Origin of the sequence: Stutzerimonas chloritidismutans AW-1 (assembly GCF_000495915.1) — a bacterium.
GTDB classification, from domain to species: Bacteria; Pseudomonadota; Gammaproteobacteria; order Pseudomonadales; family Pseudomonadaceae; genus Stutzerimonas; species Stutzerimonas chloritidismutans.
Window position 1 is genome coordinate 110,690 of record NZ_AOFQ01000017.1, and the last position, 56,386, is coordinate 167,075.

Genomic DNA, 56,386 nt, shown 5'->3' on the forward strand with positions numbered 1-56,386 from the left:
AATGGCGGCCGGCGCCTTGTCGGTGTTGATCACGGTCTTGCTCATGGAGACTCCTCTGAGGGTTGGGCAACGGGCAGCCAGCATAATGGCTGATGGCGAGAGCGGCCAGCCGTGGCGTTTTGCAGACAGGTCGAAGTCGACGGAGGAGGTCAGGCCTTGACGCGGGTGATGCGGGTGACGCCCTTGATCGCGCGCAGCTTCTTGATGACCCGGGCCAGGTGCACGCGGTCATGCACGCTGACCACCAGCTGGACGACGCTGATGCGGCCGTCGCGCTCGTCCATGCCGATCTTCTCGATGTTGCCGTCGGCGGCATTGACGCTGCCAGCGAGCAGGGCGATCAGGCCGCGCTGGTGCTCCAGCTCGACCCGGAGCTCGACATTGAACTCGCCGGTGACATCCTTCGACCAGGACAGCTGGATGCACTTGTCCGGGTTGTGCCGCACATCGGCGATGTTCCGGCAGGTTTCCAGGTGCACGACCATGCCCTTGCCGGCCGATAGATGCCCGACGATGGGGTCGCCGGGAATCGGCGTACAGCACTTGGCGTAGTTCAGCACCAGCCCTTCGGTGCCGCGAATCGCCAACGGACCTTCGAGTGCCGGTGCTTCCTCATTGTCGTGCGATATCAGACGGCGCGCGATCACATAGGCCATGCGGTTGCCCAGGCCGATATCCTCCAGCAGATCCTCGACGTACTCCATGTGGTATTCGGTCAGTACCTGCTGGATGCGCTCGGCGCTGATCTTGTCCAGGCTGGTCTCGAAGCCGCTGAGCGCCTTGCTCAGCAGGCGCTCGCCGAGGTTGATCGACTCCGAACGACGCTGCAGCTTGAGCGCATGGCGGATATGCGTGCGTGCCTTGCCGGTAACGACAAAATTCAGCCAGGCCGGATTCGGCCGCGCACCTGGCGCGGTGACGATCTCCACCGTCGAGCCACTCTCCAGTGGTTGCGACAGCGGCGCCAGGCGACGGTTGACGCGGCAGGCGATGCAGGTGTTGCCGACGTCGGTGTGCACCGCGTAGGCGAAGTCGACGGCGGTGGAACCCTTGGGCATCTCCATGATGCGGCCCTTGGGTGTGAAGACGTAGACCTCGTCGGGGAACAGGTCGATCTTCACGCTCTCGATGAATTCCAGCGAGTTGCCGGCGCGCTGCTGCAGTTCCAGTACACCCTTGACCCACTGGCGGGCGCGGGCGTGGGTGCCCTTGGGCACTTCGTCCTCGGGGGACTTGTATAGCCAGTGCGCGGCGATGCCGTTGTTGGCCATCTCTTCCATCTCGCGGGTGCGAATCTGGATCTCGATGGGCACGCCGTGCATGCCGAACAGGGTGGTGTGCAGGGACTGGTAGCCGTTGGCCTTGGGGATCGCGATGTAGTCCTTGAAGCGGCCCGGCAGCGGCTTGTAGAGGCTGTGCACCGCACCGAGCACGCGGTAGCAGGTGTCGACCTTGTCCACCACGATGCGGAAGGCGTAGACGTCCATGATCTCGTGGAACGCCTTGCGCTTGCCGCGCATCTTCTTGTAGATGCTGTACAGGTGCTTCTCGCGGCCCAGTACGTCGCCTTCCAGCCCTTCGCGTTCGAGGCAGTGAATCAGCGACTGTTCGATCTTGTCGACGATCTCATTGCGGTTGCCCCGGGCGCGGCGTACGGCGGCGCGGATGCGCTCCGAGCGCATCGGGTGCATGGCCTTGAAGCCCAGATCCTCGAACTCCACGCGCATGGTGTGCATGCCCAGCCGGTTGGCGATGGGTGCGTAGATCTCCAGGGTTTCCTTGGCGATGCGGCGGCGCTTTTCGCCGGCCAGTACTTCCAGCGTGCGCATGTTGTGCAGGCGGTCGGCGAGCTTGACCAGGATCACGCGGATGTCGCGGGCCATCGCCATGGCCATCTTCTGGAAGTTTTCGGCCTGCGCTTCGGCCTTGGTCTCGAAGTTCATCTGGGTCAGCTTGCTGACCCCGTCGACCAGTTCTGCAACGGTTTCGCCGAACTGCGCGACCAGTGCGTCCTTGGGAATGCCGGTGTCCTCGATGACGTCATGCAGCATCGCGGCCATCAGGCTCTGATGGTCCATGTGCATGTCGGCGAGGATGTTGGCTACCGCGAGAGGATGGGTGACGTAGGCTTCACCGCTGCGCCGGCGTTGACCGTCGTGGGCCTGCTCGGCGTAGAAATATGCACGACGGACCAGATTGACCTGATCCGGGCCGAGGTAGGTCGATAGGCGATCCGCAAGCGCGTCTATGGCTGGCAAGACAGTGCTCCTTGCCAGCGGGCTTCGATGTTATCGGTTCGACTTCGACCTGGCATTTATTCAGATGGCCTCGTTCGGCTCTTCCTCGTACTGGGTAAAGAGAGGCTCGTCGTCAACGATCTCGTCTTGTGCAATGACATCGTAGTCGACCAGGCCGGAAGCGATCTCGCGCAGGGCGACGACGGTCGGCTTGTCATTTTCCCATGCGACCTTGGGCTCCTTGCCACCGGTGGCCAGCTGGCGCGAGCGCTTGGTAGCGAGCATGACCAGCTCGAAGCGGTTATCGACGTTGTCCAGGCAATCTTCAACGGTAACGCGGGCCATGGTGTTCCTCATCAATAGCGGTAGAGCGTGCCCGAATGGGCGAGCGGACGGAGTAGTCTAAAAAATCACCAGCCTTAATGGAAGCGCTGTTTCTGCGGGCTGTGCGTCAACCGACCTGCGCGAGCAATTCGCCAAGCAGGCGGGCGTGGCGCTGTTGCTGGGTCTTCTGTATCAGTTGGTTGGCGCGGAAGATCGACTGCAGGTCGATCAGGGCGTGGGCGAAGTCGTCGTTGATCACCAGGTAGTCGTATTCGACGTAGTGGCTCATTTCGCTGACCGCTTCGCGCATGCGCTTGTCGATGATCTCGTCACTGTCCTGGCCGCGGTTGTTGAGGCGTTGGCGCAGTGCTTCCTGGGTCGGTGGCAGGATGAAGATCGATTTGGCCTGGGGCATCAGGCGGCGCACCTGCTGCGCGCCCTGCCAGTCAATCTCCAGGATTAGGTCGAAGCCTTCGGCCAGGGTGTCTTCCAACCAGCGCTGGGAGGTGCCGTACAGGTTGCCGAACACTTCGGCATGCTCGAGAAACTCGTTGCGCTCCAGTCGCGCGAGAAAATCCTCGCGGCTGACGAAGTGATAGTTGACGCCGTCGACCTCGCCCGGCCGCATGGCCCGGGTGGTATGGGAAACCGACACCCGCACCTGCGGTTGTGCATCGACCAGCGCCTTGACCAGGCTGGTCTTGCCGGCCCCGGAAGGCGCGGAAACGATATAAAGCGTACCGGTGGTGGCGGACATGACGGGTTCCTGAAAAGCGCTGTTAATGCTGTGGGACAAAAATAGACCAGCCGTTGTGGTGGCTGATGGTTATTCGAGGTTTTGCACCTGCTCGCGCATCTGCTCGATCAATACCTTGAGATTGACCGCGGCCTGAGTGCTGCGCGGGTCGAACGCTTTCGAGCCGAGGGTGTTGGCTTCGCGATTGAGTTCCTGCATGAGGAAGTCGAGCCGGCGTCCGGCCGCGCCGCCGGTCTTGAGTACCCGTCGCACTTCGGTCACATGGGTGTTCAGGCGGTCCAGTTCTTCGGCAACGTCACTCTTCTGTGCCAGCAGGACCATCTCCTGTTCGAGGCGCTGTGGGTCGAGCTCTGCCTGCATTTCGCTGAAGCGGTCGAGCACCTTCTGGCGCTGGGCTGCGAGCATCTGCGGCACCTGTTCGCGCAGCGTGGCAACTTCTTCGAGGATGCTGTCCAGACGCTCGTTGAGCAGCTTGGCCAGTTCGTCGCCCTCACGCCGGCGGCCTTCCTTGAGCTGCTCGAGCGCACTGTGGAAGAGCTGCAGGGCACTCTGGTTGAGTGTCTGTGGGTCGACCGCGTCGCCGACCAGTACGCCCGGCCAGCCAAGTACCTGCAGCGGGTCAATCGGTGCGGGTTGGCTGATCAGTGCGGCAACGCTTTCGGCGGCGGCGATCAACTGGCTGGCGCGCTCGCGGTCGACCTGCAGGGCGGTGCGGTTGTTTTCCTCGGCGAAGCGCAAAGTGCATTCCACCTTGCCGCGCGAGATGCCTTTGCGCAGGGCATCGCGAACCGCGCCTTCGAGGTCGCGGAAGGCGTCCGGCAGGCGCAGGTGCGGCTCGAGATAGCGATGATTGACCGAGCGGATTTCCCAACTGAGGGTGCCATGGGTGCCGGCCTGCTCGCTGCGGGCAAAGGCCGTCATGCTGTGGACCATCGGGGATACCTCTCGATTGCGGGCTGCGAAAGGCGAAGGATTGTAAAGGAAAACAGGGTGTCGCGGCAGCGATGGCCGGACGGCCGCGACCCTTTTCCGCGCCAATGGGCTCTATAATGCCGGTCAATTTCCCATCTAGCAGGACCTATACATGAAGCGACCCAGTGGCCGTGCCGCCGATCAGCTGCGCTCGATCCGCATCACCCGCAACTACACCAAGCATGCCGAGGGCTCGGTGCTGGTGGAGTTCGGCGACACCAAGGTGATCTGCACGGTCAGCATCGAGTCCGGCGTCCCGCGTTTCCTGAAAGGGCAGGGGCAGGGTTGGCTGACCGCCGAGTACGGCATGCTGCCGCGCGCTACGGGTGAGCGTAACCAGCGTGAAGCCTCGCGCGGCAAGCAGGGTGGGCGCACCCTGGAAATCCAGCGCCTGATCGGTCGTTCGTTGCGTGCGGCGCTCGACATGAGCAAGCTCGGTGAGAACACGCTGTTCATCGACTGCGATGTGATCCAGGCCGACGGCGGTACGCGCACGGCGTCGATCACCGGTGCCATGGTGGCGGTGATCGATGCGCTCAAGGTGCTAAAGAAACGTGGCGGTCTGAAGGCGGGCGATCCGGTCAAGCAGATGATTGCAGCGGTATCGGTCGGTATCTATCAGGGCGAACCGGTGCTGGATCTGGATTACCTGGAGGACTCGGCGGCCGAAACCGATCTGAATGTGGTGATGACCGACGCCGGTGGTTTCATCGAGGTACAGGGAACTGCCGAAGGCGCGCCGTTCCAGCCTGCTGAGCTCAACGCCATGCTGGCCCTGGCTCAGGACGGCGTGCGACAGTTGTTCGAGTTGCAGCGCGCCGCGCTGGCTGACTGAGCGAGAGGTAACGCGAAATGACCGATCAGGATCTCGTGCCGCTGCCCAACCGCGAAGCGCGTCAGTGGGCGATGTTCTGCCACTACTCGTCGTTTTTCTGGTTTCTGGCGCCGATGATCGGCAACGTGATTGGTCCGCTGATCGTCTGGCAGCTGAAGAAGGACATGGATCCCTTCGTCGATCAGCAGGGCAAGGAAGCGCTGAATTTCCAGCTGACCTTCAGCATCGTGATGATGATCTGCGGCTTGCTGGCCTGGATCCTCATCGGCTTTCCGCTGATGGTGCTGGTGAGCGTAGTGGCGCTGGTGCTGGTGGTGATCGCCGGCATCCGTGCCAACGAGGGCAAGCCCTACCGCTATCCGTTCTGCTGGCGGCTGGTCAAGTAGGGCAAACCGCTGAGCCTCAGAGGCTCAGCGTCCAGTCGTAGTCAACGATCAGCGGCGCGTGCTGGGAGAAGCGTGGCTGCCGTGGCAGGCGAGCAGTGCGCACGAAGCGGCGTAGACCGGATGTCAGGATCTGGTAGTCGAAACGCCAGCCGAGGTTGAGCATTTCGGCCTGCTCGGTGTCCGGCCACCAGCTGAACAGATCGCCTTCGCGATTGACTTCGCGCAGGGCGTCGATATAGCCCATATTGCCGAAAATCTCGTCCAGCCAGGCGCGCTCGGGCGCTAGAAACCCTGGGTCCTGCTGACAATCGCGCCAGTTCTTCACGTCCAGCTTCTGGTGGGCGACATACAGTGAGCCACAATAGATGTACTCGCGGCGCTTGCGGCGCTGCTTGTCCAGGTAGTGGGCGAAGTCGTCCATGAACTTGAGTTTGTGGTTCAGGTTGGCATCGCCGCCGTGGCCGGACGGCACCAACAGGCTGGCGATGCTGACCTTGTCGAAATCCGCCTGCAGGTAACGCCCGTAGCGATCCGCCGTCTCGAAGCCCAGTCCGGTGATGACGGCCTTCGGCTGCAGCCTGGAATAGAGCGCCACGCCTCCCTGCTCCGGAATCTCGGCATCGCAGGCATAGAGAAAGTAACCGTCCAGCTGATAGGCCGGATCGTCGAGTTCCAAGGCAGAGGCGCGGGTATCTTGCAGGCAGATGACATCGGCATTCTGCGCTTGCAGCCAGCTGAGCAATCCCCGCTGTGCCGCCGCTTGAATGCCATTCACGTTGACGCTGATGATCCGCATAAATGGCCCCTAAAAACACGTGCGTGTATGATAACCCAAGCTCTTCGCAATTAGCTAAAACAGTGGTTTTCCGGGAAATTTCTTCATGCAGGCGTACCAGCGCGAGTTCATTCGCTTCGCCATCGAACGCGGTGTTCTGCGTTTCGGTGAGTTCACTCTCAAGTCGGGACGCATCAGCCCCTATTTTTTCAATGCCGGGTTGTTCAACAGCGGCAGCGCGTTGGCACAGCTCGGGCGGTTCTACGCCTCGGCGGTGATCGAGAGCGGTCTGGATTTCGACGTCATCTTCGGCCCGGCCTACAAGGGCATCCCGCTTGGCGCAGCCACCGCCATCGCGCTGGCCGAGCAGCATCAGCGCGACCTGCCTTGGTGCTTCAACCGCAAGGAAGCCAAGGATCATGGTGAGGGTGGCACGCTGGTCGGTGCACCGCTGGCGGGGCGTGTGCTGATCGTCGATGACGTGATCACCGCCGGCACCGCGATCCGCGAAGTGATGCAGATCATCCAGGCGCAGAAAGCCGAGGCCGCCGGCGTACTCATCGCCTTGAATCGACAGGAAAGAGGGCAGGGCGAGCTGTCGGCGATTCAAGAAGTTGAACGTGATTATCGAATGCCGGTAATCAGTATTGTGTCCCTGGAGCAAGTGCTGGAATATCTCGCCGACGACGCTCAGCTGAAACAGCACCTGCCCGCGGTACAGGCTTATCGCGAGCAGTACGGAATCTGACCCAGGGTAGGTAATGCGCCATGCGTAAATCGGTAGCCGCTCGTACGTTGCTCCTGCTAGGAGTCATATGTCCGGTATTGGCTTCGGCTGCCGAGCTGTATCGCTATGTGGACGACCGTGGCGTGGTCGTACTCGATCGCCATGGCGTGCCGCCGCAACACATTTCGCGTGGATATCAGGTGCTCAACGAGCAAGGGCGAGTGGTCCGCGAGGTGCCGCCGGCACCGACCGCGGAGGAATTTGCCCGGTTGCAGGCACAGAAGGCCCGCGCTGCATCGGATGCGCAGCTGCTGCGTCTGTATGCCAGTGTCGAGGATGTGGAGCGGGCCGAAACGCGCAAGCTTTCCGAGCTCGATAGCGTGATGGGCTTGGCGCGCGGCAACCTGCAGTCGATACGCAACCAGCATGCGAGCTTGCGCAAGCAGGCGGCGAACCATGAGCGCGCCGGTCGCAAGGTTCCGGGCAACCTGTTGGCGCAGATCGAGAACCTTGAAAAGGAAGAGCAGAGTCTGCAGCGCGACCTCAAGCGTTTCGAAAAGGCGCGCGCTGATGCGGAAGTCAGCTTTGCCAGTGATCGCCAGCGGATTGCCGAACTCCTAGGGCAAAAGCAGTAAAACGCTGATACCGGTTCCCTTGTTTCAAAATACTTGGCGTGGCTATTTGCTATGCCAATAGCTCGATGAGTAGCTTGCTTGCTATCACAAAAGACCGCTCTAGCTCAATAGTTTCAAGGTCGTGATGAGTTGCTTGGGGTCAGTCTGTACCGTGGCGCAAATTTTTCGGTATGGCTGACTAGCATGAATGGTAGGGACCTACGCAGTTATCGGGAGCTTCACAAGCCGAAGGGAAATTTCGCGACTCGCTCTGAATACCTCGAGCACGAACTGGAGATCATGGCGCCGAAGCGCTGGGGAATAAACCTGCCGTTTCGTGACTACCGTTTCGAGTACGAAGATTGGGTGCCAGCCATGGCGGCGACCATCGGCAAGATCGTCATGGTGGCGGCTGTTGTTGCGGCTTTCGCCGGCCCGATGGGGCTTTCCAACGAGTTCGTGATCGAGAACGCGCGCTACGAGATGCTGATCGCAGCACTGCTGTTTGTCGTGGTGTTCTCCGGTTTCCTCAATCCCACGGCCAACCTGGCCGGGACCCATGGCCCGCTGATTCCGTTGATCCCCCTGATCGTCGCATCGGGCGGGCATCCTATGGCGCTGGGGATCATGGTGGGTGTGCTCGGTTTCACCCTGGGTGTCTTCAAGGGCGGCAGTCTGTTGGCGCGTCTGACTAGTGATGGCGTTTGTGGCGGATTGCTGCTGTATCTGGGTTTCATTGGCATTACCTCGCAGATCAAGAAGCTGTTCGGTTGGGCCGACAGCTTCGACATGGGCTACATCGCGTTTATCGTGGTGTTCGCCACCATCGTGATGTACGCCTATCTAGAACATATCCGCATGCGCTGGCTGGCGATTCCGCTGGGTTCGGCGCTGGCGGCCGTGATCGCATTTGCATTGGGCGCTCCGTTCGAGTTCACCACCGAGCCGGGTGTGCCCAACCTGAATCCGATGTACTGGTGGGGCGAGACTACCGGCTGGCAGATCGGTCTGCCCGAGCTGCATCACTTCATTGCTGTCGCGCCATTTGCCGTGCTGGCGGTAGCCATGTGGTCGCCGGACTTCCTCGGACACCGCGTGTTTCAGCAGCTGAACTATCCGCCGAAGGCGAAGAAGGTGCTGATGAACATCGATGACACCATGTGCGTTGCGGCGGCACGACAGATCGTCGGGACGTCGCTGGGTGGCGGTAACCTGGCCTCATCCTGGGGCACCTTCATGGTGCCGGCCGCCATCGCCAAGCGCCCGATTCCCGCCGGTGCATTGCTCACCGGCCTGCTCTGTGTGGTTGCGGCGCTTTGGGGTTACCCGATGGATCTGGCGATCTGGCCGCCGGTACTGAGCGTGGCGCTGATGGTCGGCGTTTTCCTGCCGCTGCTGGAAGCCGGTATGCAGATGACCCGTGAAGGCAAGACCTCGCAGTCGGCGGCCATCGTGATCTTTTCCTCGGCGCTGGTTAATCCGGTGTTCGGCTGGTCGCTGACGGTGCTGCTCGACAATCTCGGGCTGATCGGTGACAAGGAGCGTGGTCAGTCCCTGAGCCACCTGCATCGTTGGGTCATCCCGACGATCGTCTTCATCGTGCTCTGCGCCGTGATGCTGGGTATCGGCATGTTCCCGGGCATCCCGGCGATGCTCGAGTCGTTCCGTATCGATCTCTGATCGGCCGGCGGCACGGCATGAAAAAAGGGAGCCTAGGCTCCCTTTTCTTTTGCGTCTGCTTCAACCCTGGCTGTTGGTGATCAGTGTGCCGACGCCGACATCGGTGAAGATCTCCAGCAACACCGCGTTGGGCACGCGACCGTCGATGATGTGGGCGCTGTTGACGCCACCTTGCACCGCTTCCAGCGCGCAGCGGATCTTCGGCAGCATGCCGCCGTAGATGGTGCCGTCGGCGATCAGTGCGTCGACCTGGGCAGTGGACAGGCCGGTCAGTACGCTGCCCTGCTTGTCCATCAGGCCGGCAATGTTGGTCAGCAGCATGAGCTTCTCGGCCTTCAGCGCCTCGGCCACCTTACCGGCGACCAGGTCGGCGTTGATATTGTAGGACTCACCGTTCTCGCCCACGCCAATCGGCGCGATTACTGGGATGAAGTTGCCCTGCACCAGCATTTCCAGCAGCTCGGCATTGACGCCGGTGACTTCGCCGACATGGCCAATGTCGATGATTTCCGGCTTGGTCATCTCCGGTGTCTGGCGGGTCGCCTTGAGCTTCTTGGCGCGGATCAGGCCGGCGTCCTTGCCGGTCAGGCCAATGGCGCTGCCGCCATGCTGGTTGATCAGGCTGACGATGCTCTTGTTTACCTGCCCGCCGAGAACCATCTCCACCACGTCCATGGTCTGGCTGTCGGTGACCCGCATGCCGTCGATGAAGTGGCTTTCGATGTTCAACCGCTTGAGCAGGTCGCCGATCTGCGGACCGCCACCGTGCACCACCACCGGATTGATGCCGACCGCCTTCATCAGCACGATGTCGCGCGCGAAGCCGGTTTTCAGCTCCTCGCTTTCCATCGCGTTGCCGCCGTACTTGATGACCAGCGTCTTGCCGACGAACCGGCGGATGTAGGGCAGCGCCTCGGAAAGTACCTTGGCGAATTGGGTGGCAGCTTCACGGCTGAGGGTCATGCAGGGCTCCGCAAATCAGAACGGCAGTTTGAGATCGGGTGCAACGTTGAGCAGCTGTGCGCGGAAAACGTCCTGAATGCGGCTGAGTTCTTCCTCGCTGTCGGCCTCGAAGCGCAGCACCAGAACCGGTGTGGTGTTCGAGGCGCGGATCAGGCCCCAGCCCTTGGGATAGTCGACCCGTACACCGTCGAGGGTGATCAGGTTGGCTTCGCCCCACTGAGCGTCACGTTGCAGGGCGTCCATGATGGTGAATTTGCTTTCCTCTGTCACCGTGATGTTGATCTCCGGTGTCGAGATATCGCAGGGGAACGCGGCGAACACCTGCTCGGCGTCACGCTTGTCCTGGCTGAGGATTTCCAGCAGGCGCGCGGCGCTGTAGATGCCGTCGTCGAAGCCGAACCAGCGTTCCTTGAAGAAGATGTGCCCGCTCATTTCGCCAGCGAGCAGCGCACCGGACTCCTTCATCTTCTTCTTGATCAGCGAATGGCCGGTCTTCCACATCACCGGCCGGCCGCCGTAACCACTGATCAGTGGAGTGAGGCGACGGGTGCATTTGACGTCGAAGATGATGTCGGCGCCTGGATTGCGCGATACCACATCCTTGGCGAACAGCATCAGCAGGCGGTCCGGATAGATCATGGTGCCGGCGTTGGTCACCACGCCGACGCGGTCGCCATCGCCGTCGAAAGCCAGACCGAGATCGGCCTTCTCGGATTTAACCTTGGCGATCAGGTCGACCAGATTTTCCGGTTTGCCCGGATCCGGATGGTGATTCGGGAAGTTGCCGTCGACCTCGCAGTACAGCGGGATCACGGTGCAACCCAGTGCCTCGATCATGCGTGGGGCGATGACGCCGGCGACGCCGTTACCGCAGTCGACGACCACCTTCATCGGTTTGGCCATGGCGATGTCACTGCGAATCTGCTGGAAGTAGCGTTCAAGTACATCGACCTGCTCGACCTTGCCCACGCCGCTCGACAGGTCGTTGGTCTCGATGCGCTTGCGCAGGGTCTGGATCTGTTCGTTGGCCAGGGTGTCGCCGGCGATGACGATCTTGAAACCGTTGTAGTCCGGCGGGTTGTGGCTGCCGGTGAGCATCACGCCGGACTTGCCGGCGAGAATGTTGGCGGCGTAATAGAGCACCGGCGTCGGCACCATGCCGATATCGCTGACGTCGCAGCCGCTGTCGAGCAGACCTTGAATGAGGTGCTGGACCAGTTCGGGACCAGACAGGCGCCCGTCGCGGCCAACCGAAACGTTGGGTTCACCCTTGGCGAGGCTCTCGGACCCGATGGCGCGGCCGACCCAGTAGGCGGTCTCGGTAGTCAGGCTGTCGCCGACAACGCCACGGATGTCGTAGGCGCGGAAGATACTGGCGGGCAAATTCGGGGCTTTGGCACTGCTCATTGCGGGTTCTCGCTCCTTGGTGTCGAGGCCGAAGATGTCCTGGTCCTCGTCGAGAATATCGATGTCGAGAATATCGGTGTCCGGCAAGCGCGGATCGACGTACTCGGTAGGTTTGGCGGGCCGAACGGCTGGAGCCGCGGCGGGGGCCTGAGTCGGAGCCGGTCCAGCTTGGCGGACAGGCAGTCGGACCATGTTCCTGGCCAGTGCGTCGAGGACCGGCAGGCTCAAGGCCGGTATTTGGATGGTCTTGCCGGTGGAGAGTTCCTGTAGCAGGCGGCTCATCTGCAACACGTCTTCGCGCAGCCTGCGCTGCTGGCCGCCGAGCACCAGCTGCAGCCCAATCAGCACGCCGGCAATCGCCACCAGGGCGGCCGCGAGCAGGAGCAACGGCATGAGAGTCAGCTGATCGATGGCACCGGGCAGGTAGGCCAGCTTCCAGTTGGCGTTGCCGCTGGCGAGGGTCAGTGCCGAAGCATTGTCGGCTGCGGTGCCGCGCTGCAGCAGCACCTGTTCGGGTGCGCCGGAGAATTGCTGGGTCAGTCGCAGCTGGCCGGCTTCGTCGGGCAGCGTCGGGAGTGTCGCGAACAGGTGCTGGAGATCGCTGACCAGCAGCAGCGTGCCGCGAATCGCCTGTTCACCCTCGGCGCGCAGCGGAATCGCACTGTAGAGCAGCCAGCGGTTGTCGACCTTGTAGGCTTCCGGAGCGGCCGACTGGCCTGCTTCGACCCGCTGTAGCAGATCGAGCGCAGCGAAGTTCAGCGGGCCCGGGCGGCTGGTGTCCGGCACCACTCTGCCGCGCGGATTGAGATGCGCGTCGACCACGCCGGGCAACTCCAGCAGGCGCTGTTCGGCTTCGCGTCTGAGCTCGGTGTCAGCACGGACGACGTCCACCAGGCGTTGCTGCTCCACCGCTGTCTGGGTATCGGCACGCAGCCGCCGCAGCGCCTGCTGCAATGCGCTTGCCTGGCTCTGGCTCCAGGCCTCGGCGAGCTGTGTCCGTTGCTGCTGCTGAGCGCCCTGCTGACCGAGCCAGATCAGCGCGGCGGCCGCGCCGAGCCCGATCAGGCTGGCTGCGAGGCCACCGAGCAATGGCTTGAGGGTGAAACCGCCGCGCTTGCTGCGGGTGTCGGCCGGGTTCAGAACGCCTGAATCCTTGGCGGTGCGCTTGAAGAGTGCCATGAAGCTCCTCGAATCATCCTGAAAGGTAAGCGGTGCGCAGTGACTCAGTGGCTGCCGGAGTGCCCGAAGCCGCCAGCGCCGCGGTCGCTGCTGTCGAAACTGTCGACCAGTTCGAAGCGGGCCTGTACCACCGGTACCAGCATCAGCTGCGCAATACGCTCGCCGACGGCGATGGTGAAGGCGCTCTGGCCGCGGTTCCAGCACGACACCATCAGCTCGCCCTGGTAGTCCGAGTCGATCAGCCCGACCAGGTTGCCGAGCACGATGCCGTGCTTATGGCCAAGGCCCGAGCGCGGCAGGATCAGCGCCGCGAGCCCCGGATCGCCGATGTGGATGGCAATGCCGGTGGGAATCAGCAGCGTCTGGCCCGGCTCGAGCACCGTGTCGCTCTGCAGCATGGCGCGCAGGTCGAGGCCGGCAGAGCCCGGTGTCGCATATTCGGGAAGGGGGAAGTCCTGGCCGAGGCGAGGGTCGAGAATCTTGGCTTGGAGTGCGTGCATGTCAGGACTCTTTGTAGCGGTCGGCAATGAAGGCCACCAGCGCGCGGGCGATATGTCCCTTGCTGGCCTGGCCGAAACGGGTTTCGTGTTGCTGGCGGTCGATCACGCTGACGGCGTTGTCTTCGCTGTTGAAGCCGATGCTGGGGTTGGCCACGTCATTGGCGACGATCAGATCGAGATTCTTGTCGCGCAGCTTGCGCGTGGCGTACTCCAGCAGATTCTCGGTTTCTGCGGCGAAACCGACGCAGAACGGACGGTCCGTGCGGCTGGCCAGCGTGGCGAGGATGTCCGGGTTGCGCACCATCTGCAGCAGCAGGCCGTCACCGGTCGTGGGATCTTTCTTCAGTTTGTGCGGTGCCACCACTTCCGGGCGGTAGTCGGCTACCGCCGCTGCGGCGACGAGAATGTCGCAGGGCATCGCCGCTTCGCACGCGGCAAGCATGTCGCGGGCGCTGACCACGTCGATGCGCTGCACGCGATCGGGCGTCGGCAGGAACACCGGGCCGGTCACCAGCGTGACCCGCGCACCGGCCTCGGCGGCCGCCTCGGCCAGAGCGAAGCCCATCTTGCCGGAGCTGTGGTTGGTGATGTAGCGAACCGGGTCGATGTTTTCCTGGGTTGGACCTGCAGTGATCAGCAGGTGCTTGCCCGTCAGCAGGCCGGTCGCGAAGCAGTCCGCGGCGGCCTGGGCGAGTTCGTCGGCCTCGAGCATGCGGCCCATGCCGACATCGCCGCAGGCCTGGCTGCCGGAGCCGGGGCCGAACAGACGAATGCCACGTTTCAACAGCAATTCGCGATTGGCCTGAGTGGCCGGGTCGGCCCACATGGCCTGGTTCATGGCCGGCGCCAGGGCGACCGGGGCATTGGTCGCCAGCACCACGGTGGTCAGTAGATCATTGGCGACGCCTTGGGCCAGGCGTGCCATGAGGTCGGCGGTGGCCGGCGCGATCAACACCAGGTCGGCCCAGCGCGCCAGTTCGATGTGACCCATCGCCGCTTCGGCGGCGGGGTCGAGCAGATCCAGATGAACCGGGTGGCCGGAGAGCGCCTGCAGGGTGAGAGGCGTGATGAACTCACGTCCGCCCTGGGTCATAACAACCCGGACTTCGGCACCGTGGTCGCGCAGGCGACGGACCAGTTCGGCGCTCTTGTAAGCGGCGATACCGCCGCCGACGCCCAAGACGATGCGTTTACGATACAGCCGCTGCATAGGCCTGCCTTGTAATCTCGTAGGGACTCTCCGGAGTGAGAACCAGGTCAGAACACGCCCGATACCCCGGAAAAATGACGGGCTAAGATAGCACAGCGCCCACAGCGGAAAAGTGGGCTTGCTCGACAGGGAGAGGACATGAGCATACGTGACTGGCCGGCGGCGGAGCGGCCGCGGGAAAAGCTACTCGAACAGGGCGCTGCCGCGCTTTCCGATGCCGAATTGCTGGCGATATTCCTGCGCACCGGGGTTGCCGGCAAAAGCGCGGTGGATCTGGCGCGGCACCTGCTCGCCGAGTTCGGCAGCCTGCGCGCGCTGCTGGAGGCGGAGCTCGATCAGTTCAGCGCGCACCTGGGCCTGGGGCCGGCGAAATTTGCCCAGCTGCAGGCTGTGCTGGAGATGGCCCGCCGGCATCTGGCCGAGCGGCTGCGCCGCGATTCGGCACTGGAGTCGCCGCAAGCGGTGCGCGACTACCTCAAGGCTCGCCTGCGCCACGAGCCGCACGAGCTGTTCGGCTGTCTGTTCCTCGATTCCAAGCATCGCGTGCTGGCCTTCGAGGTGCTGTTCCACGGCACCATCGATGGCGCCAGCGTCTACCCGCGGCAAGTGGTTAAACGTGCCCTTGCGCAGAATGCGGCGGCGGTCATCCTCACGCACAACCATCCATCGGGCGTGGCCGAGCCGAGCCAGGCGGATCGTCAGCTGACCCTGAGGCTGAAAGAAGCGCTGGCGCTGATTGATGTGCGGGTGCTCGATCACTTCATCGTCGGTGACGGCGAGCCCCTGTCGATGGCCGAATACGGCTGGATGTGAGTGCTACGCCAGCAGCGGCACCAGCAGCAGTGGGCCGAGCACCAACAGCACGAAACGGCCGTTCCAGCCGAAGGCGATGCGCCACGGCGATAATTGCGCGTGGCGCGCCAGCATCAGTGCCGAGGGGCCATAGGGCGACAGCAGCATGGCCAGCGAAAAGCCGATCAGCAGCGCCACTGCCGGCTGCATGATCGCCACGCCGTGTCCGGCCAGCTGCGCGAGCAGTGCGGCGCACAGGCTCAGGGAGATGATTGGCGCGACACCGAGCAGGGCAAGGGCGATGATCGCCAGCATGCCGGCACTGCCAAGACCGAACAGCGCCAGCGGCGTGCTGCTGAAGTGGCTGGCGAGTTGTTCGACCGGGATCAGCACCGCCGTGAGGCCGCCAAGCAGTGCCGAGCAGGCGAAGATGAAGGTTTCGTTGCGCATGCCGGCCAGGGTGTCGCGTACTTCGGCATAGGCCGTTGTCGGCGATCCACCCTGATACAGCAGCAGCCCGACCACCGCGAGCGGCACCAGCAGCATGGCGGCCTGGGTCGCCGACAGTGGGGTCAGGCTGGCCAGCAGCGCGATCAGCAGGATGCCGAGCAAACTGCCGTATAGCAGGTTGCGCAGCCCCTTTGCCGACCCGGTAGCGCTCGAGCCACTTGCCGGGGCAGCGGTCTCCCGCAACTGCCGCAGACGATGGTTTTCCATCGGCCAGCCCACCAAAAGCAGGATTGCCCCGCAGACCAAGCCGAATGGCAGCAGGGCGCTCCAGCTCAGTCCCGGCAACTCGCGGGTGAGGATCGCCACCGCCACGCTGGTCGGTGCCAGCAAGGGCACCAGAGCGAAGCCGCGCAGGGCTGTCACCATCACGCCCCTGGCACCCTCGCGGCGCTGGCTCGGGCTATGCGACTGCCGGTCCAGATAACGTTCCAGTGAACCGCAGACCAGATTGAGCATGCCGAAACTCAGCACCGAGCTGATCGCAAAGGTACTGAACAGGTAGCTTGGATAGAGGCTGGTACGGGGTAGACGCAGTAAGAGCCGATGCAGCTCGCCGAGCTGCGGCATCCGCTTGACCGCGCAATGGGCAAGCCCGAGCGCGCCGATGAACGCGCCGTAGTAGGCCGCCGCGCCGAGCATCCGCTGGGTCTGCTGCCAGTCGGGGTCACGGAGCAGTGCCCAGTAGGCGAACAGCCCCAGCGTGACCAGCCCGAGCCGGCGCGGATAGGGCATCAGCGAGCGCCAGTGCCAGGCGAAGAAAAGCACCAGCAGCGCACCACTGATCACGCTCGGGAACTGCAGGCGCGTTACCAGCGCGAATAGCTCGCAGACGAGCGCCAGCGGGAGCAGGGCAAGCATCGCTCAGGGCAGCTCGCTGCGCAGCTTGCCGCGCTTGTATACGCCTTCGCCGAAGGCCAGCAAGTGGTCCTTTTCGTCCAGCAGGTCGCAGCTGGCCATGAACACCTTGTGCCCCGCGGAGCGGCAGACAGCGACAGCGCGGATGCGGCTGCCGACTGGTGCCGGTGCGCTGAAGTTGACGTTCATCGACAGCGTGGTCGCCACGCGGCGCTGTTCCGGCTGTTCCACCCAGGTTCCGCAGAGGCCCATCGCCACGTCCAGCAGGGTCGCCGTGACGCCGCCGTGCAGGTTGCTGGCGTTGTTCAGGTGACGCGGCAACAACAGCAGTTCGACCACCGCGCGCTCCGGGCCGTACTCCTTGAGCTGGCAACCGAGGTCCTGGAAGAACCCGGTCAACGAGCTTTCGACCTGTTGCAGTGTGGCGGCTGGATAGGGTTGATCGGACATGAGCGAGCGGGTTCGGTGGCTGACTTGCGCTGGAGATTGGCAGTCTTTACGCTCATGGTCAATTCGATGGAATCTTGTTCCGCACTGCGGAATACCGCATTGTTCGTGAGGAGGTTTGCATGTTTGAGCGTATCGGCATCGTCGGCGCGGGCGCCATGGGCCGCGGGATCGCGCAGTTGTTCGCCAGCGCCGGCAAGCAGGTCTGGTTGCACGATGCACGCAGCGCGTCGATCAGCGAGGCGCTGCGCTTCAACCGCGAGCTGCTAGAACGCGGCGTGGCCAAGGGGCGGCTGAGCGTCGCCGAGCTGGACGCCACGCTGGCCCGAATGCAGGCGGCGCCTGCGCTGGCCGATCTGTCCGGCTGCGATCTGGTGATCGAGGCGATCGTCGAGAATCTCGAGGCCAAGCAAGCGTTGTTCATCGAGCTGGAGTCCTTGCTCGCCGAGGACACGGTGCTGGCGACCAACACCTCATCGCTTTCCGTCACACGCATCGCTGCCGCCTGCCAGCATCCAGAGCGGGTGGCGGGTTTTCACTTCTTCAACCCGGTGCCGTTGATGAAGCTGGTGGAAGTGGTGCGCGGTGAGCGCAGCGATCCGCAGGTCATCGAGCGGCTGGTCAAACTGGCCGAAGAGGCTGGGCATTTTCCGGCAATCACGCCGGATACTCCCGGCTTTCTGGTCAACCACGCCGGTCGCGCCTACAGCACCGAGGCGCAGCGCATCCTTGCGGAGGGTATCGCCGATGCCGAGCAGATCGACCGCATCCTGCGCGACGGCCCGGGCTTTCGCATGGGGCCGTTCGAGCTGTTCGATCTCACCGGGCTGGATATTTCCCATGCGGTGATGGAGTCGGTGTATCAGCAGTTCTATCAGGACCCGCGCTATACACCGTCCTACCAGGCGGCGCAGCGGGTCGCCGCGGGGTTGCTCGGACGCAAGACCGGACAGGGTTACTACCGCTACGAGAACGGCCAGCAGATCCGCACGCCGGAGCCGCAATGGCGGCCGATAGTCGTCGAGCGCCCGTTCTGGCTGGACAGTCAGGATGCCGAATTGCGCGGCCGGCTGGCGGCGTTGTTGTGCGGGGCCGGTACTCAGCTGGAAACCGGTGAGGCGCCGTCTGAGCGCGCCATCTGCCTGATCACCCCGCTGGGCGAGGATGCCAGCACGATGATCGCCAGGCTTGATCTGCCCGCCACCCGCAGTATCGCCTTCGACCTGTTCGCTGACTTCGATCGGCGCCGGGTACTGATGCGCCAACCGGCGCTCGACCCCGCGCTCGAGGCACAGGCGCAACAGGCCCTGAGTCACGATGGCGTGCCGGTGGAGGTGATCAACGACTCGCCCGGCTTCGTCAGTCAGCGGGTGGTGGCGAGCATCGTCAATCTCGGTTGCGAGAGCGCGCAGAAGGGCATTGCCGACCCGCAGATACTCGACCGCGCAATCACCCTGGCGCTTGGCTATCCGAAAGGGCCGCTGGGCTTTGCCGAGCATTACGGTGCGGGCCGAATTCTCGCCATCCTTGAGGCGATGCAGGGTTGCTATGGCGGCGAGGCACGTTATCGCCCCAGTCCCTGGCTGCGCCGGCGCGTGCGGTTGTGCCTGCCGCTGACCGCGCCTGATCGTCCGGTTGCCGACTGACGACCGGCGGTGCTCGGAGAAGGAGGTCCATCGCTTCAGTTTGTGTGGGCGCGGCCGTTAAGCCTGGAGTAAGCCTCCGATGACGGCACGTTGCTACTAAGGCACTACTGTTCTTTATTGGAGGGTATGGGTACAACGTCGGATCAATCCGACAAGAACAAGAGGCCGACCATGAGCCCCGCCTACCGCCATCCGAAGGCCGCCGTGTTCCATGCCGTGCTGATCATCGGTCTGCTGCTCGTGCATTACTGGCTGGCACCGCCCCTGCTGGTGACCGGTGCGCTGCTGATGCTGGCGGCGCTCTGGCCCTGGTTCACCTCGTGGGGGGCGGTGGCCGGCGGCGCCACGGCTGCCGACGAGGCGCCACAGAGCTTCGCCGAGCTGACCAAGAATCTCTCGCGCAATACCTGTCACAACGCGCTGTCGGCTGCTCAGGTCGCCTTCAGCGCCGAGCAGCTGGCCATCCGCCTGAAGTCACAGCTGCAGGCCGTCAGCGAAATCGCCAATGGTGCCCAGGCTATCGCCGCCACCGAGCAGGACAGCGCCGAGCGGGCCCGCCACACACTGGATGCCGCGCAAGCGGTGCGCGAGCGCAGCGATACCGGGCAAGCCGAACTGCAGCGCGCCATCGAACGCATGCAGCAACTGAGTGCTCAGACCCACGCCAGCCGCGAGCTGATTGACGGGCTTTCGGCGCGGACGGAGGAAATCCGCCGCATTACCGACGTGATCGAGTCCATTGCCAGCCAGACTAACCTGCTGGCTCTCAACGCAGCCATCGAGGCCGCCCGTGCCGGTGAGGCCGGCCGCGGCTTTGCCGTGGTCGCCGACGAAGTACGCAGTCTGGCGGCGCGCACCTCCAGCGCTACCGAGGAGGTCGGTCGCATGGTGGCCGACATTCGCCAGCAGAGCGAAGCGGTGGTCAGTTACATCCAGCGTCAAGGCAACGAGCTGGACGCCGCGGCCGAGCAGATCGCCACCACCGGTGAGCAGCTCAGCGGCATCGCCGAACTGGCCGGCAGCGTCGAAAGCCAGGTCGAGCAGATCACCACCGGCACCGCCGACAACCATCAGCGCCTGACCGGACAGTTCGTCGCCCTCGATCAGCTGCGTACCGATGCCCTGGACAGCGAGGAGCAGACCCGCCAGCTCGAGCTGGCGGCGGAACGCCTGGTGGCTCAGGCCGAAAGCGCCAGCGAGCAACTGGCCGAGGTCCAGCTCGACGATTATCACCAGACCATGTTCGACCTGGCGCGTCAGGGGGCTGCGGCCATCAGCGCGCGTTTCGAGGCCGATATCCAGGCCGGACGCGTCAGTCTCGATGACCTGTTCGACCGCAATTACCGGGCGCAGGCCAATACCGATCCGGTGAAGTATCAGACCCGCTTCGACCGCTATGCCGACGAGGTTTTGCCGGCGATTCAGGAGCCGGTGCTGCAGAAGCATGCCGCATTGGTCTACGCCATCGCCACGACGCCGGAGGGCTACGTGCCGACCCACAACCGCGCGTTCAGCCAGCCACCGGTGGGCAACCCGGAAATAGACCGGGTCAAGAGCCGTAGCAAGCGCCTGTTCAACGACCGCACCGGCGGGCGCTGCGGCAGTCATCAGCGCCGCCTGCTGTTGCAGACCTACAGTCGCGATACCGGGGAGCTGATGCATGACCTGTCCGTGCCGATCATGGTCGGTGGGCGTCACTGGGGCGGCTTGCGGCTGGGCTATCGTCCCGAGCAATAGCCCGGCAACCACCGATGTTGGCGCGATCGCCCTGTGTCCGGCGGTGCTCCAGCCGCTGCGACCGGCTAAGCTTGGTGAGACGCGACTTCCGGAGATGCCGCCAATGAAGACCCTCACCGATCATTTGGCACAGTACGCGGCCTATCATCGCGATCCACGCAACCTCCTGACCCATTTCATCGGCATTCCGCTGATCGTGCTGGCGGTGGCGATCCTCCTGTCGCGGCCGGGCATCGAATGGGCCGGGTTGTGGCTAAGCCCGGCGGCACTGGTGTCGCTCGCCGCTGCGGTTTTCTACCTTCGCCTGGATCTGCGTTACGGCTTGCTGATGAGCGCCGTGCTGCTGCTCTGCGTATGGCTGGGCGCAGTTCTGGCCGGCGCAACGATGGCGCTGTGGCTGGGCGTTGGCGCGGGATTGTTCGTGCTCGGCTGGATCATCCAGTTCATCGGGCACTACTTCGAGGGTCGCAAGCCGGCGTTCGTCGACGATCTCACCGGGCTGATCATCGGGCCTTTGTTCGTCGCTGCCGAGCTTGGTTTCATGCTCGGTCTGCGCGAGCCGCTGCGCCTCGCCATCGAGGCGCGGGTCGGTCCTGTGCGTCTGCGCGACTCAGCCGCCCACGGCTGAGTCAGGGCTTCGCCGCCATCCACTGATCGCTGAGGCTGCGCGCATGGCGGTCGACCATGATTGGCGCGAACGGCCGGCCTGAGGCGGTGGTGAAGTTGTTGCTGCCGCTGTTCATGTCTTCCAGCGCCACCTTGAGGAAATCCCAGCGGGTCTTGAGTTTGGCCAGCGCGGGATCGCGCTTGCCATCCAGTTCGGCCAGCTGAGCGTCGATCGCCGGCACCAGGTGGCGCTCGTCCTGCCCGAGATAGGTGTCCGGCTGTTCGCGAGCGATCTCGAACGAGCCGATGTAGGCACGGCTGAGGTATTGAACGGCCAGGTATTCAACCTTGGCCGGCAGTTCGGCCTGAGCGTCCGCCCCTTGCTGAGCGCGAACGGCGGTGAGGAAGTCGCGCAGTGCCTTGCTCATCTCCAGCGGCCAGCCCCAGGGCATGTCGTCCTCTTCGTAGCCGAAGCCGGCGCCTTCGCGCAGCCGAGCCTGAAGCGCCTGGTGGCTTTCGCGCAGGGCGCTGGTGGGATTGGCGACATTGAGTAGGGCTGCATTCAGCGCGCGGATGTCGTCTTCCAGACGCAACAGGTGCGCCTTCTGAAAGCCTTCGCCGCGGTAGAGCAGCAGGCTGCTGGTCGCGCGATTGGCGTGGATCTGCAAGTTCTGCAGCGCAGAGATGGTTTCGGGCGGGGCCGCCTCGGTAAAGCCGGGCAGCATTACGAGTATCAGCAATAGCCAGAAGCGAGTTAAACGGTCCATTGTCGTGCTCCTTTTTATTTTTATAGAAGCTATGCGTGCATGGCAGCAGCACGCTGGAGCCTAACGGACTGCTGGCCGAGTGGTATCACCCCAAAGAATGATTTGTGACGGCTTGTAGCCAAACGGACGACATCGTGCGGCAGCTTGTTGCGAACCTAGTGGCCTGTGCGGTGAGTTGGTTGAGGCAAGTTCGGCTGAACATGACTCCGGGGCAAGGCGCTGCGACGGGTCATAGCGGGCCTATGGCAAGGAGCAGCAACGCGGTATCGGGCCATGGGCGCCGAAATGACCAACCGAACTTACCAAACAGGCCACTAAAGCATCTTCTCCAGGCCGATGACGTCGGCGAACCAGGCGTTGAAGCGTCGCCAGAGCCCGCCTGGCTCCTTTTCGATGGTGCGCAGCCGGCCGCCATCCTCTGCGATCCACGTGAGCTGCTTGCGGCCGTCGCGCTCCACCAGGCGAACTTCGTAGCTCAGTGCCGGCGACATACCCTCCAGCGTGAGGCGGTGGACCTCGCGGGCCAGTTCGTGGCTTTCCACCAGAATCCCCACCTCGGTGTTCCACAGCACCGAGCGCGGATCGAGATTCAGCGAGCCGATGAAAACCTTCTGCTGGTCGAATACCGCTGCCTTGCTATGCAGGCTGGATTCCGACTCGCCGAGAAAACTGTAAGAGGCTTCCTGCTCCGGCTGCCGGCGCAGTTCGAACAGGCGCACGCCGAGTTCCAGCATGGCCTCGCGGTAGGGCGCATAGCCGCCATGCACGGCCGGCACGTCAGTGGCCTCCAGTGAGTTGGTGAGGATACGCACGGTCACGCCCGCACCGGTGCGATCCGCCAGGTAGTCCACGCCGCTATCGGTCGGCACGAAGTAGGCCGAAACCAGTGTCAGCTCGCTGCTCACGGCCTGCATGGTCGGTGCAAGTTGCGTGGTCAGCAGCAGCGATGACGCCGGTACGCCTTCGGCGAGCAGTTTTTCCGGCGCGTCCCACATCGCCCTGCCTGGTGCCCAGATCAGTTCGTCCAGCCACTGCTGCAATTGCGGGCGCTGCTTGTACTGCATCAGGCGCTGGTACTGCTCGCTGTTTTCCTGTTTGGCCTGCTGCAGGTAGTCGCTCAGCTGCTGGCGCGCCTTGTCCAGCTGGCGCGGTTTCGGTTGCCACCAGAGAAAATGCTGGATAGGCACGCTCAGCTGGTTGTTCCAGTAGCGGTCGAAACTCTTGCCGAGTTGCTCGGCGACCGGGCCGGCGCCAAGCAGATCAATGTCGGTGAAGTTCATCGCCTGGTCGGCCTCGAAGTACTCGTCGCCGAGATTGCGTCCACCGACGACGGCCAGGCTGCCATCGACCAGCATCAGCTTGTTGTGCATGCGCCGATGCTGCAGCGAAAGGTGCAATAGGCGTCCCATGGATCGGGTGATGGCGTTGCTGCGGCCGAGGTGAAGCGGGTTGAAGACGCGGATCTGAATATTGGGGTGCGCGGCCAGAGTGCCGATGCGGTAGTCCTCGCCATGGCTGGTGGTGTCATCCAGCAGCAGCCGCACGCGCACGCCGCGGTCGGCGGCTTGCAGCACTTCGTCGATCAGCGCACGTGTGGTGAGGCCGTCATGGACGATGTAGTACTGGATATCGAGGCTGACCTGCGCCGCGCGGATCATCTCGGTGCGTGCGGCGAAGGCTTCGGTGCTCTCCGGTAGCAGGCGAAAACCCGAGTGGCCGTAGGCGTGTTCGGTGGCGAGCTGCTGGATGCGCCGGCCAAGCGGCGACGCGTCCGGTGTCACGGAATAGGACTCGGTTGGCGTGGGGTGGCTGGCACAACCGGCCAGCAGCAATAGCAGCAGGAGCGTCAGGTAAGTGCGCAAGGTTTCTCCGGGTATGCATCCTTTCATTCATGCTTGGACGTTGCGCTTCGTCCGAAAATTCAGAATCGGTCCTTCAGTCGATACCAGAGCATGCCCAACGCCAGCAGTGGCGAGCGCAGTGCCGGTCCGCCGGGGAAGGTCGGATGCGGCACTTTGGCGAACAGATCGAAGCCGCTGCTTTGCTGGCCGGCAATGGCTTCGGCAAGCAGGCGACCGGCCAGGTGCGTGGCATTCAGCCCGTGGCCGGAATAGGCCTGGGCGTAGAACACGTTGGGATGTTCGGCCAGGCGACCGATCTGCGGCAGCCGGTTGGCGCCGATGCCGATCATCCCGCCCCACTGATAGTCGATGCCGATGCCGACCAGCTGCGGAAATACCTCGAGCATCTTCGGCTGCATATAGGCGGCGATGTCCTTTGGGTCACGGCCGGAATAGTGACAGGCGCCGCCGAACAGCAGACGGCCATCGGCGCTGAGACGGAAGTAATCGAGCGCCACGCGCTGATCGCAGACCGCCATGTTCTGCGGCAACAGCTCGCGGCAGAGCGGCTCAGGCAGGCGCTCGGTGGCGATGATGTAGCTGCCGGCCGGCAGCACCTTGCCGGCGAGCTTCGGTTGCAGGCCGTTGAGGTAGGCATTGCAGGCCAGCACCAGGTTGTCCGCGTGCACCACGCCCTGAGCCGTATGCACCTTGACCTGCGGGCCGTACTCGATGCGCTCGACTGCCGACTGCTCGAACAGCCGCACGCCCAGCGACTGCGCCGCCGCCGCCTCGCCGAGTGCCAGATTCAGCGGGTGCAGGTGGCCCGAGCCCATGTCCAGCAGGCCGCCGAGGTAACGCTGCGAGCCCACCACCGTGACCAGGTTGGGACGCGACACGCGCTGCAGAGGATGTGGATAGCCGAGGCGCAGCAGGTCGGAGTACTCCTCGTCGAAGTCTTTCAGATGCCGCGGCTTGGTCGCCAGGTCGCAATAGCCCCAGGTCAGGTCGCAGTCGATGGCGTAGCGCTCGATGCGCTGGCGGACGATGTCGACGGCTTCGAAGCCCATGCGCTTGAGTTCATCGACGCCTTCTTCGCCGATGATCTTGCTGAACTGCTCGACGTCATGGCCGACGCCGCGGATCAGTTGCCCGCCGTTGCGCCCGCTGGCGCCCCAGCCGATTCGGTGCGCTTCCAGCAGGATGACGCTGAGGCCCCGCTCGGCCAGTTCGATGGCCGTGTTGAGGCCGGAGAACCCACCGCCGACGACGCATACGTCGGCCCGCTGCTCGCCCTGCAGCGGCTCGAAGGCCAGTTCGCGATTGACGCTCGCGGCATAGTAGGAGGGTGCATGTACGGCGCCGTTCGGCGCGGATGCGCGGTGATTCATCAAGGTGTCATGAGAGGTCTGCATGCGCCTAGGGTAGACCGGAGCGAGGCCGCGGAGCAAAGCCGGGCATGACCAGCGGTGCATAGCAGGCTGCCCGACGAGGCCGCAGAACTGGCCGTCATCGGCTCTAGTCCGGGACCGGCAGGTCGAGGGATTCCTTGATCTCTTCCATCACGATATAGCTCTTCGATTCGCGCACGTGGGGCAGCTTCAGCAGGATGTCGCCGAGCAATTTGCGGTAGGAGGCCATCTCCGAAATCCGCGCCTTGACCAGGTAATCGAAGTCGCCGGACACCAGGTGGCATTCGAGCACGTGGGGCAGCTTGAGCACGGCGCGGCGGAATTCCTCGAAGATGTCGCCGGACTTGTACGCCAGGCTGATCTCGACGAACACCAGCAGCCCCGCCTTCAGATGCTGCGGGTTCAGCCGCGCCGAGTAGCCCATGATGATGCCTTCGCGCTCCAGGCGCCGGACGCGCTCGGTGCAGGGCGTGGTCGACAGGCCGACGCGCTCGCCCAGCTCGGTGAAGGGCAGGCGCCCTTCGGCTTGGAGAATGCGCAGGATGTGGCGGTCGATCTTGTCCAGTTCGCGTCGCGTCTGGTGCCGGGTTCTCAAGGGATATGCCCTCCAAATAAAGCGTCGATGGCGTGAATAACAGCCAAAGATAGCTTTTTATATGGTGAATAACACTGCTTGAGCATTTTTATACTCCGTTTCAATAGTGATCCGGAAAAGCCCGTTCGAGCGGGTGGGAGGCTGCAATGCGTGTACTGGTATTGGGTAGCGGCGTGGTCGGCACTGCCAGCGCCTATTATCTGGCGCGGGCCGGTTTCGAAGTGGTGGTGGTCGACCGGCAGCCGGCGGTGGCGATGGAGACCAGCTTCGCCAATGCCGGGCAGGTCTCGCCCGGCTATGCTTCGCCGTGGGCGGCACCTGGCATCCCGCTGAAGGCGATGAAGTGGCTGCTGCAGCGGCATGCGCCTTTGGCGATCAAGCTTACCGGTGACGTCGACCAGTACCTGTGGATGGCGCAGATGCTGCGCAACTGCACGGCGGCCCGCTACGCGGTAAACAAGGAGCGCATGGTGCGCCTGTCCGAGTACAGCCGTGACTGCCTCGATGAGCTGCGCGCGGAAACCGGAATCGCCTATGAAGGTCGTCAGCTCGGCACCACGCAGCTGTTCCGCACCCAGGCGCAGCTTGATGCCGCCGCCAAGGACATCGCTGTGCTGCAGCGCTCCGGGGTGCCCTACGAGCTGCTCGATCGCGCCGGCATTGCACGGGTCGAGCCGGCTCTGGCGAAGGTTTCGCACAAGCTCAGCGGTGCGCTGCGGCTGCCCAATGACCAGACCGGCGACTGCCAGATGTTCACCTCGCGCCTGGCGGAAATGGCCGTGGCGCTCGGCGTCGAGTTCCGTTTCGAACAGAATATTCAACGCCTCGACTACGCCGGCGACCGGCTGGCCGGTGTGTGGATCGACGGCAAGCTGGAGACGGCCGATCGCTACGTGCTGGCGCTCGGCAGCTACAGCCCGCAGATGCTCAAGCCGCTGGGCATTCGTGTACCGGTCTACCCGCTCAAGGGCTATTCGCTGACCGTACCCATAAGCGATCCGGCGATGGCACCGCAGTCGACCGTGCTCGATGAAACCTACAAGGTCGCCATCACCCGCTTCGATCAGCGCATCCGTGTCGGTGGCATGGCGGAGATCGCCGGGCACGATCTGTCGCTCAACCCGCGCCGGCGGGAAACCCTGGAAATGGTGGTGGGCGACCTCTATCCACAGGGCGGCGATCCGTCTGACGCGGTATTCTGGACCGGCCTGCGACCGGCCACGCCAGATGGCACACCGATCATCGGCGCGACACCCTATCGCAACCTGTTCCTCAATACCGGCCATGGCACCCTTGGTTGGACCATGGCGTGCGGCTCCGGCCGTGTGCTCGCTGACCTGCTGGCGTCCAAGCGTCCGCAGATCAGCACCGAGGGGCTGGATATCTTCCGTTACGGCAAGCACAAGGAGACCCGTAAACATGCCCATCCGGCGGCTGCACACTGAAACCCGCTATAGCGAAGCGGTGATCCACAACGGCGCGGTGTATCTCTCCGGGCAACTGGCCGATGACCTGACCGGTGATATCCGCGAGCAGACCCGCGAAACGCTGTCGAGCATCGAACGCTTGCTGGACGAGGCGGGTACCAGCAAGACGCGCCTGCTTTCGGCAACCATTCACCTGAAGGACATCGCCGCCGATTACGCCGGTATGAACGAGGTGTGGGATGCATGGATCACACCGGGCACGGCGCCGGCACGGACCACGGTTCAGGCCCTGATGTATTCGCCGGATGTGCGGGTCGAGATCACCGTCGTCGCTGCCATGCCAGATCTCGCCGGCCCGGTCCTCTGACCCTTGGGAGAGCCGCGCGTGCCGGGCGACGGCTCGTCCGGAGCCAGTGTTGTAAATTCTGAACGCCATTGCCATGATAGCCCCCTCTTCGCATCGCTCTTGAAAGGGGGCTCCCGTATTGGACGTTGGCGTTCGACTGCAAACCATCCGCAAGCTCAAGGGTCTGTCCCAGCGTGAACTCGCCAAGCGTGCCGGCGTTACCAACAGCACCATTTCCATGATCGAAAAGAACAGCGTCAGCCCCTCGATCAGTTCGCTGAAGAAGGTGCTGAGTGGGATTCCCATGTCGCTGGTGGAGTTCTTTTCCCCCGACTTCGAGCAGGACAGCGACACCCAGGTGGTCTACAAGGCCGGCGAGTTGATCGATATATCCGACGGCGCGGTGAGCATGAAACTGGTGGGCAAGGCGCATCCGGGACGAGCCATCGCCTTTCTCGACGAGACCTATCCGCCGGGCTCCGACACTGGAATGGACATGCTCTCGCACCAGGGCGAGGAGGCCGGGATGCTGGTCGAAGGCCGTCTGGAGCTGACCGTGAACGGTCAGGTGTACGTGCTGGAGAGCGGCGATAGCTACTACTTCGAGAGCAGCAAGCCGCATCGTTTCCGCAATCCGTACGACGCGCCGGCACGGTTGATCAGCGCGACGACGCCGGCGAACTTTTAACCGCAGCGGCCTTGGTTCATCCGAAAGTTGCGCTGCGACAAAGCGTCGCGGAGAAACGCCGGGCCTTTCGTATTGTTTCGGCTGGCATGGCTTGCCGTTATACTGACCGCCGCTCGCGATACCGTGGCCGCGGGCGTGTCTAGCCACAATGAGGGTGTAAGGTGAACCTGATTAAGAAGATCCTGGTAGCACAGACTGCCGTATTGGCCCTGTGGGCAATGAGCGCTCAGGCTGCGACCGACGAAGCAATCGCCGAGCGCCTCAAGCCGGTGGGCGAAGTATGTATTCAAGGTGAAGAGTGCGCAGCCGCTGGTGCCGGCGCTGCCGCAGCCGCCGGTGGTGCCGCCCGTAGCGGTTCCGACGTGTACGGCAAGTTCTGCACTGCCTGCCACGGCTCCGGCCTGCTGAACGCGCCGAAGACCGGTGACAGTGCAGCCTGGACGGCCCGTGCCGATGCTGCCGGTGGTCTGGACGGCCTGCTCAAGCACGCCATCAGCGGTATCAATGCCATGCCGCCGAAGGGCACCTGTGGCGACTGCTCCGATGACGAGTTGAAGGCCGCTATCCAGCACATGTCCGGCCTCTGATCGAGCGCTAGGCGTCACCAGCAAAGCCGCCTCCTGGCGGCTTTGTCGTTTCTGCGGTGAGCAAAGCAGGCAGCTCTCGAGTCGAATTCGATACGGCCTACCGGTCGGATTCCCGTGACGACAGAGGAGCCCCGCATGCCCAGTTCCGCACCACAACCCGAACAGCTGCACCTGGCCAGTGACGGGCGCACGCCCAACAGCCCGCATCCGGTGTTGATCTACCGCCAGCTGCCATTGGCCGGACCAAGCCCCGCGGAAGCCTTCGAGCGACTGTTCGACAGCCATCTGTGGCCGTCTGCCTGGCGTGGGACGGTTTACGACTACCATCACTACCATTCCACCGCCCACGAAGCGCTCGGCGTGGCCAGCGGCTGGGCGCGGGTCATGTTGGGTGGTGATAACGGTCAGGAGGTCGAGCTGAAGGTGGGCGACGCGCTGGTGCTACCGGCCGGGACGGGGCATTGCGCGCTCGAGGCCAGCACAGATTTTCAGGTGGTGGCGGGTTATCCGGTCGGCCAGCAGTACGACATGCAGCGGCCTGACGCGGCCACCCATGATCAGGCGCGTGAGCGAATTGCCCAAGTCGGCGTGCCCATCAGCGATCCGCTGGCAGGCACGCAGGGTGCGCTGGTGGCGCTATGGCGCGCAGAGGCGCCGCCGGCCGGTTGAGCCGGGTTCAGCTTTTGAGCTGCGCCCGGACTATGACCTGCACTCAGCCAATGACCTGCACTCAGTCTATGAATTGCACTTGCCCATCAGCCAGCGAGGCGACGCGAGCCAGGGACTCGACGCGGTAACCGGCTTCTTCCAGCTCCTGACGACCGGCCTGGAAGGCCTTTTCGATGACGATGCCAAGGCCGGCGATGCTCGCGCCGGCCTGGTTGATGATCGAGATCAGGCCCTTGGCGGCTTTGCCGTTGGCGAGAAAGTCGTCGATGATCAGCACGCGGTCGTTCGAGGACAGGTGCTGGGTGGACACGGCGATGGTGCTTTCCACCTGCTTGGTGAACGAATAGACCGTGGCGGTTAGCAGGTTGTCCTGCAGCGTCAGCGACTGGTGCTTGCGGGCGAAGATCACCGGCACGCCCAGCTCCAGGCCGGCCATGACGGCCGGCGCAATGCCGGAGGCTTCGATGGTGACGATCTTGGTGACGCCGGCATCGCGGAACAGGCGGGCGAATTCCTGCCCGATGGCCTGCATCAGCACGGGATCGATCTGGTGGTTGAGGAACGCGTCGACCTTGAGTACCCGGTCGGAAAGCACGATGCCCTGACTGCGAATCTTATCTTTCAGCTGTTCCACGAACGCTACCTCAAGCGTGGGCGGCCGCGGCTTGCCTGACGCTTGGCGCCGGGGCGCTTCTGCCGTCACTGCGTTTCGCAGCCTGGAAAAGCCGCGCATTCTCGCTCAATTCGGCGTGCCGATCCAAGGCCGACGTTCAGCCCAGCGCTTCGATCGACAGGCGGCGAAAGCGCACCGCCTCGCCGTGGTGCTGCAGGACGATATGCCCGGCTGGCGCCTTGGCGAACAGCGGCTTGTCGGCGAATTTGCTGGACTCGATCAGCGTGTGCAGGGCCGGGTCGTCCAGGCGATAACTCAGCACCATACGATTGCCCAGCCAGTGCTCGACCGTACCCTGGCGCACGACAAGCGCTGCGTGCATGAAGCTGCCGGGTTCGATCCGGGTTTCCTGTTCGGGCGCGAGCAGGCCATACAGGGCACCGTTGCGGGTGGTTGGTTCTTCGCCGTCGGGGTGAACGGCATCATCCAGCAGCTGCATTTCCGGCCCGCTGTGCCAGGCGAGGCCGGCGCTTTCGTCGACGCGGTAGAAGACCCCGGAATTGCCGCCCACCGGTAGGGCGAACTCGAACTGCAGGATGAAATCGCCATAGCGCTCGCGCGAGACCAGGTCGACCCGCGGGGCGCCGACAATGGCACACAGCTGTTCATCGTCGTCGCGGTACCAGCTTTCGTCGGGAAAGGTTGCGCCGTGCCAGGCGTGCCATTGTGCTGCGTCGAGATTCATCAGCCACTCCTCATCCGAACAGTTGCTGCTTGCGCCGCAGCCAGCGATAGCCGTAAGGCCCGAGGCGAATCTTCAGCGGCGAACCTTCCGGCAGCCCGTAATCGCAGTCGGCGAGCACATCGACCATGTCCTGAAGGTCGTCCTCGGTGATCTCGACGGTGGTTTCCTTGTCGGCAAGATTGACCAGCATCAGCACCGTGGAGCCGTTGTCGTGGCGGATGGCGAACACCGCCGGATCATCCACTTCGACAGTCGTGCGCTTGCCGATGCCAATCTCGCGCAGGCCGATGCGCGTGCGGATCATGTTGCCGGTGCGCGCCATCAGCGAGTCGCTGCGCAGGGTTTGGGCGAATACGTTGATCTTCTCGTACGAGAACGACCCTTCGTCGATCACCGGTGCGGCCAGCTCACCTTTGGTACAGGAGAAACCGGCGTTGGGTTCGTTGGACCACTGCATGGGCGTGCGTACGGCCAGTCGCTCGGGGCGGTCGAGGTCATCGCCCATGCCGATTTCCTCGCCGTAGCGGATGATCGGTGTGCCGGGCAGCGAGAACAGCAACGCATGAGTGGCCGCGATGCGTCGCTCGTCGCCGTCGAGCATCGGCGCAAGCCGCCGGCGAATGCCGCGGTTGTAGGCACGCATGTTCTCGTCGGGGGCGAAGGTGTCCATCACCTCTTTGCGCTCATCCTCTTCCAGCCGGTCGAGGCTCAGCTCGTCGTGGGTGCGGATCCACAGCGCGTATTGCGAATGGCTGGGCGGCAGCGGCTGGCTGTTCAGTGCGCGCACCAGCGGCTCGGCCTGCTGCCGTGCCAAGGCCAGGAACAAATGGTTGTTAGTCCAGAAATCCAGTAGCAAGGTGACGCGGTCCGCTTCGTCGCCGAAGTATTCGACGTATTTTTCCGGATCAGTGTCGATCTCGCCGAGCAGTACAGTCTCGGGCCGGCGCATGGTGACGAAGTCGCGCATATGTTCGAGTAGCCAGTAGCCTTTCTCCAGTTCACCGCCGCCTGCCTGGCGCACCATGTGCACCGCGGCGTCGATGCGGAAACCGGAGACACCCAGACGCAGCCAGAACGACATGATCCGCTCGATCTCGTGGATGACCTTCGGGTTGGTCAGGTCAAGATCCGGCTCGTGCTTGTAGAACAGATGGCGGTAGTACTGGCCGGCTTCCTCGTCCCAAGTCCAGATGCTGTCCTCGACCGTCGGGAAAATCGGCTCCATGAAATCGTCCGGCTTGTCGGCCCAGATGTAGTAGTCGCGGTAGGGCGAGTTGCGGTCGCGGCGCGCCTCCTGGAACCACTTGTGCTGGATGGACGTGTGCTGCACTACCAGCTCGATGATGACGTGCAGGCCCAGCTCTTCGGCCTTCTCCAACAGAGCCACGATGTCGGCCAGATCACCGAAGCGTTTGTCCACCTGCAGATGGTCAGTGATGTCGTAGCCAGCGTCGTCGAATGGCGACTGATAGAACGGCATCAGCCATACGGCCGTGCAGCCGAGGCCGCGAATGTAGTCGAGGCGCTCGGTGATGCCGCGCAGATCGCCGCAGCCGTCTCCATTACTGTCACGAAACAGGGTGGGATCGATCTGATAGATTGCCGCGTTGCGGTACCAGAGGGGACGCATGCTCAGTTCTCCGTTGGGCGCAGCACGACGGCCTGCCCTGGGTTAAGGGTGCCGTTGTAGGGAGCGCCTTCACCGACGCCGTCACTGGCGATCTCGAGGTGCCATTCTCCGGCGTGCGGGTGGGCGTGGGGCTGGTCGGAGAAGTTGATGCAGACCAGTCGCTGATCGCCGCCCAAGTGCCGGCGGTAGGCAAGCACTTCGGGGTGTGAGGCCAGTTCTTCGAAATCGCCGTGATGCAGCGCCGGGCTGGCTTTGCGCGCGGCGAGCAGGCGCTGGTAGAGCGCGAACATGGAGTTCGCCTCACCGGTCTGCCGCTCGGCCGCGAGCTCGTCCGCCTCAGGAGGGAAGGGCAGCCAGGGTGTCGCGCCATCCCAGCCATGGGGCGGTTCGGCCCGCCAGGGAATCGGGGCCCGGCAACCGTCACGGCCGCCCGGATCGGTTCGCGTTTCGGCGGTAATAACCGCGTCTTCCAGCCCCAACTCCTCACCCTGATAGATGAAAGGCGTACCGCGCAGTGTGAGCAGCATTACCGCAGCCGCCCGTGAGGCTCTCTCGGAGCCTTGATAACGGCTGCGCTGGCGCACGTTGTCGTGATTGGACAACACCCACGTCGGCCAGGCACCGGCCGGCTGCAGCCAGTGCTCGACCTCGCGGATGCAGGTACGAAATAGCACCGGGTCCCAGGGCGCATCGAGCGGGTTGAAGTTGAAAGCCAGGTGCAGCTCGTCGCCGGCGCCGTAGTACTGCAGCACGCGCTCGGTGGAACGGATGTTCACCTCGCCCACCAGCATGCGGTCGCCGGGGTAGCTGTCGACCAGTTTGCGCAGGCCGCGCAGCACTTCGTGGCTGTAAGGCTGATCGTTGAAGTCGGACAGCGGCTGGCCGGCCCCGCAGCGCGGGTCGTCGGCGAAGCTCGGGTCCTTGCCGGTGCAGTGGATGACGTCGATACGAAAGCCATCGATGCCGCGGTCGAGCCAGAAGCGCAGCACGCCGTGCATCGCCTCGACCACCTCGGGGTTGCGCCAGTTGAGGTCCGGCTGCTTGGCCAGGAACAGGTGCAGGTAGTACTGCTGGGTGTGCTCGTCCCAGGTCCACGCGCTGCCGGCGCCCAGCGCGGCGCGCCAGTTGTTCGGCTGGTCGCGCCAGACGTACCAGTCGCGCTTGGGATTGTCCCGCGAGCTGCGCGACTCGACGAACCAGGGGTGTTCATCGGAGGTGTGATTGGGCACGAAATCCAGCAGCACGCGGATACCGCGGGCATGGGCTTCGGCAATCAGCCGGTCGATGTCGGCCAGCGAACCGAACAGCGGATCGATATCGCAATAGTCGCTGATGTCGTAGCCGGCATCGGCCATGGGTGAGCGGAAGATCGGCGACAACCACAGCGCATCGACGCCCAGCTGTTGCAGATGATCGAGATGGCGCAGCACGCCATTGAGGTCACCGATGCCGTCTCCGTTGCCGTCGGCAAAGGATCGCGGGTAGATCTGATAAACGGTCGCGCCCTTCCACCACGGTGTCTGGGTTGTCTCGCTCATGCCTCACACCCCCTGATTCGTCTCAGGTCGCGGCCGATCCTGCACGGCCGCTCTGTCAGGTTTACGACTGGCCAACGGCACATGGGTTCGCCGGTTAATTGATCCTGGTCGGCCCGCGATGAACGCAAGAGTGGATACTCCGCCTAAGCTAACGACAGACTTTCAACCCCTCCGAGGAGATTTGCATGCTACGTATTGCCATCAACGGGTATGGACGTATCGGCCGCGCCGTCGTACGAGCGCTTTTCGAGCGTGGATTGCAGGATCGGGTACAGGTGGTCGCGATCAACGATCTCAGCGACCACAAGACGCTGGTGCATCTGACCCGCTTCGATTCGACCTTTGGTCGTTTTCCCGAGCCGGTTGAGCTGCAGGGCGAGTCGATGGTGGTGCGCGGCCAGGCGATCCGCCTGCTGGCCGAGCGGGATGCGACCAAGCTGCCGTGGAAGGAATTGGACGTCGACGTGGTGCTCGAGTGCACCGGCAAATTCAAGAAGCGCGCGCTGATCGAGCAGCACCTGCAGGCCGGGGCCGGTCGCGTATTCGCCTCGCACCCGCTCGATGGCGGCGACCTGACCGTGGTCTACGGCGTGAATCACCAGCTGCTCGGCGATCAGCGCGTCGTCTCCAATGCCTCCTGTACCACCAACTGCCTGGCGCCGCTGGCCAAGGTGCTGCACGAGGCGGTCGGCATCCGCCAGGGCCTGCTCAACACCGTGCACTCCTACACCAACGACCAGAACCTACTGGACAAGGCGCACAGCGACCTCTACCGCGCACGCGCCGCGGCGTTGTCGATGATTCCGTCCACCACCGGTGCGGCCAAGGCGATCGGGCTGGTGCTGCCGGAGCTGGCCGGGCGTCTGGACGGCCTCTCGGTGCGGGTGCCGACGCCGAACGTCTCGCTGGTCGACCTGACCTTTATCGCCGAGAACGCGCCGGAAAGCGTCGAGGCGATCAACGATATCCTGCGTGCCGGGGCGCAGAAGCTGCCGGCCGGCGTCATGGAGTGCAATGAGGAAGCGCTGGTCTCCTGCGACTTCAACGGCTACCCGGCGTCCTGCGTTGCCGACCTCAGTCAGACCCGCGTGCAGGGCGAGCTGGTCAAGGTGATGGCCTGGTACGACAACGAGTGGGGCTTCTCCAACCGCATGCTCGATGTGCTGCTGCACTGGGACGGCGCCAAGTCGGCCTGATGGGCGAAACCGACCGGCCGGGCGCGGGGCAGGGGCTCTGGCAGCTGAGCCTCGCGCAGTTTCGCCATTCTGTGGCCGAGCGTGCGTTGCCCGGCTGCGGTGCGGTTACCGCAATCACGGCTGACTTGGCCGTGGCGCTGATCGTCAAGGCGCTGCGGGTCAGCGCGGCGCATGGCGATGCCTCCTGTAACGCGCTGCTGGCCGACGCCCGCTCGCTGCTGGGTCGTCCTGGCGCCTTTGCGGACGACGACGTGGCGGTCTTTTCCGACTATCTGAAGGACGACGAAGGCCGGAAGCCTGACTTGTCGCGCCAGGCATGCGCGGTGCCGCTGGCGACGGCGCATGCCTGCGTCGAGGCGCTGGGCATTGCCGAGCGCGCCTTGCCGATGGTCGAGCCGTCGCTGCGCTGTGATGTCGAGGCGGCGGTGTTGTTGCTGAGCGCCTGCGTTGATGCCGTGCTGCTCAACGTCGAGGCTGATATGGACGAGATGGATGCCCAGGCGCGGGTCGATGTGCAGTCCGCCTGTGAACGCCTTCGCCAGCAATCCACTCAGCTTCGTGATCGTCTGAACGCAGTCTGATCCTGTTTTCCAATAAGTACACCCCTGACCCCGAGACGAAAGGTCTCGTTTCGGGTTGACGGCGGCTGCCTGCTCTACCTACTCTCCGGTTTATAGTGAGACATTTAGTCTCAAAATAAGAAGCTGCCAGCTCGCCAGGCAGTCCAATTTCGGAGAGTGCCCATGAGTCATCGCATCGTTCTGCCGCGCCTGATGGAAGTCGGCGCCGGCGCCAGCCAGCAACTCGCCCGCGTGCTGAAGGAGCTGGGCTGTAATCGCCCGCTGATCGTCACCGACCGCATGATGGTCGAACTGGGCTATGTCGCCCGTATCGCCGGTCAGCTGGAAGAGGTCGGCATCGCCAGCCAGTGCTTCGCCGATACCCTGCCCGAACCGACCGCTGCTTCGATTCGAGCGGGTGTGGAAATGGTCCGCCAGGGCGATTTTGATTCCATCGTCGCCCTCGGCGGCGGCAGCCCGATCGATTCGGCCAAGGCCATCGGCATACTCGGCAAGTTCGGCGGCGAGATGCGCGACTACCGCTTCCCGCGCGACGTCAGCGAAGCCGGCCTGCCGCTGATCGCCATCCCCACCACTGCTGGCACCGGCTCGGAGGCGACGCGCTTCACCATCATCACTGATGAGACCAGCGACGAGAAAATGCTCTGCGCGGGCCTTGGTTTCATGCCCATCGCCGCGCTGATCGACTACGAGCTGACCCTCTCGCTGCCGCCGCGGGTCACCGCCGACACCGGCATCGACGCGTTGACCCACGCCATCGAGGCCTATGTCAGCCGCAAGGCCAGCCTCTACAGCGATGCCCAGGCGCTTGAAGCCATGCGTCTGCTGGCGCCGAACCTGCGCGCGGTCTTCCACGAGCCGGGCAACCGTGCCGCCCGCGAGGCGATGATGCTCGGCGCGACCCTGGCCGGGATCGCTTTCTCCAACGCCTCGGTGGCGCTGGTGCACGGCATGAGCCGGCCGATCGGTGCCTTCTTCCATGTGCCGCATGGGTTGTCCAACGCCATGCTGCTGCCGGCTATCACCGCCTTCTCGATTCCCGCCGCGCCGGAGCGCTACGCCGATTGCGCGCGGGCGATGGGCGTCGCCGCGCAGACCGACAGCGTCGAGGTGGCGAACGACAAGCTGCTCGCCGAGCTGCGCGCAATCAATCAGGAACTGAAAGTGCCGAGCCCGGAACAGTTCGGCATCACCCGCGAACGCTTCTTCGAGTTGCGCGAGACCATGGCGCGCCAGGCGCTGGCCTCCGGCTCGCCCGGCAACAACCCGCGCGTACCCACGGAAGCGGAAATCATCGACCTCTACGAAACCGTCTGGAACCAGGAGTGAGCCCCATGCAGACCCTCGGCAATCTGATCAACAACGAGGCCGTCGCCGGCCGCTCCGAGCGCCACGCCACCGTCTACAACCCGGCCACCGGCGAGCCGCGCCTGTACGTTTCGCTGTCCTCGGCAGACGAAACCCGCGAAGCGATTGCCGCCGCCCAGGCCGCCTTCGACGGCTGGTCGAAGACGCCGCCGCTGGTGCGCGCGCGGGTCATGTTTCGCTTCAAGGAACTGCTCGAAAAACGTCGTGACGACGTCGCCCGGCTGATCACCAGCGAGCACGGCAAGGTGTTTTCCGACGCCCAGGGCGAAGTCACCCGCGGGCTGGAAGTGGTCGAGTTTGCCTGTGGCATCCCGCACCTGCTCAAGGGCGAGTTCTCCTCCAATGTCGGTCGCGACATCGATTCCAACTCGCTGATGCAGCCGCTCGGCGTCTGCGTCGGCATCACCCCGTTCAACTTCCCGGCGATGGTGCCGCTGTGGATGCTGCCGGTGGCCATCGCCTGCGGTAACACGTTCGTGCTCAAGCCCTCGGAAAAGGATCCAAGCGCCACCATGTTGCTCGGCGAGCTGCTGGCCGAAGCCGGGCTTCCGGCCGGCGTGCTGAACATCGTCAACGGCGGCAAGGAAGCCGTGGACGTGCTGCTCACCGACGAGCGCGTGCAGTCGGTCAGCTTCGTCGGCTCGACGCCGATCGCCGAATACATCTATGCCACCGCCTCGGCCCACGGCAAGCGCTGCCAGGCCCTGGGCGGAGCGAAAAACCACATGGTGGTGATGCCCGACGCCGATCCGCAGCAGGTGGTCAGCTCGCTGATCGGCGCGGCCTACGGCTCGGCCGGCGAGCGCTGCATGGCGATCTCCGTGGCGGTGTGCGTCGGTGACGAGGTGGCGGACAAGCTGGTCGGCATGCTGCAAGACGAGATCGGCCAGATGCGCACCGGCCCGGGCCTGGGCATCGAGCCCGAGCCGCACATGGGCCCGCTGGTGACCCGCGAGCACCAGCAGAAGGTCAGCGGCTATATCGATCTGGGCGTGGAAGAGGGCGCGACGCTGGTCTGCGACGGTCGCGGCATCAAGGTCGAGGGCCATGAGAACGGCTTCTATGTCGGCCCGACGCTGTTCGACCGTGTCACGCCGAGCATGCGCATCTACCGTGAGGAAATCTTCGGCCCGGTGCTGGCTGTGGTGCGGGTGAAGAGCTTCGACGAGGCGCTGCAACTGATCAACGACCATGAATACGGCAATGGCACCTCGATCTTCACCCGCGACGGCGACACCGCGCGGCAGTTCGAGGAAAACGTCAAGGTCGGCATGGTCGGCGTCAACGTGCCAATCCCCGTGCCCATGGCCTTCCACTGCTTCGGCGGCTGGAAGCGCTCGGTATTCGGTCCGCTGAACATGCACGGCCCGGATGGGGTGCGCTTCTTCACTCGCATGAAGACCGTAACCCGCCGCTGGCCCACCGGTATCCGCGCCGGTGCCGAGTTCGCCATGCCGACCATGAAGTAACCCGCGCGGCACCGTTGCACCGACGGTGCCGGTCGCTACACTCGTGCGCGCCCTGCGGGGCGCTCAGCTCATTGAACGACAAGGCAGACGATGCGCAGCATTCCCCGCGAGAAAGGCTCCTCCATCACCCGCGTGCTGGAAATCATCGAGGCGGTTGCTGCGGCGAAGGAGCCGCTCAGCCCGACGGCCCTGGCCGAACGGCTGGACATTCCCAAGGCCAGCGCGCACCGGCTGGTGCAGACGCTGGAAAAGGAAGGCTTCCTGCAGTTCGGCCTGCGCGGTGGGCTGTTGCCGGGCGAGCGCCTGCACGTTGCGGCGCTGAACATCCTGCGCAGCAGCCGGCACAAGGCGCTGCGCCAGGCGATCCTGCGCCAGCTCTCCGAAGCCATCGGTGAAACCTGCGGGCTGGCCATCCCGGATGGGCTGGACATGCTCTATTTCGACCGGGTGCAGACCAACTGGCCGCTGCAGATCAATCTGCCCATCGGCAGCCACACGCCGCTCTGGTGCACCGCCAGCGGCAAGCTCTACCTCGCCTCGCTGCCGCCGGAGCAACTGGAGCGGGTGCTGCCGCGCCTGCCGCTGCAACGTATGGCGCGCAATACCCTGACCGACCTCAGCGCGCTGCGTGACGACCTGGCGCGGGTGCGGGAAGAGCAGCTGGGCACCGACTCCGAGGAGTTCATCGACGGCATGGTCGCCTGTGCGGTGCCGGTGCGTGATGCCGACGGCGAGCTGCTGGCCTGCCTGTTCAGCCATGCGCCGGTGATTCGCTGCTCGATGGCGCAGCTGCTGGAGTTCGTGCCACGGCTGCGCGCCGCGGCGAGCGAGCTGGAGGCGGTGCTCGGCAGCGCGGCGGCGCTGGAGGCCGATCAGAGCACGTAGAACAGAATGGCGATGAAGTGCAGCAGGCTGCCGACCATCACGAAGATGTGCCAGATCCCATGCCAGTGCCGAAAACGGTCGTCGAAGACGAAGAACACGATGCCCACCGTGTAGCAGATGCCGCCGGCCAGCAGCCAGGCGAAGCCGGCACCGCCGAGCGCCGCCAGCAGCGGCTTGACTGCCACCAGCACGATCCAGCCCATCACCGCGTAGATTACCAGTGACAGCACCCGCGCCTCGGAGCGCGGCTTGATCTCCTGCAGCATGCCGATCACCGCCAGGCCCCAGACGATGCCGAACAGCGTCCAGCCCCAGGGCCCGGCCAGGGTGACCAGACAGAACGGCGTGTAGCTGCCGGCGATCAGCAGATAGATCGACAGGTGATCGAGCTTGCGCATGACCACCTTCGCCCGCCCGCGCAGGCTGTGGTACAGCGTCGAGATGCTGTAGAGCAGGATCAGGCTGAGGCCGTAGATCGCTGCACTGACGATCTTCGCCAGCTCGCCGTCGAGCGCCGCCAGCACCAGCAGCCAGATGGCGCCCAGACAGGCCAGCAGTGCACCGACCAGATGCGTCCAGGCATTGAAGCGTTCACCGTGGTACATCGAATCCCTCCAGAAACCGCGATCGGCCAAGCATGCCGCGGTTAGGTGACGGGATACAAACCGGCGTTGAACGCTCCTCGAACCCAGGCGCTGCGATCAGCGCTTGAGCATCGCCCGCATCGCCGCCAGGGCGTCGTTGCCGCGCGCGGCCTTGACCTCCACCGGCGCGTCTTCCTGGCCTTCCCAGACCAGGTCCTCCGGCGGTAGCTCGTCGAGGAAGCGGCTCGGCGTGCAGTCGATCACCTCGCCGTACTGCTTGCGCTTGGCGGCAAAGGTCAGCGCCAGGTTGCGCTTGGCACGGGTGATGCCGACATAGGCCAGGCGCCGCTCTTCCTCGATGGTGTCGGCCTCGATGCTGGAACGGTGCGGCAGAATCTCCTCCTCGAAGCCGATGATGTACACCGAGGGAAATTCCAGGCCCTTGGAGGCGTGCATGGTCATCATCTGCACGCCTTCGGCACCTTCTTCCTCTTCCTGCTGACGTTCGAGCATGTCGCGCAGCACCAGCTTGCCGATGGCGTCCTCGATGGTCATGTCGCCGTCTTCGTCCTTATCCAGCGTGTTTTTCAGCGCGTCGACGAGGAACCAGACGTTGCCCATGCGTGCGTCGGCCACCTTGTCGCTGGAGGCGTTCTGGCGCAGCCAGTTCTCGTAGTCGATGTCCATCACCATGCTGCGGATGGCGGCGATCGGCTCGTTGACCACGCACTGCTGGCGCACGTTGTCCATCCAGTGCTTGAAGCGCGCCAGGCGCTCGGCGTAGCGGCCGTCCAGATGCGCGCCGAGGCCGATCTCGTCAGCGGCGGCGTACATGCTGATGCCGCGCTCGCTGGCGTAGTTGCCGAGCTTCTCCAGGGTGGTAGAGCCGATCTCGCGGCGCGGCACGTTGATCACCCGCAGGAAGGCGTTGTCGTCGTCCGGGTTGACCAGCAGGCGGAAGTAGCTCATCAGGTCCTTCACCTCCTGGCGGGCGAAGAAGCTGGTGCCGCCGGACAGGCGATAGGGAATCTGGTGGTGCTGCAGCTTCAGCTCCATCAGCTTGGCCTGGTAGTTGCCGCGGTAGAGGATGGCGAAGTCGCTGTAGGGGCGCTGAGTACGCAGGTGTTCGGTGAGGATTTCAAGCGCCACGCGCTCGCACTCGGCGTCCTCGTTGCGCGTGCGGATCACGCGGATCTCGTCGCCGTGGCCCATCTCCGACCACAGCTGCTTCTCGAACACGTGCGGGTTGTTGGCGATGAGGATGTTGGCGCACTTGAGGATTCGGCTGGTGGAGCGGTAGTTCTGCTCCAGCATCACCACCTTCAGTGAGGGGTAGTCCTCCTTCAGCAGCATCAGGTTTTCCGGACGCGCGCCGCGCCAGGCGTAGATCGACTGGTCGTCGTCACCGACCACGGTGAACTGGTTGCGCATGCCGACCAGCAATTTGACCAGCAGGTACTGGCTGGCGTTGGTGTCCTGGTATTCGTCCACCAGCAGGTAGCGGATGCGGTTCTGCCATTTCTCCAGGATGTCGGCGTGCTCCTGGAAGAGTTTCACCGGCAGCAGGATCAGGTCGTTGAAGTCCACCGCGTTGTACGCCTTGAGCGTGCGCTGGTAGTGCAGATAGACGATGGCGGCGGTCTGCTCCTTGGGGTTGCGTGCGTTGGCCAGGGCTTCGTCGGGCAGGATCAGGTCGTTCTTCCAGCTGTCGATGTAGTTCTTGATTTCGTCGGCACCATCGTCCCCGGAATATTCCTTCTGCATGATGTCGGTGAGCAGCGCCTTGATGTCGCCGTCATCGAAGATCGAGAAGCCGGGCTTGTAGCCCATCCGTGCGTATTCCTTGCGGATGATGTTCATGCCCAGGTTGTGGAAGGTGGACACGGTCAGGCCGCGTGCCTCGGCGCCCTTGAGCAGGCTGCCGACACGCTCCTTCATCTCGCGCGCGGCCTTGTTGGTGAAGGTCATGGCGACGATGTGGCGGGGGGGGGGGGGGGGGAGCCGCCTCGCATGAAGACCGTACCCCGCCGCTGGCCCACCGGTATCCGCGCCGGTGCCGAGTTCGCCATGCCGACCATGAAGTAACCCGCGCGGCACCGTTGCACCGACGGTGCCGGTCGCTACACTCGTGCGCGCCCTGCGGGGCGCTCAGCTCATTGAACGACAAGGCAGACGATGCGCAGCATTCCCCGCGAGAAAGGCTCCTCCATCACCCGCGTGCTGGAAATCATCGAGGCGGTTGCTGCGGCGAAGGAGCCGCTCAGCCCGACGGCCCTGGCCGAACGGCTGGACATTCCCAAGGCCAGCGCGCACCGGCTGGTGCAGACGCTGGAAAAGGAAGGCTTCCTGCAGTTCGGCCTGCGCGGTGGGCTGTTGCCGGGCGAGCGCCTGCACGTTGCGGCGCTGAACATCCTGCGCAGCAGCCGGCACAAGGCGCTGCGCCAGGCGATCCTGCGCCAGCTCTCCGAAGCCATCGGTGAAACCTGCGGGCTGGCCATCCCGGATGGGCTGGACATGCTCTATTTCGACCGGGTGCAGACCAACTGGCCGCTGCAGATCAATCTGCCCATCGGCAGCCACACGCCGCTCTGGTGCACCGCCAGCGGCAAGCTCTACCTCGCCTCGCTGCCGCCGGAGCAACTGGAGCGGGTGCTGCCGCGCCTGCCGCTGCAACGTATGGCGCGCAATACCCTGACCGACCTCAGCGCGCTGCGTGACGACCTGGCGCGGGTGCGGGAAGAGCAGCTGGGCACCGACTCCGAGGAGTTCATCGACGGCATGGTCGCCTGTGCGGTGCCGGTGCGTGATGCCGACGGCGAGCTGCTGGCCTGCCTGTTCAGCCATGCGCCGGTGATTCGCTGCTCGATGGCGCAGCTGCTGGAGTTCGTGCCACGGCTGCGCGCCGCGGCGAGCGAGCTGGAGGCGGTGCTCGGCAGCGCGGCGGCGCTGGAGGCCGATCAGAGCACGTAGAACAGAATGGCGATGAAGTGCAGCAGGCTGCCGACCATCACGAAGATGTGCCAGATCCCATGCCAGTGCCGAAAACGGTCGTCGAAGACGAAGAACACGATGCCCACCGTGTAGCAGATGCCGCCGGCCAGCAGCCAGGCGAAGCCGGCACCGCCGAGCGCCGCCAGCAGCGGCTTGACTGCCACCAGCACGATCCAGCCCATCACCGCGTAGATTACCAGTGACAGCACCCGCGCCTCGGAGCGCGGCTTGATCTCCTGCAGCATGCCGATCACCGCCAGGCCCCAGACGATGCCGAACAGCGTCCAGCCCCAGGGCCCGGCCAGGGTGACCAGACAGAACGGCGTGTAGCTGCCGGCGATCAGCAGATAGATCGACAGGTGATCGAGCTTGCGCATGACCACCTTCGCCCGCCCGCGCAGGCTGTGGTACAGCGTCGAGATGCTGTAGAGCAGGATCAGGCTGAGGCCGTAGATCGCTGCACTGACGATCTTCGCCAGCTCGCCGTCGAGCGCCGCCAGCACCAGCAGCCAGATGGCGCCCAGACAGGCCAGCAGTGCACCGACCAGATGCGTCCAGGCATTGAAGCGTTCACCGTGGTACATCGAATCCCTCCAGAAACCGCGATCGGCCAAGCATGCCGCGGTTAGGTGACGGGATACAAACCGGCGTTGAACGCTCCTCGAACCCAGGCGCTGCGATCAGCGCTTGAGCATCGCCCGCATCGCCGCCAGGGCGTCGTTGCCGCGCGCGGCCTTGACCTCCACCGGCGCGTCTTCCTGGCCTTCCCAGACCAGGTCCTCCGGCGGTAGCTCGTCGAGGAAGCGGCTCGGCGTGCAGTCGATCACCTCGCCGTACTGCTTGCGCTTGGCGGCAAAGGTCAGCGCCAGGTTGCGCTTGGCACGGGTGATGCCGACATAGGCCAGGCGCCGCTCTTCCTCGATGGTGTCGGCCTCGATGCTGGAACGGTGCGGCAGAATCTCCTCCTCGAAGCCGATGATGTACACCGAGGGAAATTCCAGGCCCTTGGAGGCGTGCATGGTCATCATCTGCACGCCTTCGGCACCTTCTTCCTCTTCCTGCTGACGTTCGAGCATGTCGCGCAGCACCAGCTTGCCGATGGCGTCCTCGATGGTCATGTCGCCGTCTTCGTCCTTATCCAGCGTGTTTTTCAGCGCGTCGACGAGGAACCAGACGTTGCCCATGCGTGCGTCGGCCACCTTGTCGCTGGAGGCGTTCTGGCGCAGCCAGTTCTCGTAGTCGATGTCCATCACCATGCTGCGGATGGCGGCGATCGGCTCGTTGACCACGCACTGCTGGCGCACGTTGTCCATCCAGTGCTTGAAGCGCGCCAGGCGCTCGGCGTAGCGGCCGTCCAGATGCGCGCCGAGGCCGATCTCGTCAGCGGCGGCGTACATGCTGATGCCGCGCTCGCTGGCGTAGTTGCCGAGCTTCTCCAGGGTGGTAGAGCCGATCTCGCGGCGCGGCACGTTGATCACCCGCAGGAAGGCGTTGTCGTCGTCCGGGTTGACCAGCAGGCGGAAGTAGCTCATCAGGTCCTTCACCTCCTGGCGGGCGAAGAAGCTGGTGCCGCCGGACAGGCGATAGGGAATCTGGTGGTGCTGCAGCTTCAGCTCCATCAGCTTGGCCTGGTAGTTGCCGCGGTAGAGGATGGCGAAGTCGCTGTAGGGGCGCTGAGTACGCAGGTGTTCGGTGAGGATTTCAAGCGCCACGCGCTCGCACTCGGCGTCCTCGTTGCGCGTGCGGATCACGCGGATCTCGTCGCCGTGGCCCATCTCCGACCACAGCTGCTTCTCGAACACGTGCGGGTTGTTGGCGATGAGGATGTTGGCGCACTTGAGGATTCGGCTGGTGGAGCGGTAGTTCTGCTCCAGCATCACCACCTTCAGTGAGGGGTAGTCCTCCTTCAGCAGCATCAGGTTTTCCGGACGCGCGCCGCGCCAGGCGTAGATCGACTGGTCGTCGTCACCGACCACGGTGAACTGGTTGCGCATGCCGACCAGCAATTTGACCAGCAGGTACTGGCTGGCGTTGGTGTCCTGGTATTCGTCCACCAGCAGGTAGCGGATGCGGTTCTGCCATTTCTCCAGGATGTCGGCGTGCTCCTGGAAGAGTTTCACCGGCAGCAGGATCAGGTCGTTGAAGTCCACCGCGTTGTACGCCTTGAGCGTGCGCTGGTAGTGCAGATAGACGATGGCGGCGGTCTGCTCCTTGGGGTTGCGTGCGTTGGCCAGGGCTTCGTCGGGCAGGATCAGGTCGTTCTTCCAGCTGTCGATGTAGTTCTTGATTTCGTCGGCACCATCGTCCCCGGAATATTCCTTCTGCATGATGTCGGTGAGCAGCGCCTTGATGTCGCCGTCATCGAAGATCGAGAAGCCGGGCTTGTAGCCCATCCGTGCGTATTCCTTGCGGATGATGTTCATGCCCAGGTTGTGGAAGGTGGACACGGTCAGGCCGCGTGCCTCGGCGCCCTTGAGCAGGCTGCCGACACGCTCCTTCATCTCGCGCGCGGCCTTGTTGGTGAAGGTCATGGCGACGATGTGGCGGGCCTGGATGCCGCAATGCTGCACCAGATAGGCGATCTTGCGGGTGATCACGCTGGTCTTGCCGGAGCCGGCACCGGCGAGCACCAGAAGTGGGCCGCCGACGTAGTTCACGGCTTCCTGCTGCCGAGGGTTGAGTCGGGACATGGTGTTCAGGTCATTCGAAGCGGGGGCGGGAGTTTAACAGGCTGCCGCGCCGATGCTGGCCCGTTGCAGGTTCAATAAATCACCGATCGTCGCAGTTGGGGCTTGGCTGATCGAAATAATGGATTAGTCTTGTGCGCGCTGCAGGAGGCAGGGCGTTTGCATAGGGCTGTGCGGGAAATCGGGCGTGTAGCGCCCGTCTTGCAAATCACCGAGTCCGGAGGCCGCTTGCCAGCGCCCGCTCAATCCATGCCGCTGTTGCTGTTGGCTGATCGACCCGAATGGGCCGAGCGGCTGCGCGCCTGCCTGCAGGGCTCGCACAGCAAGGAACGGCTGATCATTGCGGCGGATTGGGACACGGCCAGTGCGTATCTGGAAACGCCCTGCCTGCTGCTGGCGACACCGGAATGCCAGGCGCTCGCCGAACGCTTCCCCTGGCCGCTGATCCTGCTGCTCGACGACGAACCGACGCAGATGCCGGAAGGCGCGGTCGACTGGCTGGTGGGCGACCAGCTCAGTGCCGAGGTGTTGCGCCGCTGCCTGCGCTACGTGCGCGAGCGCTGCAACCTGCAGGGAACCTTGCAAAGGCTGGCCGAGCAGGACCCGCATACCGGCATCGTCAACCGCCAGGGCTTCCAGGCGCTGCTGTTCGATGCCCTGGCCGAGCATCAGGAACAGGACCTGGTGCTTGGCTATCTCGATCTCGACAACTTCCGCCACGTCAACGATGCCCTCGGCCACCAGGCCGGGGATCGCCTGATCCTGCAGGTGGTGGCGCGGCTCAAGGCGCAGCTGGAGGTCGGCGACATGCTGGCGCGGCTGGGCGGCGACGAGTTCGCCCTGCTGCTCGATACCCGCAACGATCCGGAGCGCGCTGTGGCGGTCGCCGATCGCATCGTCGAAGCACTGGCGGAGCCTTACTGGGTGGAGGGCGAGAGCCTGATGCTGGGCTGCAGCGTCGGACTGGCGCGTGCCAGCGAGGGGATCGACGCCGATCCGCTGCTCTGGCACGCGCAGATCGCCATGCGCCAGGCCAAGGCGGCCCAGGGTTGCACCTGGTGTTTCTACGATGAACAGGTCAGCCGCAGCGCGCGCAGCCTCGCCGATCAGGAAGGCGAGCTGCGCCGTGCGTTGCGTCGCGGTGAGCTGGAGCTGCACTACCAGCCGAGGCTGTGCCTGGAAAGCGGGCGCATCGTCGGACTGGAGGCACTGGTGCGCTGGCTGCACCCGGAAAGAGGGCTGCTGGGGCCGGATGCCTTCATTCCCATGGCTGAGGAGAGCGGCCTGATCGTGCCGCTCGGCTACTGGGTGATCGCCCGCGCGCTGCGCGATCTGCAAAGCCTGCATGAGGGCGGCGCGGATTCACTGCACATGGCGATCAACCTGTCGTTCCGCCAGTTTCAGGACAGTCAGTTGCTGCCGACGCTCAACCGGCTGATCGACGAGCGCGGCATCGACCCGCACTGGCTGGAATTCGAACTCACCGAAACCGCGGTGATGCGCCGCAGCGAGCAGGTGCAGAGCGCCATGCATGCGCTGGGCGAGCTCGGCGTGCGCTTTTCGCTGGACGATTTCGGCACCGGCTTCTCGTCGTTCGTGCACCTGTCCAGCCTGCCGATCACCCTGCTGAAGATCGACAAGAGCTTTGTCGCCGGCATGGTCGTGCGGCCCGAGAAGTCGCAGCTGGTGCAGGCGATGGTCGGCCTGGCGCACAACCTCGATCTGGATGTGGTGGCCGAGGGTGTCGAGACCACCGAGCAGCTCGAGCTGCTGCGCCAGTTCGGCGCGCAGCAGGTGCAGGGCTATCTGGTCAGCCAGCCGTTGCCGCTGGCCGAGCTGCTGCATTTCATGAGCGCCGAGCGACTGGCAGCCGGCCTGGCACACTGATCGACCGCGTCCTGGCCGGCGCCAGGACGCAGCTCGGCTTCAGCGAACCATGTGCAGGAAGTGCATGTGCTTCTCGTACTGGCCGAGGATGTCACTGATGACATCCTCGCGGCTCCAGCCCATCACGTCATAATCCTGGCCGCCTTCCTTGAGATGCACCTCGGCGCGGAAGTACTTGCGCTCCTCGCGCTCGTCGTCCTCGCTGGTGGCGACGAAGCTCGGCATGGCGTAGGCCCGCGGGCGCACTTCGTAGATGAAGTCTGGCTCGCCTTCGTGGGTGATCTCGAAGCGCAAGCGACGATCATCACCTTCGCTGATGTCCACCGCATAGCCCTGCTTGCGCATTTCCTCGGCGATGTCCTCGTAGGCCGGACGCACCACTTCGGTGATGAAGCGCACCACATGGGCGCGTCGCGGGAACAGCATCAGCGTACGCAGGCGACGTTGCCAGCCACCGGCACTGCGCGGTGCGCTGGGCGAGGTGCTCAGGGCCTGGTAGCGCAGCCCCTGCTTCGTGGCATCCAGGCGCAGCGCCTTGAGCAGACCCCACATCGAACACAGCAGCGCGATGGTGAAGGGCAGGGCGCTGGCGATGGTCGCCGTCTGCAGCGCGGTCAGGCCATCGGCGAGCAGCAGCGCGATGGCCACCCCACCCATGGATGCGGCCCAGAAGATGCGTTGCCAGACCGGAGTGCCTTGCTGGCCGCCGGAGGCGAGCATGTCCACCACCAACGCGCCGGAGTCCGCCGAGGTGACGAAGAACACCACCACCATGATGATCGCGATCAGCGAGATGAAGCCCGAGAAGGGGAAGTGCTCGAGGAAGGCGAACAGGGCCAGCGAACTGTCCTGCTCGATGGCTTCACCAAGGCTGGAGACGTGTTCCCAGAGGATCATGTGGATCGCGGTGTCGCCGAACACGGTCATCCACAACAGGGTGAATGCGGTCGGCACCAGCAGCACGCCGGTGACGAACTCGCGAATCGTCCGGCCGCGCGAGATGCGCGCGATGAACAGGCCGACGAAGGGCGACCAGGCCAGCCACCAGCCCCAGTAGAACAGCGTCCAGCCGCCGATCCAGTCGTTCGGCTCGTAGGCATAGAGGTTGAAGGTCTTGTTGACGATGTCCGACAGGTAGCTGCCGGTGTTCTGCACGAAAGTCTGCAGGATGAACACCGTCGGCCCCGCGATCAGCACCATCAGCAACAGCAGCGCCGCTAGCGTCAGGTTCAGCTCCGACAGCCGGCGCACGCCCTTGTCCAGGCCGGTGACTACCGAAATCGTCGCCAGCAGCGTGGTGGCGATGATCAGGCCGATCTGCACCGGCACGGATACCGGCAGGCCGTACAGGTGATTCAGCCCGGTGTTGATCTGGGTGACGCCGAGGCCCAGTGAGGTGGCGACCCCGAGCACCGTGCCGATGATGGCGAAGATGTCCACGGCATGCCCGATCGGCCCATAGATGCGCTCGCCGATCAGCGGGTAGAGCGCCGAACGCAGGGTGAGCGGCAGGCCGTGGCGGTAGGCGAAGTAGGCCAGGATCATCGCCACGATGGCGTAGATCGCCCAGGCATGCAGGCCCCAGTGGAAGAAGGTGATCTTCATCGCCTCATAGGCGGCCGCGCTGGTGCCGCCTTCGCCCACCGGCGGTGAGAGGAAGTGCATCACCGGCTCGGCGACGCCGAAGAACATCAGGCCGATGCCCATGCCGGCGGAGAACAGCATGGCGAACCAGGTCAGGGCGCTGTAATCCGGTTCGCTGTGATCCGGCCCGAGCTTGATGTCGCCGTAACGACTGAACGCCAGCAGCACCACCATGAGCAGGATGAGTGCTACGGCGAGGATGTAGAGCCAGCTGACGTTGGCGATGATCCAGGCCTGGGTATCGCCAAACAGCGTTTGCGCATGGCTCTGGAAAGCGACGCTGTAGATCACCAGCGCCAGGATTATGACCGCCGAGCCGTAGAAGACCGGGGCGTTGAGGTGGGACGACGAGGGCTGTTTTGCCTCCATGCTGCGCTCCTTCGGGTTGTTTCTGGGGAGTGGCCGCCTGTGGCGAAAGCCATCCAACTTAACACAGACCGCAAAGGATGCCCGTTGTCCGCCGCTGATCGATGCGACCCGAAGCCCGTGCTAGAGCAGGCTCAGCCTTGACTGCCGGGCCGGTACTGCAGGGCTTCGGCGAGGTGCTGGCGGCTGATTCGCTCGGCCTGTTCCAGATCGGCGAGGGTGCGCGCCACCTTGAGCAGGCGGTGCGCGGCGCGCAGCGACAGCGCCAGGCGTTCGCAGGCGCGCTCCAGCCAGGCCTGATCCTCGGTGCCGAGCTGGCAATGGCTGCGCAATCCGGCGAGGTCGAGAAAGGCGTTGGCGCAGCCCTGACGGGCGAGTTGCAGCTGCCGCGCCTGGGCTACCTGGGCGGCGAGCACGGCACTGCTCTGGCCCGTCTGCAGCGGCGCGTTGAGGGCCGTCGCCTCGCGCGCCACGGTCAAATGCAGGTCGATGCGGTCGAGCAGCGGGCCGGAGAGCTTGTTGCGATAGCGCTGGATCTGGTCCGGCGTGCAGCGGCAGCGCCCGTTGGGATCACCGAGGTAGCCACAGGGGCAGGGATTCATCGCCGCCACCAGCTGGAAACGCGCCGGAAAACGCACCTTGTCGCGGGCCCGAGCGATGACGATACGCCCCGACTCCAGTGGCTCACGCAAGACCTCGAGCACCTTGCGGTCGAATTCCGGCAGCTCGTCGAGAAACAGCACGCCCTGATGCGCCAGGGTGATCTCCCCCGGCTGCGGACGACTGCCGCCACCGACCAGCGCCGGGCCGGATGCACTGTGATGGGGCTGCCGAAAGGGCCGTTGCGGCCAATGCTCGAGAGGGCTGTGGCTGGCCACCGAATGGATGGCGGCCACTTCCAGCGCCTCCTGTTCGTCCAGCGGCGGCAAGAGACCGGGCAGGCGGCTGGCCAGCAGCGTCTTGCCGGTGCCTGGCGGGCCGGAAAACAGCAGGTTGTGCGCGCCAGCCGCGGCGATCAGTAGCCCGCGCTTGGCCGCCTGCTGACCTTGCACGTCGGCCAGGTCGGGGTAAGGCTGAATCTGTCGTAGCAGGCCCTGGGCCACATAGGGTTCGAGCGGCGTGATGCCGTTGAAGTGCGCAGCGACCTCGAGCAAGTGCTCGGCGGCATAGACGGTGAGCCCCGAGGCCAGGCTGGCTTCCTCGGCGTTGGCCCGTGGCACCAGCAGCGCGCGCCCTGCCGCTCGAGCGGCGAGGGCAGCCGGCAGGACTCCCTGGACCGGGCGCAAGGCGCCGGACAGTGCCAGTTCGCCGAGGCATTCCAGGTTGTCGAGCCGCTCGGCCGGCAGCTGACCGCTGGCGGCGAGGATGCCCAGGGCAATGGACAGGTCGAAGCGGCCGCCGTCCTTTGGCAGGTCGGCGGGGGCGAGGTTGAGGGTGATGCGTCGAGCGGGAAAATCGAAGCCGGAGGTGAGAATGGCGCTGCGCACGCGATCCTTGCTTTCCTTGACCGCGGTTTCCGGCAGGCCGACCAGGGTCAGTGCCGGCAGGCCGTTGGCCAGATGTGCTTCGACGGTCACTGACGGCGCTTCGACGCCAATCTGCGCGCGGCTATGAACTATGGCCAGGGACATCCGATCACTCCTTTGATCGTGTCGCCGGCCCGGTCTATCAGGACGCGGGCGGCGTGAGCTTTTCTTCCAGTTCGGCAACCTTGGCTTCGAGCGCCTCCAGGCGCGCGCGGGTGCGGGCTAGCACCACCATCTGGCTGTCGAATTCGTCGCGGCTGACCACGTCGAGCTTGTTCAGTGCGCCCTGGACCACACCCTTGAGCTGGGCTTCGAACTCGCCACGCGGCAGCGGCGTCTCGCCGTTGAACAGGCGCGAGGCCTGGGAGCCGATGGCATCTAGGAAAGCTTTTGGCGGCAACATTGAAAACACCTGTGGTTGAACCGGGCGCAGTGTAGCACGGGCTTTTTCCGCTCTTTCTCAGGGGGCGTGCACAAAAAATGAGCAGCTGCTGGTGCATGCGCGCACCAATATTGTGCGTGTTCTGGCCGCTACCGTCCGTCGGGCATCCGTTCCATCCGTGCGCACCCCGTAAAAACGGGCATTGCGTAAAGCTGGCACTGATTCTGCTTTGTCCCCAGCGACGCATGCACCAACGGGTTGCGGTGCATCGGTGATTCGCGACGCTTTGTCGGAGAGGTTGGTGGTGTCGGACTGCGGACCGGCTACAGCCGGAGCGTTACAAGAGCCAGACACTGAGCTTAGACTTGAGCCGGGTTCGTACTTCTGGGGCAAGTCCACCTAAAACGGGAGAAGTTTTCATGAAACTAGTCACTGCCATCATCAAGCCGTTCAAGCTGGACGACGTGCGCGAGTCGCTGTCGGAAATTGGCGTACAGGGCATCACCGTAACCGAAGTCAAAGGCTTCGGTCGCCAGAAGGGCCACACCGAGTTGTATCGCGGTGCCGAATACGTCGTCGACTTCCTGCCGAAGGTAAAGATCGACGTGGCCATCGCTGACGATCAGCTCGATCGCGTGATCGAGGCCATCACCAAGGCAGCCAACACCGGCAAGATCGGCGACGGCAAGATCTTCGTGGTCAACCTGGAACAGGCCATCCGCATCCGTACCGGCGAAACCGATACCGACGCGATTTAAGCAGCACCTCCGAACCCCCACGCCCCAGGAGTAAAACCATGACTCTGCGAAAATTCGCAGGGCTAGGAGCCCTTTTGTCTCTGATAAGTCCAGGCCTGGCCCTGGCGCAGGAGGCAACGCTGGATTCAGGCGACACGGCATGGATGCTGACGGCCACTGCGCTGGTGCTGTTCATGACCATCCCTGGGCTGGCGCTGTTCTACGGCGGCATGGTCCGCTCGAAGAACATTCTCTCGGTGATGATGCAGTGCTTTGCGGTCACCGGCCTGATGAGCATCCTCTGGATGGTCTACGGCTACAGCCTCGCGTTCGACACCACCGGTATGGAAGCTGGGGTCACCAACTTCAATTCCTTCGTCGGTGGCCTGGACCGTGCCTTCCTCAGCGGTCTGACGCCCGACAGCCTGGTCGGCGCCTTCCCTGAAAGCGTGTTCATCACCTTCCAGATGACCTTCGCCATCATCACCCCGGCGCTCATCGTCGGCGCCTTCGCCGAACGCATGAAGTTCTCCGCGATGCTGGTGTTCATGGGCGTCTGGTTCACCTTGGTCTACGCGCCGATCGCGCACATGGTCTGGGGCGGCGACGGCGGCCTGATGTGGGATTGGGGCGTGCTCGATTTCGCTGGCGGCACCGTGGTGCACATCAACGCTGGTATCGCCGGCCTGGTGGCCTGCCTGGTGCTGGGCAAGCGCAAGGGCTATCCGACCACGCCGATGGCGCCGCACAACCTGGGCCTGACCCTGGTCGGTGCCGCAATGCTCTGGGTCGGCTGGTTCGGCTTCAATGCGGGCTCGGCCATCGCCGCCAACGGCACCGCGGGCATGGCCATGCTGGTGACGCAGATCGCAACTGCCGCTGCGGCGCTGGGCTGGATGTTCGCCGAGTGGATCGGCCACGGCAAACCCAGCGCGCTGGGCATCGCCTCCGGCGTGGTTGCCGGTCTGGTCGCCATCACGCCGGCTGCCGGCACAGTGGGCCCGATGGGCGCTCTGGTCATCGGCCTGGTATCCGGAGTGGTCTGCTTCTTCTGCGCCACCAGCCTGAAACGCAAACTCGGCTACGACGATTCGCTGGACGCCTTCGGTGTGCACGGCATCGGCGGCATAGTCGGTGCGTTGCTCACCGGCATCTTCGCGGCACCCATGCTGGGTGGCTTCGGCGAAGTGGAGAACATCGGCCTGCAGCTGTGGATTCAGTTCAAGGGCGTGCTGTTCACCGTGGTGTACACCGGCATCGCCACCTACCTGATCCTCAAGGCGATCGATCTGGTGATGGGCCTGCGGGTGAACGAGGAGCAGGAGACCATCGGCCTCGACCTCAGCCTGCATAACGAGCGTGGCTACAACCTGTAATCCATTCAGGGCACCCCGGAGCCAACCCCGGGGCCAATCCGAAAAGCGGCACCGGCCATCGACGCGGCATGCGATGGCCTGTGGACCGAACAGCGCACAAAGCGCGACAGCAAGAGGTGAAACATGGATAGCACTGCATTGATACCCGTCCAGTACGGACTCGATACCTTCTACTTCGTGATCTGCGGAGCGCTGGTGATGTGGATGGCGGCAGGTTTCGCCATGCTCGAAGCCGGTCTGGTCCGGGCGAAGAACACCGCCGAGATCCTCACCAAGAACATCGTGCTCTACGCGCTGGCGTCGATCATGTATCTGCTGGTCGGCTACTACATCATGTATTCCAGCCCGGACGGCGGCATCCTGCCGAGCCTGGGCTTCCTGATCGGCGACGAGAACGCCGTCGACGTGGTCGCTGCCGGTGGTGAGGACGCGCCTTACTACTCCGCGCGTGCCGACTTCTTCTTCCAGATCGTGTTCGCCGCGACCTGCATGTCGGTGGTTTCCGGTGCGGTGGCCGAGCGCATGAAGCTGTGGGCGTTCATCGCCTTCGCGGTGGTGATGACCGGCTTCATCTATCCGGTTCAGGGCTTCTGGAAGTGGGGCGGCGGTTTCCTCGACGCGGCGGGCTTCCTCGACTTCGCCGGCTCGGGCATCGTACACATGGCCGGTGCGGCGGCTGCTCTGGCGGGTGTGCTGCTGCTTGGTCCGCGTAAGGGCAAGTACGGTGCGAACGGTCAGATCAACGCCATCCCCGGTGCCAACATGCCGCTGGCGACCCTCGGTGCCTTCATCCTGTGGATGGGCTGGTTCGGCTTCAACGGTGGCTCGCAGCTGAAGATGAGCACCATCGAAGACGCCAATGCCGTCGCTCAGGTCTTCGTCAACACCAACATGGGCGCTGCAGGCGGCCTGATCGCCGCGCTGATCACCGCGCGTCTGCTGTTCGGCAAGTCCGACCTGACCATGGTGCTCAACGGCGCGCTGGCCGGTCTGGTGGCGATCACTGCCGAACCGCTGACCCCGAGCGCTCTGCAGGCGACCCTGATCGGCGGCGTGGGTGGTGTGCTGGTGGTGTTCAGCATCCTTGGCCTGGACAAGCTCAAGCTCGATGACCCGGTCGGTGCCATCTCCGTGCACGGTGTTGCCGGCATGTGGGGCCTGCTGGCCGTGCCGCTGACCAACGCCGATGCCACCTTCGGTGCCCAGCTGCTGGGTCTGGTGTCGATCTTCCTCTGGGTGTTCATCGCCAGCCTGATCGTCTGGGGCATCATCAAGGCGGTGATGGGCCTGCGTGTCAGCGAGGAAGAGGAATACGAGGGCGTGGACGTCGTCGAGTGCGGTCTGGAAGCCTATCCGGAGTTCACTCGCCAGTAACGATTCGCTGGTTCATGACAAGGGCGCCTTTTGGCGCCCTTTGTTTTTTTTGGCGCCACGCTAGAATGCGCGCGACCAGCCGTTGAACATGAGTCTTCGAACATGTGGCAACAGACCCTGATCACCTTGCGCGCGCGGCCACGCGGCTTTCATCTGGTCACCGATGAGCTGCTCGACGCACTGCCGGAACTGCGGCAATGCCGGGTCGGTCTGTTACACCTGTGGCTGCGGCATACCTCGGCCTCGCTGACGATCAACGAGAATGCCGATGCAGCGGTTCGGCGAGATTTCGAGCGCTTCTTCAATCGCCTGGTGCCGCAGGGTGAGGGAGGCTATGAGCACGACTACGAAGGGCCGGACGATCTGCCGGCGCATTTCAAGGCCAGCCTGCTCGGCTGCCAGTTGAGCCTGCCGGTCAGCGATGGGGGGCTGGCACTCGGTACCTGGCAGGGCATCTATCTCGGAGAGCACCGCGACCAGGGTGGCGCGCGGCAGATTGTGGCAACGCTGCACGGGACGGCAAGTTGAATTTTTTTTGGCGGTGTCGGTCTTTCCGCATCGCTGGGCTATAACTTACTCCGCTTTGGCAAGGCCATGAGGTTGAACATGAGCGACGAAGAACTAGAACAAGACGATCTGGACGTTAGCGACGAGGAGGAAGGGGAAGAGCTGAACGCTGCCGATGATGGCGACGACAGTCTCGACGACGAAGGGACCGACAGCGAGCGCGCTACGCCGGCCAAGAAGGCCAAGGCGAAGGCCGTGGAGCCGGACGAACTGCCGAGCCTGGAAGCCAAGCAGAAGGAGCGCGATGCACTGGCGCGAGCCATGGAAGAATTTCTCGCGCGTGGCGGCCAAGTGCAGGAAGTCGAGCCCAATGTGGTCGCCGCCCCGCCGAAGAAGCCGGATAGCAAGTACGGCAGTCGCCCTATCTGAGCACCAAAAAGAATTGCGCAAAAGCCCGCCTCCAAGGCGGGCTTTTGCGCATCTGGCGTCTGGCTTTTCGCTCAGTCGCCGCGCCAGTCGAGCAGCAGCTTGGGCAATTCGGCCAGGCTATGGATCTGTGCATCGGGATGGTAATCGTGCGGCCAGGCGACGCGCTTGGGGTTGAACCAGATCGCCCGCATGCCCGCCTGTTGCGCTCCGGCGATGTCATCCAACGCGTGGTCGCCGACGTGCACAGCCTGTTCCGGGCGCGCATCGCCCAGGCGAAGGGCTTGTTGGAACGGATGCGGGTCGGGCTTGCCGACGCCCAGCTCCTCGGCGCACAGGGTGAACTGGAAATAGTCGGCCAGGCCCAGGCGGCGCACGTCGGC

At 64.1% G+C, this 56,386-nt stretch carries 53 protein-coding genes and 1 pseudogene (2 of these 54 cut by a window edge); 26 read left to right on the plus strand and 28 right to left on the minus strand.

The genetic code is table 11. The features are described from left to right. The 5 genes from F753_RS31280 to F753_RS31300 all read right to left on the minus strand — a co-directional run. On the minus strand, positions 1-45 hold the beginning of the coding sequence (locus F753_RS31280) for a RidA family protein (protein ID WP_014821809.1). Its footprint begins 336 nt before the window's first position; 45 of the gene's 381 nt are visible here — the first part of the coding sequence; it begins with the start codon at positions 43-45; the stop codon falls past the left edge of the window. Positions 46-149: 104 nt separating this feature from the next. After that, the gene (spoT, locus tag F753_RS31285; RefSeq protein ID WP_023444577.1) at positions 150-2,258 is read right to left on the minus strand and encodes a bifunctional GTP diphosphokinase/guanosine-3',5'-bis pyrophosphate 3'-pyrophosphohydrolase; all 2,109 of its coding nucleotides are present in this window, start codon (positions 2,256-2,258) and stop codon (positions 150-152) included. A 60-nt stretch (positions 2,259-2,318) separates the two neighbouring features. Next, on the minus strand, positions 2,319-2,582 hold the full coding sequence (rpoZ, locus tag F753_RS31290) for a DNA-directed RNA polymerase subunit omega (RefSeq protein WP_003283345.1): 264 nt from the start codon (positions 2,580-2,582) through the stop codon (positions 2,319-2,321). A gap of 106 nt (positions 2,583-2,688) precedes the next feature. Beyond that, positions 2,689-3,318 (minus strand): guanylate kinase, encoded by a 630-nt coding sequence (gene gmk / locus F753_RS31295; RefSeq protein ID WP_014821807.1) that lies wholly within the window; start codon positions 3,316-3,318, stop codon positions 2,689-2,691. A gap of 69 nt (positions 3,319-3,387) precedes the next feature. Beyond that, positions 3,388-4,251: a YicC/YloC family endoribonuclease gene (locus F753_RS31300; protein ID WP_023444578.1), complete on the minus strand. Its 864-nt coding sequence runs from the start codon at positions 4,249-4,251 to the stop codon at positions 3,388-3,390. A 151-nt stretch (positions 4,252-4,402) separates the two neighbouring features. Between F753_RS31300 and rph the strand changes: the two genes are divergently transcribed. Both rph and F753_RS31310 read left to right on the plus strand, forming a co-directional pair. Further along, entirely contained in the window at positions 4,403-5,125 is a 723-nt protein-coding gene (rph, locus tag F753_RS31305) for a ribonuclease PH (protein ID WP_023444579.1), read from the plus strand. A gap of 17 nt (positions 5,126-5,142) precedes the next feature. Continuing rightward, positions 5,143-5,511: a DUF4870 domain-containing protein gene (locus tag F753_RS31310; RefSeq protein WP_023444580.1), complete on the plus strand. Its 369-nt coding sequence runs from the start codon at positions 5,143-5,145 to the stop codon at positions 5,509-5,511. 16 nt (positions 5,512-5,527) lie between these two features. Here F753_RS31310 and F753_RS31315 read toward each other — a convergent pair whose 3' ends face one another. Then, positions 5,528-6,307: an exodeoxyribonuclease III gene (locus F753_RS31315; RefSeq protein WP_014821803.1), complete on the minus strand. Its 780-nt coding sequence runs from the start codon at positions 6,305-6,307 to the stop codon at positions 5,528-5,530. Between the two features lie 85 nt (positions 6,308-6,392). On the opposite strand from F753_RS31315, the gene pyrE reads away from it, so the two are divergent. The 3 genes from pyrE (at position 6,393) to F753_RS31330 (ending at position 9,307) form a co-directional block, all read left to right on the plus strand. After that, positions 6,393-7,034, plus strand: coding sequence for an orotate phosphoribosyltransferase (gene pyrE, locus F753_RS31320; RefSeq protein ID WP_023444581.1), 642 nt, complete (start codon positions 6,393-6,395; stop codon positions 7,032-7,034). A 20-nt stretch (positions 7,035-7,054) separates the two neighbouring features. After that, on the plus strand, positions 7,055-7,648 hold the full coding sequence (locus F753_RS31325) for a DUF4124 domain-containing protein (protein WP_224742652.1): 594 nt from the start codon (positions 7,055-7,057) through the stop codon (positions 7,646-7,648). Between the two features lie 183 nt (positions 7,649-7,831). Continuing rightward, positions 7,832-9,307, plus strand: a complete 1,476-nt coding sequence (locus F753_RS31330; RefSeq protein WP_080902081.1) for a DUF3360 family protein — start codon at positions 7,832-7,834, stop codon at positions 9,305-9,307. Between the two features lie 60 nt (positions 9,308-9,367). Here the strand turns inward: F753_RS31330 and argB are convergent, their stop codons facing one another. From argB to coaBC, 4 genes are read right to left on the minus strand one after another with little or no spacing between them, the layout of a single operon-like run. Further along, positions 9,368-10,270, minus strand: coding sequence for an acetylglutamate kinase (argB, locus tag F753_RS31335; protein ID WP_003295449.1), 903 nt, complete (start codon positions 10,268-10,270; stop codon positions 9,368-9,370). 15 nt (positions 10,271-10,285) lie between these two features. Continuing rightward, a complete protein-coding gene (locus F753_RS50235; RefSeq protein ID WP_023444583.1) occupies positions 10,286-12,856 on the minus strand; it encodes a phosphomannomutase/phosphoglucomutase in 2,571 nt (856 codons plus the stop codon). A gap of 44 nt (positions 12,857-12,900) precedes the next feature. Continuing rightward, the gene (dut, locus tag F753_RS31345) at positions 12,901-13,356 is read right to left on the minus strand and encodes a dUTP diphosphatase (protein ID WP_003283360.1); all 456 of its coding nucleotides are present in this window, start codon (positions 13,354-13,356) and stop codon (positions 12,901-12,903) included. 1 nt (position 13,357) lies between these two features. Beyond that, positions 13,358-14,566, minus strand: a complete 1,209-nt coding sequence (coaBC, locus tag F753_RS31350; protein WP_014821797.1) for a bifunctional phosphopantothenoylcysteine decarboxylase/phosphopantothenate--cysteine ligase CoaBC — start codon at positions 14,564-14,566, stop codon at positions 13,358-13,360. 138 nt (positions 14,567-14,704) lie between these two features. Here coaBC and radC point away from each other — a divergent pair, with 138 nt between their 5' ends. Then, complete coding sequence (gene radC, locus F753_RS31355; protein ID WP_023444584.1) at positions 14,705-15,379, plus strand: RadC family protein; 675 nt, start codon at positions 14,705-14,707, stop codon at positions 15,377-15,379. A 3-nt stretch (positions 15,380-15,382) separates the two neighbouring features. Here radC and F753_RS31360 read toward each other — a convergent pair whose 3' ends face one another. After that, positions 15,383-16,726 (minus strand): hypothetical protein, encoded by a 1,344-nt coding sequence (locus F753_RS31360; protein WP_023444585.1) that lies wholly within the window; start codon positions 16,724-16,726, stop codon positions 15,383-15,385. A gap of 3 nt (positions 16,727-16,729) precedes the next feature. Continuing rightward, complete coding sequence (locus F753_RS31365) at positions 16,730-17,173, minus strand: PaaI family thioesterase (RefSeq protein WP_023444586.1); 444 nt, start codon at positions 17,171-17,173, stop codon at positions 16,730-16,732. 119 nt (positions 17,174-17,292) lie between these two features. Between F753_RS31365 and F753_RS31370 the strand changes: the two genes are divergently transcribed. The 3 genes from F753_RS31370 (at position 17,293) to F753_RS31380 (ending at position 21,181) form a co-directional block, all read left to right on the plus strand. Further along, a complete protein-coding gene (locus F753_RS31370) occupies positions 17,293-18,816 on the plus strand; it encodes a 3-hydroxyacyl-CoA dehydrogenase (protein ID WP_023444587.1) in 1,524 nt (507 codons plus the stop codon). Between the two features lie 171 nt (positions 18,817-18,987). Beyond that, complete coding sequence (locus tag F753_RS31375) at positions 18,988-20,553, plus strand: methyl-accepting chemotaxis protein (protein WP_023444588.1); 1,566 nt, start codon at positions 18,988-18,990, stop codon at positions 20,551-20,553. A gap of 103 nt (positions 20,554-20,656) precedes the next feature. After that, the gene (locus tag F753_RS31380) at positions 20,657-21,181 is read left to right on the plus strand and encodes an Mpo1 family 2-hydroxy fatty acid dioxygenase (protein ID WP_023444589.1); all 525 of its coding nucleotides are present in this window, start codon (positions 20,657-20,659) and stop codon (positions 21,179-21,181) included. 1 nt (position 21,182) lies between these two features. On the opposite strand, the gene F753_RS31385 is transcribed toward F753_RS31380, so the two are convergent. From F753_RS31385 to F753_RS31400, 4 genes are all read right to left on the minus strand, one after another. After that, positions 21,183-21,926: a hypothetical protein gene (locus F753_RS31385; protein ID WP_023444590.1), complete on the minus strand. Its 744-nt coding sequence runs from the start codon at positions 21,924-21,926 to the stop codon at positions 21,183-21,185. 314 nt (positions 21,927-22,240) lie between these two features. After that, complete coding sequence (locus F753_RS31390) at positions 22,241-23,788, minus strand: phospholipase D family protein (RefSeq protein WP_023444591.1); 1,548 nt, start codon at positions 23,786-23,788, stop codon at positions 22,241-22,243. A 59-nt stretch (positions 23,789-23,847) separates the two neighbouring features. Next, positions 23,848-25,158, minus strand: a complete 1,311-nt coding sequence (locus F753_RS31395) for an NAD(P)/FAD-dependent oxidoreductase (protein ID WP_023444592.1) — start codon at positions 25,156-25,158, stop codon at positions 23,848-23,850. A gap of 127 nt (positions 25,159-25,285) precedes the next feature. Next, entirely contained in the window at positions 25,286-25,774 is a 489-nt protein-coding gene (locus tag F753_RS31400) for an Lrp/AsnC ligand binding domain-containing protein (protein ID WP_003295466.1), read from the minus strand. Between the two features lie 146 nt (positions 25,775-25,920). Between F753_RS31400 and dadA the strand changes: the two genes are divergently transcribed. The 5 genes from dadA (at position 25,921) to F753_RS31425 (ending at position 29,491) form a co-directional block, all read left to right on the plus strand. Next, complete coding sequence (gene dadA, locus F753_RS31405) at positions 25,921-27,219, plus strand: D-amino acid dehydrogenase (RefSeq protein ID WP_023444593.1); 1,299 nt, start codon at positions 25,921-25,923, stop codon at positions 27,217-27,219. Next, a complete protein-coding gene (locus tag F753_RS31410) occupies positions 27,194-27,568 on the plus strand; it encodes a RidA family protein (protein WP_003297843.1) in 375 nt (124 codons plus the stop codon). Before dadA ends, F753_RS31410 begins: the two co-directional genes overlap by 26 nt. 118 nt (positions 27,569-27,686) lie before the next feature. Continuing rightward, positions 27,687-28,235: a cupin domain-containing protein gene (locus F753_RS31415; RefSeq protein WP_003297842.1), complete on the plus strand. Its 549-nt coding sequence runs from the start codon at positions 27,687-27,689 to the stop codon at positions 28,233-28,235. A gap of 161 nt (positions 28,236-28,396) precedes the next feature. Then, the gene (locus F753_RS31420; RefSeq protein ID WP_014821785.1) at positions 28,397-28,822 is read left to right on the plus strand and encodes a c-type cytochrome; all 426 of its coding nucleotides are present in this window, start codon (positions 28,397-28,399) and stop codon (positions 28,820-28,822) included. Between the two features lie 135 nt (positions 28,823-28,957). Beyond that, the gene (locus F753_RS31425; RefSeq protein ID WP_023444594.1) at positions 28,958-29,491 is read left to right on the plus strand and encodes a cupin domain-containing protein; all 534 of its coding nucleotides are present in this window, start codon (positions 28,958-28,960) and stop codon (positions 29,489-29,491) included. Positions 29,492-29,552: 61 nt separating this feature from the next. On the opposite strand, the gene F753_RS31430 is transcribed toward F753_RS31425, so the two are convergent. The 4 genes from F753_RS31430 to F753_RS31445 all read right to left on the minus strand — a co-directional run bounded on the left by F753_RS31430 (position 29,553) and on the right by F753_RS31445 (position 34,017). After that, complete coding sequence (locus tag F753_RS31430; protein ID WP_003297838.1) at positions 29,553-30,125, minus strand: xanthine phosphoribosyltransferase; 573 nt, start codon at positions 30,123-30,125, stop codon at positions 29,553-29,555. 136 nt (positions 30,126-30,261) lie between these two features. Then, positions 30,262-30,849 (minus strand): 3-keto-disaccharide hydrolase, encoded by a 588-nt coding sequence (locus F753_RS31435; RefSeq protein ID WP_003297837.1) that lies wholly within the window; start codon positions 30,847-30,849, stop codon positions 30,262-30,264. Positions 30,850-30,859: 10 nt separating this feature from the next. Next, the gene (locus F753_RS31440; protein WP_023444596.1) at positions 30,860-32,479 is read right to left on the minus strand and encodes an alpha-amylase family protein; all 1,620 of its coding nucleotides are present in this window, start codon (positions 32,477-32,479) and stop codon (positions 30,860-30,862) included. Positions 32,480-32,481: 2 nt separating this feature from the next. Then, the gene (locus F753_RS31445; RefSeq protein WP_023444597.1) at positions 32,482-34,017 is read right to left on the minus strand and encodes an alpha-amylase family glycosyl hydrolase; all 1,536 of its coding nucleotides are present in this window, start codon (positions 34,015-34,017) and stop codon (positions 32,482-32,484) included. A 185-nt stretch (positions 34,018-34,202) separates the two neighbouring features. Here F753_RS31445 and gap point away from each other — a divergent pair, with 185 nt between their 5' ends. From gap to F753_RS31470, 5 genes are all read left to right on the plus strand, one after another. Then, positions 34,203-35,213, plus strand: coding sequence for a type I glyceraldehyde-3-phosphate dehydrogenase (gap, locus tag F753_RS31450; protein WP_014821779.1), 1,011 nt, complete (start codon positions 34,203-34,205; stop codon positions 35,211-35,213). Next, the gene (locus F753_RS31455; RefSeq protein ID WP_023444598.1) at positions 35,213-35,794 is read left to right on the plus strand and encodes a cyclodeaminase/cyclohydrolase family protein; all 582 of its coding nucleotides are present in this window, start codon (positions 35,213-35,215) and stop codon (positions 35,792-35,794) included. The genes gap and F753_RS31455 overlap by 1 nt, the downstream gene beginning before the upstream one ends. A gap of 162 nt (positions 35,795-35,956) precedes the next feature. Beyond that, complete coding sequence (locus tag F753_RS31460; protein WP_023444599.1) at positions 35,957-37,123, plus strand: iron-containing alcohol dehydrogenase; 1,167 nt, start codon at positions 35,957-35,959, stop codon at positions 37,121-37,123. Positions 37,124-37,128: 5 nt separating this feature from the next. Next, positions 37,129-38,631: a CoA-acylating methylmalonate-semialdehyde dehydrogenase gene (locus tag F753_RS31465; RefSeq protein ID WP_023444600.1), complete on the plus strand. Its 1,503-nt coding sequence runs from the start codon at positions 37,129-37,131 to the stop codon at positions 38,629-38,631. Positions 38,632-38,721: 90 nt separating this feature from the next. Then, positions 38,722-39,516, plus strand: coding sequence for an IclR family transcriptional regulator (locus tag F753_RS31470; RefSeq protein ID WP_023444601.1), 795 nt, complete (start codon positions 38,722-38,724; stop codon positions 39,514-39,516). Here the strand turns inward: F753_RS31470 and trhA (F753_RS31475) are convergent. Together trhA (F753_RS31475) and rep (F753_RS31480) are read right to left on the minus strand one after the other, a co-directional pair. Further along, positions 39,504-40,121 (minus strand): PAQR family membrane homeostasis protein TrhA, encoded by a 618-nt coding sequence (gene trhA / locus F753_RS31475; protein WP_023444602.1) that lies wholly within the window; start codon positions 40,119-40,121, stop codon positions 39,504-39,506. The genes F753_RS31470 and trhA (F753_RS31475) overlap by 13 nt on opposite strands. A 96-nt stretch (positions 40,122-40,217) precedes the next feature. Next, positions 40,218-42,083 (minus strand): annotated as a pseudogene (rep, locus tag F753_RS31480) (DNA helicase Rep); the annotation flags it as partial. 192 nt (positions 42,084-42,275) lie between these two features. On the opposite strand from rep (F753_RS31480), the gene F753_RS31485 reads away from it, so the two are divergent. After that, positions 42,276-43,070, plus strand: a complete 795-nt coding sequence (locus F753_RS31485) for an IclR family transcriptional regulator (protein WP_023444601.1) — start codon at positions 42,276-42,278, stop codon at positions 43,068-43,070. On the opposite strand, the gene trhA (F753_RS31490) is transcribed toward F753_RS31485, so the two are convergent. Continuing rightward, positions 43,058-43,675 (minus strand): PAQR family membrane homeostasis protein TrhA, encoded by a 618-nt coding sequence (gene trhA / locus F753_RS31490; RefSeq protein WP_023444602.1) that lies wholly within the window; start codon positions 43,673-43,675, stop codon positions 43,058-43,060. The two genes, F753_RS31485 and trhA (F753_RS31490), sit on opposite strands and share 13 nt — an antisense overlap. 96 nt (positions 43,676-43,771) lie before the next feature. Next, positions 43,772-45,781 carry a DNA helicase Rep gene (rep, locus tag F753_RS31495; protein ID WP_023444604.1) on the minus strand — a complete coding sequence of 670 codons (2,010 nt, stop codon included), beginning with the start codon at positions 45,779-45,781 and terminating at the stop codon, positions 43,772-43,774. 246 nt (positions 45,782-46,027) lie between these two features. On the opposite strand from rep (F753_RS31495), the gene F753_RS31500 reads away from it, so the two are divergent. Next, on the plus strand, positions 46,028-47,665 hold the full coding sequence (locus tag F753_RS31500; protein ID WP_023444605.1) for a putative bifunctional diguanylate cyclase/phosphodiesterase: 1,638 nt from the start codon (positions 46,028-46,030) through the stop codon (positions 47,663-47,665). Positions 47,666-47,704: 39 nt separating this feature from the next. On the opposite strand, the gene F753_RS31505 is transcribed toward F753_RS31500, so the two are convergent. The 3 genes from F753_RS31505 to F753_RS31515 all read right to left on the minus strand — a co-directional run bounded on the left by F753_RS31505 (position 47,705) and on the right by F753_RS31515 (position 51,604). Then, positions 47,705-49,678 carry a BCCT family transporter gene (locus F753_RS31505; RefSeq protein ID WP_014821771.1) on the minus strand — a complete coding sequence of 658 codons (1,974 nt, stop codon included), beginning with the start codon at positions 49,676-49,678 and terminating at the stop codon, positions 47,705-47,707. 131 nt (positions 49,679-49,809) lie between these two features. After that, entirely contained in the window at positions 49,810-51,306 is a 1,497-nt protein-coding gene (locus F753_RS31510; RefSeq protein WP_023444606.1) for a YifB family Mg chelatase-like AAA ATPase, read from the minus strand. A gap of 37 nt (positions 51,307-51,343) precedes the next feature. Further along, positions 51,344-51,604, minus strand: a complete 261-nt coding sequence (locus tag F753_RS31515; RefSeq protein ID WP_013981620.1) for an accessory factor UbiK family protein — start codon at positions 51,602-51,604, stop codon at positions 51,344-51,346. A gap of 398 nt (positions 51,605-52,002) precedes the next feature. Between F753_RS31515 and glnK the strand changes: the two genes are divergently transcribed. The 5 genes from glnK (at position 52,003) to sutA (ending at position 56,006) form a co-directional block, all read left to right on the plus strand. Continuing rightward, positions 52,003-52,341 carry a P-II family nitrogen regulator gene (glnK, locus tag F753_RS0124730; protein WP_003096476.1) on the plus strand — a complete coding sequence of 113 codons (339 nt, stop codon included), beginning with the start codon at positions 52,003-52,005 and terminating at the stop codon, positions 52,339-52,341. Positions 52,342-52,379: 38 nt separating this feature from the next. Further along, on the plus strand, positions 52,380-53,696 hold the full coding sequence (locus F753_RS31520; protein WP_031297358.1) for an ammonium transporter: 1,317 nt from the start codon (positions 52,380-52,382) through the stop codon (positions 53,694-53,696). 123 nt (positions 53,697-53,819) lie between these two features. Beyond that, positions 53,820-55,070, plus strand: a complete 1,251-nt coding sequence (locus F753_RS31525; RefSeq protein ID WP_014821768.1) for an ammonium transporter — start codon at positions 53,820-53,822, stop codon at positions 55,068-55,070. A 102-nt stretch (positions 55,071-55,172) separates the two neighbouring features. Beyond that, entirely contained in the window at positions 55,173-55,598 is a 426-nt protein-coding gene (locus F753_RS31530) for a secondary thiamine-phosphate synthase enzyme YjbQ (RefSeq protein ID WP_014821767.1), read from the plus strand. A 78-nt stretch (positions 55,599-55,676) separates the two neighbouring features. Further along, positions 55,677-56,006 carry a transcriptional regulator SutA gene (gene sutA, locus F753_RS31535; protein ID WP_023444608.1) on the plus strand — a complete coding sequence of 110 codons (330 nt, stop codon included), beginning with the start codon at positions 55,677-55,679 and terminating at the stop codon, positions 56,004-56,006. 71 nt (positions 56,007-56,077) lie between these two features. Here sutA and F753_RS31540 read toward each other — a convergent pair whose 3' ends face one another. Beyond that, on the minus strand, positions 56,078-56,386 hold the 3' end of the coding sequence (locus F753_RS31540; RefSeq protein ID WP_023444609.1) for an HAD family hydrolase. 393 nt of this gene lie beyond the right edge of the window; only the last 309 of its 702 coding nucleotides appear in the window; the start codon falls outside the window, past its right edge; its stop codon occupies positions 56,078-56,080.

Coding starts and splice junctions, on each gene's coding strand:
- rpoZ (WP_003283345.1), bottom strand. CDS start 2,582: ATGGCCCGCGTTACCGTTGAAGATTGCCTGGACAACGTCGATAACCGC.
- gmk (WP_014821807.1), bottom strand. CDS start 3,318: ATGTCCGCCACCACCGGTACGCTTTATATCGTTTCCGCGCCTTCCGGG.
- F753_RS31300 (WP_023444578.1), bottom strand. CDS start 4,251: ATGGTCCACAGCATGACGGCCTTTGCCCGCAGCGAGCAGGCCGGCACC.
- rph (WP_023444579.1), top strand. CDS start 4,403: ATGAAGCGACCCAGTGGCCGTGCCGCCGATCAGCTGCGCTCGATCCGC.
- F753_RS31310 (WP_023444580.1), top strand. CDS start 5,143: ATGACCGATCAGGATCTCGTGCCGCTGCCCAACCGCGAAGCGCGTCAG.
- F753_RS31315 (WP_014821803.1), bottom strand. CDS start 6,307: ATGCGGATCATCAGCGTCAACGTGAATGGCATTCAAGCGGCGGCACAG.
- pyrE (WP_023444581.1), top strand. CDS start 6,393: ATGCAGGCGTACCAGCGCGAGTTCATTCGCTTCGCCATCGAACGCGGT.
- F753_RS31325 (WP_224742652.1), top strand. CDS start 7,055: ATGCGTAAATCGGTAGCCGCTCGTACGTTGCTCCTGCTAGGAGTCATA.
- F753_RS31330 (WP_080902081.1), top strand. CDS start 7,832: ATGAATGGTAGGGACCTACGCAGTTATCGGGAGCTTCACAAGCCGAAG.
- argB (WP_003295449.1), bottom strand. CDS start 10,270: ATGACCCTCAGCCGTGAAGCTGCCACCCAATTCGCCAAGGTACTTTCC.
- F753_RS50235 (WP_023444583.1), bottom strand. CDS start 12,856: ATGGCACTCTTCAAGCGCACCGCCAAGGATTCAGGCGTTCTGAACCCG.
- dut (WP_003283360.1), bottom strand. CDS start 13,356: ATGCACGCACTCCAAGCCAAGATTCTCGACCCTCGCCTCGGCCAGGAC.
- coaBC (WP_014821797.1), bottom strand. CDS start 14,566: ATGCAGCGGCTGTATCGTAAACGCATCGTCTTGGGCGTCGGCGGCGGT.
- radC (WP_023444584.1), top strand. CDS start 14,705: ATGAGCATACGTGACTGGCCGGCGGCGGAGCGGCCGCGGGAAAAGCTA.
- F753_RS31360 (WP_023444585.1), bottom strand. CDS start 16,726: ATGCTTGCCCTGCTCCCGCTGGCGCTCGTCTGCGAGCTATTCGCGCTG.
- F753_RS31365 (WP_023444586.1), bottom strand. CDS start 17,173: ATGTCCGATCAACCCTATCCAGCCGCCACACTGCAACAGGTCGAAAGC.
- F753_RS31370 (WP_023444587.1), top strand. CDS start 17,293: ATGTTTGAGCGTATCGGCATCGTCGGCGCGGGCGCCATGGGCCGCGGG.
- F753_RS31375 (WP_023444588.1), top strand. CDS start 18,988: ATGAGCCCCGCCTACCGCCATCCGAAGGCCGCCGTGTTCCATGCCGTG.
- F753_RS31380 (WP_023444589.1), top strand. CDS start 20,657: ATGAAGACCCTCACCGATCATTTGGCACAGTACGCGGCCTATCATCGC.
- F753_RS31385 (WP_023444590.1), bottom strand. CDS start 21,926: ATGGACCGTTTAACTCGCTTCTGGCTATTGCTGATACTCGTAATGCTG.
- F753_RS31395 (WP_023444592.1), bottom strand. CDS start 25,158: ATGAATCACCGCGCATCCGCGCCGAACGGCGCCGTACATGCACCCTCC.
- dadA (WP_023444593.1), top strand. CDS start 25,921: ATGCGTGTACTGGTATTGGGTAGCGGCGTGGTCGGCACTGCCAGCGCC.
- F753_RS31410 (WP_003297843.1), top strand. CDS start 27,194: ATGCCCATCCGGCGGCTGCACACTGAAACCCGCTATAGCGAAGCGGTG.
- F753_RS31425 (WP_023444594.1), top strand. CDS start 28,958: ATGCCCAGTTCCGCACCACAACCCGAACAGCTGCACCTGGCCAGTGAC.
- F753_RS31435 (WP_003297837.1), bottom strand. CDS start 30,849: ATGAATCTCGACGCAGCACAATGGCACGCCTGGCACGGCGCAACCTTT.
- F753_RS31440 (WP_023444596.1), bottom strand. CDS start 32,479: ATGCGTCCCCTCTGGTACCGCAACGCGGCAATCTATCAGATCGATCCC.
- F753_RS31445 (WP_023444597.1), bottom strand. CDS start 34,017: ATGAGCGAGACAACCCAGACACCGTGGTGGAAGGGCGCGACCGTTTAT.
- gap (WP_014821779.1), top strand. CDS start 34,203: ATGCTACGTATTGCCATCAACGGGTATGGACGTATCGGCCGCGCCGTC.
- F753_RS31455 (WP_023444598.1), top strand. CDS start 35,213: ATGGGCGAAACCGACCGGCCGGGCGCGGGGCAGGGGCTCTGGCAGCTG.
- F753_RS31460 (WP_023444599.1), top strand. CDS start 35,957: ATGAGTCATCGCATCGTTCTGCCGCGCCTGATGGAAGTCGGCGCCGGC.
- F753_RS31465 (WP_023444600.1), top strand. CDS start 37,129: ATGCAGACCCTCGGCAATCTGATCAACAACGAGGCCGTCGCCGGCCGC.
- F753_RS31470 (WP_023444601.1), top strand. CDS start 38,722: ATGCGCAGCATTCCCCGCGAGAAAGGCTCCTCCATCACCCGCGTGCTG.
- trhA (WP_023444602.1), bottom strand. CDS start 40,121: ATGTACCACGGTGAACGCTTCAATGCCTGGACGCATCTGGTCGGTGCA.
- F753_RS31485 (WP_023444601.1), top strand. CDS start 42,276: ATGCGCAGCATTCCCCGCGAGAAAGGCTCCTCCATCACCCGCGTGCTG.
- trhA (WP_023444602.1), bottom strand. CDS start 43,675: ATGTACCACGGTGAACGCTTCAATGCCTGGACGCATCTGGTCGGTGCA.
- rep (WP_023444604.1), bottom strand. CDS start 45,781: ATGTCCCGACTCAACCCTCGGCAGCAGGAAGCCGTGAACTACGTCGGC.
- F753_RS31500 (WP_023444605.1), top strand. CDS start 46,028: ATGCCGCTGTTGCTGTTGGCTGATCGACCCGAATGGGCCGAGCGGCTG.
- F753_RS31505 (WP_014821771.1), bottom strand. CDS start 49,678: ATGGAGGCAAAACAGCCCTCGTCGTCCCACCTCAACGCCCCGGTCTTC.
- F753_RS31510 (WP_023444606.1), bottom strand. CDS start 51,306: ATGTCCCTGGCCATAGTTCATAGCCGCGCGCAGATTGGCGTCGAAGCG.
- F753_RS31515 (WP_013981620.1), bottom strand. CDS start 51,604: ATGTTGCCGCCAAAAGCTTTCCTAGATGCCATCGGCTCCCAGGCCTCG.
- glnK (WP_003096476.1), top strand. CDS start 52,003: ATGAAACTAGTCACTGCCATCATCAAGCCGTTCAAGCTGGACGACGTG.
- F753_RS31520 (WP_031297358.1), top strand. CDS start 52,380: ATGACTCTGCGAAAATTCGCAGGGCTAGGAGCCCTTTTGTCTCTGATA.
- F753_RS31525 (WP_014821768.1), top strand. CDS start 53,820: ATGGATAGCACTGCATTGATACCCGTCCAGTACGGACTCGATACCTTC.
- F753_RS31530 (WP_014821767.1), top strand. CDS start 55,173: ATGTGGCAACAGACCCTGATCACCTTGCGCGCGCGGCCACGCGGCTTT.
- sutA (WP_023444608.1), top strand. CDS start 55,677: ATGAGCGACGAAGAACTAGAACAAGACGATCTGGACGTTAGCGACGAG.